The sequence below is a fragment of the Corallococcus sp. CA054B genome (assembly GCF_003611625.1).
Classification (GTDB): domain Bacteria; phylum Myxococcota; class Myxococcia; order Myxococcales; family Myxococcaceae; genus Corallococcus; species Corallococcus coralloides.
Genome location: NZ_RAVY01000043.1, coordinates 1 through 51,735, shown reverse-complemented (window position 1 = coordinate 51,735; position 51,735 = coordinate 1). Strand labels below are relative to the sequence as shown.

Annotated in this window: 45 protein-coding genes; 21 read left to right on the top strand and 24 right to left on the bottom strand. The window is 71.3% G+C overall.

Annotated features, from left to right (window positions below; all coding sequences use genetic code 11):
• Together D7V80_RS13780 and D7V80_RS13775 are read left to right on the top strand one after the other, a co-directional pair.
• Positions 1-1,382 (top strand): vitamin K epoxide reductase family protein (locus D7V80_RS13780; protein WP_233585319.1); only part of this gene is annotated, 1,382 nt, incomplete at its 5' end.
• A gap of 24 nt (positions 1,383-1,406) precedes the next feature.
• On the top strand, positions 1,407-1,784 hold the full coding sequence (locus D7V80_RS13775) for a translation initiation factor (RefSeq protein WP_120588589.1): 378 nt from the start codon (positions 1,407-1,409) through the stop codon (positions 1,782-1,784).
• Between the two features lie 60 nt (positions 1,785-1,844).
• Here the strand turns inward: D7V80_RS13775 and D7V80_RS13770 are convergent, their stop codons facing one another.
• Both D7V80_RS13770 and D7V80_RS13765 read right to left on the bottom strand, forming a co-directional pair.
• Positions 1,845-2,852 (bottom strand): isocitrate/isopropylmalate dehydrogenase family protein, encoded by a 1,008-nt coding sequence (locus D7V80_RS13770; RefSeq protein ID WP_014399738.1) that lies wholly within the window; start codon positions 2,850-2,852, stop codon positions 1,845-1,847.
• A gap of 203 nt (positions 2,853-3,055) precedes the next feature.
• Positions 3,056-3,844, bottom strand: coding sequence for a DUF2270 domain-containing protein (locus tag D7V80_RS13765; RefSeq protein ID WP_120588588.1), 789 nt, complete (start codon positions 3,842-3,844; stop codon positions 3,056-3,058).
• Positions 3,845-4,018: 174 nt separating this feature from the next.
• Here D7V80_RS13765 and D7V80_RS13760 point away from each other — a divergent pair, with 174 nt between their 5' ends.
• Both D7V80_RS13760 and D7V80_RS13755 read left to right on the top strand, forming a co-directional pair.
• Complete coding sequence (locus D7V80_RS13760; RefSeq protein WP_120588587.1) at positions 4,019-6,052, top strand: response regulator; 2,034 nt, start codon at positions 4,019-4,021, stop codon at positions 6,050-6,052.
• A 34-nt stretch (positions 6,053-6,086) separates the two neighbouring features.
• The gene (locus D7V80_RS13755) at positions 6,087-7,337 is read left to right on the top strand and encodes a tetratricopeptide repeat protein (protein ID WP_120588586.1); all 1,251 of its coding nucleotides are present in this window, start codon (positions 6,087-6,089) and stop codon (positions 7,335-7,337) included.
• 1 nt (position 7,338) lies between these two features.
• Here D7V80_RS13755 and D7V80_RS13750 read toward each other — a convergent pair whose 3' ends face one another.
• Both D7V80_RS13750 and D7V80_RS13745 read right to left on the bottom strand, forming a co-directional pair.
• Complete coding sequence (locus D7V80_RS13750) at positions 7,339-7,848, bottom strand: O-acetyl-ADP-ribose deacetylase (protein ID WP_120588585.1); 510 nt, start codon at positions 7,846-7,848, stop codon at positions 7,339-7,341.
• Positions 7,845-8,462 (bottom strand): DUF4230 domain-containing protein, encoded by a 618-nt coding sequence (locus D7V80_RS13745; RefSeq protein WP_120588584.1) that lies wholly within the window; start codon positions 8,460-8,462, stop codon positions 7,845-7,847. Before D7V80_RS13745 ends, D7V80_RS13750 begins: the two co-directional genes overlap by 4 nt.
• 94 nt (positions 8,463-8,556) lie before the next feature.
• Here D7V80_RS13745 and D7V80_RS13740 point away from each other — a divergent pair, with 94 nt between their 5' ends.
• A complete protein-coding gene (locus D7V80_RS13740; RefSeq protein ID WP_120588583.1) occupies positions 8,557-9,159 on the top strand; it encodes a 2OG-Fe(II) oxygenase in 603 nt (200 codons plus the stop codon).
• 26 nt (positions 9,160-9,185) lie between these two features.
• Here D7V80_RS13740 and D7V80_RS13735 read toward each other — a convergent pair whose 3' ends face one another.
• The gene (locus D7V80_RS13735; protein ID WP_147447097.1) at positions 9,186-9,728 is read right to left on the bottom strand and encodes a hypothetical protein; all 543 of its coding nucleotides are present in this window, start codon (positions 9,726-9,728) and stop codon (positions 9,186-9,188) included.
• Positions 9,729-9,981: 253 nt separating this feature from the next.
• Here D7V80_RS13735 and D7V80_RS13730 point away from each other — a divergent pair, with 253 nt between their 5' ends.
• Positions 9,982-10,686 (top strand): hypothetical protein, encoded by a 705-nt coding sequence (locus tag D7V80_RS13730; protein WP_120588581.1) that lies wholly within the window; start codon positions 9,982-9,984, stop codon positions 10,684-10,686.
• Positions 10,687-10,763: 77 nt separating this feature from the next.
• Here D7V80_RS13730 and D7V80_RS13725 read toward each other — a convergent pair whose 3' ends face one another.
• Positions 10,764-12,275, bottom strand: coding sequence for a hypothetical protein (locus tag D7V80_RS13725; RefSeq protein WP_120588580.1), 1,512 nt, complete (start codon positions 12,273-12,275; stop codon positions 10,764-10,766).
• 143 nt (positions 12,276-12,418) lie between these two features.
• Here D7V80_RS13725 and D7V80_RS13720 point away from each other — a divergent pair, with 143 nt between their 5' ends.
• Positions 12,419-13,195 (top strand): hypothetical protein, encoded by a 777-nt coding sequence (locus D7V80_RS13720; protein ID WP_120588579.1) that lies wholly within the window; start codon positions 12,419-12,421, stop codon positions 13,193-13,195.
• A gap of 14 nt (positions 13,196-13,209) precedes the next feature.
• On the opposite strand, the gene D7V80_RS13715 is transcribed toward D7V80_RS13720, so the two are convergent.
• The 3 genes from D7V80_RS13715 to D7V80_RS13705 all read right to left on the bottom strand — a co-directional run bounded on the left by D7V80_RS13715 (position 13,210) and on the right by D7V80_RS13705 (position 15,679).
• On the bottom strand, positions 13,210-13,569 hold the full coding sequence (locus D7V80_RS13715) for a DUF2019 domain-containing protein (RefSeq protein ID WP_120588578.1): 360 nt from the start codon (positions 13,567-13,569) through the stop codon (positions 13,210-13,212).
• Positions 13,563-14,879 carry a hypothetical protein gene (locus D7V80_RS42230; protein WP_199738609.1) on the bottom strand — a complete coding sequence of 439 codons (1,317 nt, stop codon included), beginning with the start codon at positions 14,877-14,879 and terminating at the stop codon, positions 13,563-13,565. Before D7V80_RS42230 ends, D7V80_RS13715 begins: the two co-directional genes overlap by 7 nt.
• Before the next feature lie 242 nt (positions 14,880-15,121).
• Positions 15,122-15,679, bottom strand: coding sequence for a helix-turn-helix domain-containing protein (locus D7V80_RS13705; protein WP_120588596.1), 558 nt, complete (start codon positions 15,677-15,679; stop codon positions 15,122-15,124).
• 90 nt (positions 15,680-15,769) lie between these two features.
• Between D7V80_RS13705 and D7V80_RS13700 the strand changes: the two genes are divergently transcribed.
• Positions 15,770-16,486, top strand: a complete 717-nt coding sequence (locus D7V80_RS13700; RefSeq protein WP_304987560.1) for an SDR family oxidoreductase — start codon at positions 15,770-15,772, stop codon at positions 16,484-16,486.
• Positions 16,483-17,511, top strand: a complete 1,029-nt coding sequence (locus D7V80_RS13695) for an S-adenosylmethionine:tRNA ribosyltransferase-isomerase (RefSeq protein ID WP_199738606.1) — start codon at positions 16,483-16,485, stop codon at positions 17,509-17,511. Before D7V80_RS13700 ends, D7V80_RS13695 begins: the two co-directional genes overlap by 4 nt.
• A 4-nt stretch (positions 17,512-17,515) precedes the next feature.
• Here the strand turns inward: D7V80_RS13695 and D7V80_RS13690 are convergent, their stop codons facing one another.
• The 3 genes from D7V80_RS13690 to D7V80_RS13680 form a co-directional block, all read right to left on the bottom strand.
• On the bottom strand, positions 17,516-18,739 hold the full coding sequence (locus tag D7V80_RS13690) for a zinc-dependent alcohol dehydrogenase (RefSeq protein ID WP_120588575.1): 1,224 nt from the start codon (positions 18,737-18,739) through the stop codon (positions 17,516-17,518).
• A 164-nt stretch (positions 18,740-18,903) separates the two neighbouring features.
• Positions 18,904-20,424, bottom strand: coding sequence for a Ppx/GppA phosphatase family protein (locus D7V80_RS13685; protein ID WP_120588574.1), 1,521 nt, complete (start codon positions 20,422-20,424; stop codon positions 18,904-18,906).
• A gap of 118 nt (positions 20,425-20,542) precedes the next feature.
• Positions 20,543-21,130 (bottom strand): hypothetical protein, encoded by a 588-nt coding sequence (locus tag D7V80_RS13680; protein WP_120588573.1) that lies wholly within the window; start codon positions 21,128-21,130, stop codon positions 20,543-20,545.
• Between the two features lie 376 nt (positions 21,131-21,506).
• Between D7V80_RS13680 and D7V80_RS13675 the strand changes: the two genes are divergently transcribed.
• A complete protein-coding gene (locus D7V80_RS13675; RefSeq protein ID WP_233585325.1) occupies positions 21,507-22,520 on the top strand; it encodes a serine/threonine-protein kinase in 1,014 nt (337 codons plus the stop codon).
• Between the two features lie 6 nt (positions 22,521-22,526).
• Here the strand turns inward: D7V80_RS13675 and queF are convergent, their stop codons facing one another.
• Positions 22,527-22,892, bottom strand: a complete 366-nt coding sequence (gene queF, locus D7V80_RS13670; RefSeq protein ID WP_043322193.1) for a preQ(1) synthase — start codon at positions 22,890-22,892, stop codon at positions 22,527-22,529.
• A 202-nt stretch (positions 22,893-23,094) separates the two neighbouring features.
• On the opposite strand from queF, the gene D7V80_RS13665 reads away from it, so the two are divergent.
• Positions 23,095-24,999, top strand: coding sequence for an ATP-binding protein (locus tag D7V80_RS13665; RefSeq protein ID WP_120588571.1), 1,905 nt, complete (start codon positions 23,095-23,097; stop codon positions 24,997-24,999).
• Here the strand turns inward: D7V80_RS13665 and D7V80_RS13660 are convergent.
• From D7V80_RS13660 to D7V80_RS13650, 3 genes are read right to left on the bottom strand one after another with little or no spacing between them, the layout of a single operon-like run.
• Positions 24,986-25,726 (bottom strand): carbohydrate deacetylase, encoded by a 741-nt coding sequence (locus D7V80_RS13660; protein WP_255417638.1) that lies wholly within the window; start codon positions 25,724-25,726, stop codon positions 24,986-24,988. The genes D7V80_RS13665 and D7V80_RS13660 overlap by 14 nt on opposite strands.
• Positions 25,727-25,760: 34 nt before the next feature.
• Complete coding sequence (locus D7V80_RS13655) at positions 25,761-26,783, bottom strand: PHB depolymerase family esterase (protein ID WP_120588570.1); 1,023 nt, start codon at positions 26,781-26,783, stop codon at positions 25,761-25,763.
• Positions 26,784-26,791: 8 nt separating this feature from the next.
• The gene (locus tag D7V80_RS13650; RefSeq protein ID WP_233585321.1) at positions 26,792-28,960 is read right to left on the bottom strand and encodes a serine/threonine-protein kinase; all 2,169 of its coding nucleotides are present in this window, start codon (positions 28,958-28,960) and stop codon (positions 26,792-26,794) included.
• A 325-nt stretch (positions 28,961-29,285) separates the two neighbouring features.
• Here D7V80_RS13650 and D7V80_RS13645 point away from each other — a divergent pair, with 325 nt between their 5' ends.
• The 3 genes from D7V80_RS13645 (at position 29,286) to D7V80_RS13635 (ending at position 32,442) form a co-directional block, all read left to right on the top strand.
• Positions 29,286-30,566, top strand: coding sequence for an amidohydrolase family protein (locus D7V80_RS13645; protein ID WP_120588594.1), 1,281 nt, complete (start codon positions 29,286-29,288; stop codon positions 30,564-30,566).
• Positions 30,567-30,613: 47 nt separating this feature from the next.
• Positions 30,614-31,174, top strand: coding sequence for a peroxiredoxin (locus D7V80_RS13640; protein WP_014399709.1), 561 nt, complete (start codon positions 30,614-30,616; stop codon positions 31,172-31,174).
• 215 nt (positions 31,175-31,389) lie between these two features.
• The gene (locus D7V80_RS13635; RefSeq protein WP_120588568.1) at positions 31,390-32,442 is read left to right on the top strand and encodes a glycosyltransferase; all 1,053 of its coding nucleotides are present in this window, start codon (positions 31,390-31,392) and stop codon (positions 32,440-32,442) included.
• Between the two features lie 102 nt (positions 32,443-32,544).
• Here the strand turns inward: D7V80_RS13635 and D7V80_RS13630 are convergent, their stop codons facing one another.
• Both D7V80_RS13630 and D7V80_RS13625 read right to left on the bottom strand, forming a co-directional pair.
• A complete protein-coding gene (locus tag D7V80_RS13630; RefSeq protein ID WP_120588567.1) occupies positions 32,545-36,105 on the bottom strand; it encodes a hypothetical protein in 3,561 nt (1,186 codons plus the stop codon).
• Positions 36,106-36,174: 69 nt separating this feature from the next.
• Positions 36,175-38,286 (bottom strand): chloride channel protein, encoded by a 2,112-nt coding sequence (locus D7V80_RS13625; protein WP_233585317.1) that lies wholly within the window; start codon positions 38,284-38,286, stop codon positions 36,175-36,177.
• A 177-nt stretch (positions 38,287-38,463) separates the two neighbouring features.
• Here D7V80_RS13625 and D7V80_RS13620 point away from each other — a divergent pair, with 177 nt between their 5' ends.
• Positions 38,464-38,904: a peroxiredoxin gene (locus D7V80_RS13620; RefSeq protein ID WP_014399705.1), complete on the top strand. Its 441-nt coding sequence runs from the start codon at positions 38,464-38,466 to the stop codon at positions 38,902-38,904.
• An 18-nt stretch (positions 38,905-38,922) separates the two neighbouring features.
• Here the strand turns inward: D7V80_RS13620 and D7V80_RS13615 are convergent, their stop codons facing one another.
• From D7V80_RS13615 to D7V80_RS13605, 3 genes are all read right to left on the bottom strand, one after another.
• Positions 38,923-39,705 (bottom strand): NrsF family protein, encoded by a 783-nt coding sequence (locus tag D7V80_RS13615; protein WP_120588566.1) that lies wholly within the window; start codon positions 39,703-39,705, stop codon positions 38,923-38,925.
• Positions 39,702-40,274 (bottom strand): RNA polymerase sigma factor, encoded by a 573-nt coding sequence (locus D7V80_RS13610; RefSeq protein WP_233585315.1) that lies wholly within the window; start codon positions 40,272-40,274, stop codon positions 39,702-39,704. The genes D7V80_RS13615 and D7V80_RS13610 overlap by 4 nt, the downstream gene beginning before the upstream one ends.
• Positions 40,275-40,386: 112 nt before the next feature.
• Complete coding sequence (locus D7V80_RS13605) at positions 40,387-41,814, bottom strand: site-2 protease family protein (protein WP_120588565.1); 1,428 nt, start codon at positions 41,812-41,814, stop codon at positions 40,387-40,389.
• A gap of 96 nt (positions 41,815-41,910) precedes the next feature.
• Between D7V80_RS13605 and dusB the strand changes: the two genes are divergently transcribed.
• Positions 41,911-42,924, top strand: coding sequence for a tRNA dihydrouridine synthase DusB (gene dusB, locus D7V80_RS13600; protein ID WP_120588564.1), 1,014 nt, complete (start codon positions 41,911-41,913; stop codon positions 42,922-42,924).
• Here the strand turns inward: dusB and D7V80_RS13595 are convergent.
• Positions 42,903-44,231, bottom strand: coding sequence for a glycoside hydrolase family 1 protein (locus tag D7V80_RS13595; protein ID WP_120588563.1), 1,329 nt, complete (start codon positions 44,229-44,231; stop codon positions 42,903-42,905). The two genes, dusB and D7V80_RS13595, sit on opposite strands and share 22 nt — an antisense overlap.
• A gap of 347 nt (positions 44,232-44,578) precedes the next feature.
• Between D7V80_RS13595 and D7V80_RS13590 the strand changes: the two genes are divergently transcribed.
• From D7V80_RS13590 to pyk, 4 genes are all read left to right on the top strand, one after another.
• A complete protein-coding gene (locus D7V80_RS13590) occupies positions 44,579-44,785 on the top strand; it encodes an excinuclease ABC subunit A (RefSeq protein ID WP_120588562.1) in 207 nt (68 codons plus the stop codon).
• Between the two features lie 124 nt (positions 44,786-44,909).
• Positions 44,910-46,370, top strand: coding sequence for an NFACT RNA binding domain-containing protein (locus tag D7V80_RS13585; protein ID WP_120588561.1), 1,461 nt, complete (start codon positions 44,910-44,912; stop codon positions 46,368-46,370).
• 152 nt (positions 46,371-46,522) lie between these two features.
• Positions 46,523-47,338 carry a hypothetical protein gene (locus D7V80_RS13580; protein ID WP_120588591.1) on the top strand — a complete coding sequence of 272 codons (816 nt, stop codon included), beginning with the start codon at positions 46,523-46,525 and terminating at the stop codon, positions 47,336-47,338.
• A 99-nt stretch (positions 47,339-47,437) separates the two neighbouring features.
• Positions 47,438-48,868 (top strand): pyruvate kinase, encoded by a 1,431-nt coding sequence (gene pyk, locus D7V80_RS13575; RefSeq protein WP_120588560.1) that lies wholly within the window; start codon positions 47,438-47,440, stop codon positions 48,866-48,868.
• Positions 48,869-48,877: 9 nt separating this feature from the next.
• Here pyk and D7V80_RS13570 read toward each other — a convergent pair whose 3' ends face one another.
• Positions 48,878-50,386 carry an HD family phosphohydrolase gene (locus tag D7V80_RS13570; protein WP_120588559.1) on the bottom strand — a complete coding sequence of 503 codons (1,509 nt, stop codon included), beginning with the start codon at positions 50,384-50,386 and terminating at the stop codon, positions 48,878-48,880.
• 173 nt (positions 50,387-50,559) lie between these two features.
• On the opposite strand from D7V80_RS13570, the gene rpe reads away from it, so the two are divergent.
• Positions 50,560-51,219, top strand: coding sequence for a ribulose-phosphate 3-epimerase (rpe, locus tag D7V80_RS13565; protein ID WP_120588558.1), 660 nt, complete (start codon positions 50,560-50,562; stop codon positions 51,217-51,219).
• Between the two features lies 1 nt (position 51,220).
• On the opposite strand, the gene D7V80_RS13560 is transcribed toward rpe, so the two are convergent.
• Positions 51,221-51,619, bottom strand: a complete 399-nt coding sequence (locus tag D7V80_RS13560) for a two-component system response regulator (protein ID WP_014399693.1) — start codon at positions 51,617-51,619, stop codon at positions 51,221-51,223.
• Between the last annotated feature and the right edge of the window lie 116 nt (positions 51,620-51,735).

Here is a 51,735-nt window from a genome sequence, read left to right as displayed (position 1 = left end):
CCCCCGTCCCCACCCGTGGCGCACTCGCGCTGCTGGTGCTGGGCCTCCTCACCAGTGCGCTCGCCGTCTATCAATGGATGGAGCTGCTCACGCTGCGCGCCGGTGGCGCCACCGCCTGCGGCATCAACGAGCACGTCAACTGCGAGACCGTCTGGAACTCGGAATTCGCCAGCCGCGTGCACGACACCCTGGGCATCCCCATCGCGGGCCTGGGGCTCGTGTGGGGCCTCTCCGCCGTGGGCCTCGCCGCGCTGTACCTCGCGTGGGCGAAGGCGGGCCGCTCGGTGCGTCCGGCGTCCGGCGGCCTGCGCCTGCTGGCGCTCGCGGGCGTCGTCTCCGTCGCCGTCTTCGCCAGCGTCAGCGCGAGCGTGGGCGTGGTGTGCCCCACGTGTCTGGGCACCTACGTGCTGGTGCTCGCGTTCGCGGGCGTGGCCTGGCGCGGCCTGCCCGGACCCCTGCTGCCCCAGGCGGGCGAGTGGGGCGACACGCTCAAGTGGACCGTGGGCATCTCCGCCGTCGCCTTCGTGGCCATGCTGATGCCCGGCCGGGCCACGCCGCACGCGCCGAAGGCGGGCGCCTTCCTGCCGCCGGTGGCCTCCTCGCAGGCGCAGAACACGTCCGGCTCCAACTCGGGCATGCCGCCGCCCCCGCCCGCGCCGCCGACCACGCTGCCTGAGTTCATCGCCAGCCTGCCGCAGGACCAGAAGCAGTTCCTGGCGGACTCGCTGGCCATGTACCGGTCGGGCACGCCGAAGCTCGCGGCCTATCCGCCGCGCGCGCTCTACGGCCCGCCGGACGCGCCGGTGAAGGTGCTGGAGTGGACGGACAGCAAGTGCCCCCACTGCAAGTCGCTGGTGGAGGAGCTGGCCCTCATCAAGCAGCACGCCCCCAAGGGCATGCTGTCCGTGGAGGCGCGGCAGTTCCCGCTGGATGGCCAGTGCAACCCGGCCATCCCCAACCGCGGTCCTGACGCGCTCAGCGTGCGCTGCGCCGCGGCCCGGGCCACGGTGTGCCTGGAGGGCGCGAAGGACTTCTGGGAGCTGCGCGAGAAGCTCTTCGCCGCGCAGGCCTTCCTGGACACCGACAAGGTGATGGAGATCGCCAGCTCCGGCTCCGTGGCGCGCCCGCAGCTGGAGGGGTGCATGACGGCGCCGGAGACCATCGGGAAGCTGCGCCAGGATGTCGAGTACGCCATGCGCTACAACATCCAGGGCACGCCGCTGGTGCTGGTGAACGGCCGTGAGGTGCCCCCGTCCGCGCCGCTCATCTACGCGCTGGTGCTGGCGAGCGGCAACCCGGACGCCCCCGCCTTCAGCACCCTGCCGCCGCCGCGCCCGCGGGGCACCGGCGCCCCCGGCCACGAGGGCCACGCCCACCCGTAAAGGGACAGGAGCGCGGAGGACGCCATGGGCAAGCGCGACAAGAAGGACGAGGCCCCGCCGCCGGGGCCCTTCAACAACCCCTTCGCCGCCCTGTCCGCGCAGCGGGAAGCGCTGCCCTCGGGGCCGCCTCCTCCGCCACCCCGGGAGAAGCCGGAGCCGAAGGGGCCCGCGCGCGCCGTGGTGCGCATGGAGCGCAAGGGCCGGGGCGGTAAGGAGGTGACGGTGGTGGAGCAGCTGGGGCTGCCCGCCGCCCAGCTGGACACCTGGCTCAAGGCGCTCAAGAACGGCCTGGGCTGCGGTGGCGTGGTGGAGGAGGACGCGCTGGTGTTGCAGGGCGACCAGCGCGAACGGCTCCCCGCGCTCCTGGAAGCGCGGGGCGTGCGCAAGGTCACCGTCGGCTGAAAACAGGAAGGGGGCCGGAGGAGAACCTCCCGCCCCCTTCGAAGCACCGCGTGCGCTGGACTACAGCGCGGCGATGATGGCGTCGGTGAACTCGCGCGTGGTGGCGCTGCCGCCCAGGTCGCCGGTGCGCACCTTCGACTCGCCGCCGTAGACCTTCTGGATGGCGTTGGCCATGCGCTGGGACGCCTCACGCAGGTCCAGCCACTCCAGCATCATCACCGCGGACATCATCAGCGCGGTGGGGTTCGCGATGCCCTTGCCCGCGATGTCCGGGGCGGTGCCGTGCACGGCCTCGAAGACGGCGGTGCGCTCGCCGATGTTGGCGCCCGGCACCATGCCCAGGCCGCCCACCAGGCCCGCGCACAGGTCGCTGACGATGTCGCCGTAGAGATTCTCCAGCACCATCACGTCGAAGCGGGTCGGGTCCTTCACCAGCTGCATGCAGAGGTTGTCGACGATGACCTCGTCGTACGCGACCTCCGGGAACTCGCGGCTCACCTTGCGGCAGCAGTCCAGGAAGAGGCCGTCCGACAGCTTCATGATGTTCGCCTTGTGGATGGCGGACACCTTCTTGCGGCCGTTCTTCTTGGCGTACTCGAAGGCGAAGCGGGCGATACGCGTGGACGCCTTCTCCGTGATGACCTTGATGGCCTCCACGACGCCCGGCACCACGATGTGCTCCAGGCCCGCGTAGAGGTCCTCGGTGTTCTCACGCACGACCACCAGGTCGACGTTCTCGTAGCGCGTCTTGACGTTGGGGACGCTCTTCACCGGGCGCAGGGACGAGTACAGGTCCAGCCGCTTGCGCAGGCCCACGTTCGCGGAGGGCAGGCCGCCGCCCACGACCGTGCCGGTGGGGCCCTTGAGCGCCACGCCGCTGCGCAGCACCGCCTCCACCGTCTCGTGGGGCAGGTTGGTGCCGAACTTGGCCACCACCTCCGTGCCCGCGTCCTTGAACTCGAACTCCAGGGGGACCTTGAGGGCTTCCAGGACGCGGATGGTGGCCGCCGAGACCTCGGGACCAATGCCGTCGCCGTTGATGACCGTCACAGTGCGCGTGTTCGCCATGGGCCCGGTTCACACCACAAATCCGGGAGGGCCGGAAGGGCGAAAGCAGCAGGGATTCACCCCTGGGCATGGCCCCCATCAGCCTGGGTGGGCCGTCAGGCCGCCCGGTGGGGGCGCCTGGGGCGCCGGGCCTCCCGGCGTGACGGTCGTGTCACGCACCTGACCCTGGGGTGGCATCCGGGCCCGGGTGCGCTCCAGGTGGATCAGTGGCGGTCGAACGGGGCCGGCGGGCGCTGCGCGCCGGCGCGGGCGCCGGGAGGGCGCGGGCGCTTGCGGCGCTGGATGGCGTAGGGCCGGTAGAAGGACTCCCAGAGCGCGGCCCTGCGTCCGCGGGGCCGGGTGCGCAGCTCACCGAGTGGCGACCGGATGAAGAAGGACGCGGTGAAGAGGTACGCCGCCGCCAGGGTGAGGAACAGCAGCGCGGCCATCACCACCGGGCCTGGAATCCAGGCCACGTGCGCCCGGTCCACGAAGTCCCCGAAGTCGCGCGGCGGCCGCGGATGGCTGTAGACCTTGAAGAACCAGGTCACCAACAGGACGATGAGGATGGGCCCGTACGCGCGGTTGAGCCGCGTCGCGATGGCGGACACCAGCGACAGCTGGATCTGCGGCCGGGACATCTCCACCGCCAGCTCCCGCAGCGCGTCCGGATCCACCGGCTCGTGCCGCAGCATCGGCGCCCACCAGCCGTCCTCCAGCAGGCGCACGCGGCGGTTCCACAGGTCGTAGTAGCGGTAGCGCCGAGCCTCGATGAGCAGGAAGGACACCACCATCCAGATGCCCACCAGGAACGTGACGTGCGAGCTCTCCTGCGACGCGAAGCCGAAGGAGATGACCGCCGCCGTGGTGGTGAGCGCCCAGTTCGTCGTGGTGTCCAGCCGCGTGCGCCACGTGTCCGAGCGGCTCAGCTCGCCACGGAAGAGCTGCGCCATGGCCTGCTGAGAGATCTCAGGCTGCTCCAGGTCGTTCTTCCTGTGCTCCTTCGTGCTCATCCGTGCCTGGAAAGGTGGGGACGACCGCTCGCCGCCGCCAGGGCGGCCGGACAGGCGGGCGCTCGGGGCCCATGATGGAGGGGTTCGTGTGGAACGCCTGACATCGCCGCACCCCGAGGCGACGGGGGACGGGTGGCCGGGCGCCTGGGGCGTGCGCATCGTGCGCCCTTGAGCGTGCCTTCTTCCGATACCGCCATCACCGCGCTGTCAGGCCTGCTCTCGGACGAGGGCGAGCGCATCACGCGCCTGTGGTCCAAGCGCCTGCGCGCGGAGACGTACGAGGTGGAGGTCCCCGGCCGGGACCTGCGCGCACCGCTGCGCCATCTGTTGGATGAGCTTGCCCGGCTGCTCGAGGACCGGGGCGAGGACGCGGTGCGGCTGTGGCCGGAGGTGGTGCGGTCGCATGGGGCCTTCCGGTACGACCAGAACTTCGAACCCGAGGACCTGACCCGCGAGTTCAAGTCGCTCCAGGAGGTGCTGCTCTACGTCTATGCACGCCGCAACGGAGGCGTCATCCACGCGGACGTGGCGGAGCTGGTGTCGGAGCTGGTGTGGGAGGCGGACGCGTCCGCGCAGGCCTCCTACGCGCGCGTGCTCAAGACGGAGGAGGTGCGCTTCCGCGAGGCGGCGGTGATGGAGTCGGTGCTCAACCACGTGGAGGTGGGCATCCTCCTGGCGGAGACGGACGGCATGGTGTCCTTCGCCTCGCCGCCGGTGAGCCGCCTGATGGGCGTGCCCATGCGCGCGGTGGTGGGCGCGCGCGCCACGGGCTCCTTGGGGCCCGTGCTCACCCAGGTCAACGCGCGGCACCCCACGGGCGAGCCCTTCAAGGTGCAGGACATGCCCTTCCTGCGCGCGCTGCGCGAGAAGGCGCCGGTGCGCGGCGTGATGATGCAGGTGGAGCGCCCGGGCGGCGGGGACGCCACGCTGGAGATGAGCGCCACGCCGGTGTGGGAGGAGGACCACGTCCTCGCGGGCGTCATCCAGACCTTCAGCGACCGCACCGAGGCCGCGGTGAAGACCAAGGCCCTGGAGAACGCGCACGGCGAGGTGCGCAGGCTCCAGGGACAGCTGCTGCGGCGCACCCGGCAGCAGGCCTTGGGGCAGCTGGCGAGCGGCGCCGCGCACGCGCTCAACAACTTCCTCAACGTGCTGCGGCTGCGCATCACGCTGCTGCAACGCGAATACAAGCCCGAGCACGTCGACGCGCTGGACAAGACGGTGCGCAACATTGGCGACCTGGTGGCGCGGCTGCAGGAGTTCAGCGTCCAGCGCACCGAGGAGCGCCTGGGCGACGTGCCGGTGGACCAGACGGTGCGCGAGGCGCTGGAGCTGGCCCGGGGAGAGCTGGAGCAGCGCGAGCACCCGGTGCACACGGAGCTGGACCTGGGCTTCCCGTGGGGCGTGAAGGCGGATGCGGGCTTCTTCCGCGAGCTCATCGTCAACCTGATGCTGTCCGCGCGCGACCGCATGGAGGGCGGCGGCACGCTGGTGGTCCGCTCCCGTCCCGCCGGGGAGGACTGGCTGGACCTGCGCATCGAGGATGGGGGCCGGCCCTACGCGCAGGATGAACTGGCGGGCCTGTTCGACCCGCTGCGCCGGGACCCGGGGGCGCCGCAGTTCTCGCTGTTCCTGGCGGTGGCGCGCACGCAGGTGCAGCGCTGGGGCGGAGAGCTGACGGTGGAGAACCGGCGCGACGGCTCGGGGGCGAGCTTCATCGTGAGGCTGCCGCGCTTCCGCGACGTTTCCGACGGCGCGCTCGCTGCCACCGAGCCGCAGCCAGTGCAGCCGGCGGGACGCATGCCGCGGATGCCCGGGCGCGCGCGCCGCGTGCTGGTGGTGGACGATGACCTGGACAACGCACGGATGATGGCGGAGGTGCTGGGCGAGGAGGGCTACGAGGTGCAGGTGGCGCACAGCCCGGAAGTGGCCCTGCACATCTGGGAGAAGCACCCCTACGACGCCGCGCTGCTGGACGCGGTGATGCCGGAGATGACGGGCTGGGAGCTGGCGCGCGAGCTGCGGCAGCGCACGCCCCAGGCGCTGCTGGCCATCGTCACCGGCATGGACGTGCGCGGCCAGAACCGCGCGAGCCTGGCGCAGGTGGATGCCGTGTTCCGCAAGCCCATCGACGTGGGCGCCCTGGACGACTTCCTCTCCCAGCACCGGGGCGAGGAGGAGCCTGCTGAACACGACACAACGCATTGACGGGCCCGAACCCCGGAGGGAGTAGAGTCCGCGCGTGATTTCCCCGGCGGAACTGGAGCGCCTGCGCCGCAAGGTGGAGGCGGGTGAAGTGCTCAGCGGCGCGGAGCTGGAGGCGCTGCGTGACGAGGCCGCGCGCACGCCCGGACCCACGCTGCGCCTCACCGTGGCGCATGCGCTGGTCAACGCGGACGCTCAGCGCGAAGCCCTGCCGTTGATGCAGGCCCTGCGGCGTGACTTCCCCAAGGACCTCCAGGTGCGCCTGGGGCTCGCGCGAGCGCTGCTGGGATTGGAGCGGCACCGGGAGGCGGAAGCCGAGCTGCGGGAGGCGCTGGTCCTGAGCCCCGGCGACCCGGAGGCCCTCAAGGTCCTGGCCGTGCTCGCGCTGCGGCAGGGCGAGGGTGCGCGCGCCCGCGCCTACGTGGCGGAGGCCGTGGAGCGGGACCCCTTCGACGCGGAGGCGAAGCTGCTGCGCGCGGAGCTGGAGGCCGCGGACCTGCCTCCGCCGCCCGCGCCCGAGGAGCAGGTGCTGCGCCCGGAGTTCACCGCCGCGCTCACCGCCGCCCTGGGCCGCGCGGGCGTGGCCTTCCGGCGTCAGGGCCGCGACCTGCTGGTGAAGCTGGCCTCGGGTGGCGTGGGCCGCGTGGACGTGGGCTCGCTGTATGCCGCGTATCAGGAGGCTCCGCAGGGGCTCACCGAGCACGTGGAGGCGCTGGCGTCACGGCTGGGCGGATTGTCCTCGGGCGTGGGGCCCACGGGTGTGTCCTTGGAGGCGCTGCGCCCGGTGCTGCGGCCTTCGGGCTTCGTGGCGGGGACCCAGGGCGCGCTGTTCCGTCCGGGGCCCGAGGGGCTGGAGGTCTTCTACGTGCTGGAGGACGCGGAGTTCGTGCGCTACCTGCCGGCCTCCGCGCTGACGGAAGCCGGGCTCACGCTCGAAGCGGTGGACGCGGCGGCGTGGCACAACCTGGAGCTGCGGCCCGCGGACGTGCGACCCGTCGTCATCGACCAGGGCGAGGTGCGGCTGGCGGAGGCGTTCTCCGGCGTCTGGGCGGTGACGGGCGGCGACGGGCACGACGGCGCACGGCTGCTCACGAAGGCACAGCGCCGCAGGCTGGAGGCCGCCACGGGCGGAGGCCCGCTGCGCGTGAGCCTGGGCCGGCGCGAGGTGGCGCTCCTGTGCCGCGACTCGGACGGGGAATCGGTGCGGAGGCTCGCCGCGCTGGGGCACGCGCCGGACGGCGTGCCCGGCGCGTTCGTCCTGGATGGGGACTCACTGCGGAGCGCGTGACCTACGCGCCCAGCGCCCGCTGATACACCCTCAAGTCCTGCTCGCTGAAGAGGACCACGGTGACGCGCTCCAGCTCCGGCCGCCGCGCCAGGGCCGCGCGGATCTCCCTCAGGGCGATGGGGGCGGCCCGTTCGATGGGGAAGCCGTAGGCGCCCGTGGAGATGGCGGGGAACGCCACCGTGCGCAGCCCGTGCTGCTCCATCAGCGCGAACGTGTTCCGGTAGCACGAGGCCAGCAACTCGTCCTCGCCTTGGTCCCCGCCCCACCACGAAGGGCCCACCGCGTGGATGACGTGGGCCGCGGGCAGCCGGTATCCCCGTGTGATGCGCGCCTCGCCCGTGGGACAGCGGCCCACCGTACGGCACTCCGCGAGCAGCTCCGGCCCCGCCGCGCGGTGGATGGCACCGTCCACGCCGCCGCCACCCGACAGGCCGGAGTTCGCCGCGTTCACGATCGCGTCCGCCGCGATGCGCGTGATGTCTCCCTTGATCAGCTCCAACCGTTCCGTCATCCCGCGCTCCCCACCGGCAAGGTCTCCACGAACCGCACCTCGCGGAAGCCCAGCGTGAGCAGGAGCCCCCGCAGCGAGCGCTCCGCGGACTGACGCGCCTTCTCCTGGAGGCGCCGGTCCTGCCGCACCTCCCTTTCGAATGCCAGACGCGCCTTCTCCAACAGTTGCGCCGTCTGCGCGCTGTCCAGGTTGGAGTCGATGATCTCCGTCTCCCCGGGCCGCAGGGCCACCGTGACTTGAAGCGGCGGCAGGAGCACGTCCACGCGCGTGCCCACGGCGCGCAGGTGGCTTGAGTCGAAGCGCTGGAAGTCGAACCCCAGGTGCGCGTCCGCGAACACGATGGCGCGGCCGTGCGGGTTCTGGAGCGTGTAGCTGGCCCAGAGCAGCACGTCCTTCCACAGCGCGTCCGTGGCCTGCGGCTCCGGCGTGAACGTGACCTTCTTGTAGAGGGACACGTCCAGCGTCTCCAGCCGGGCCACCTCCCGCATCTGCTCCACCACCGCCGCCGTGTCCGGCAGCCGGGGAGACGCGGGACGCAGCAGCACCCAGGCCGCCAGCGCGCCGAGCGCGACCGCGGCGAGGAGGGAGAGGGCTCGCGAGACGTTCTTCGCCATGGGGGAAAGTCTACCCGCTTCCGGAACGGGGGCATCCTGGTGCAGCGTGCGGACGCGGGCTTCCGGACAGGGACTCGCGAAGGAGTAGCGCAGGATGGAGCTGACGGATGTGGAGGCGGAGGCCCTGGGTTCCCAGGGATACTTCGTTCGGGACGCCTTCCTTGGTGAGGCGCGGGCGCTGGCGGCAAGGGCCGCGGCGCTCGCGCGAGTGGAGGCCGGGATGCTGAAGCCCGCGGGCATCCGGCGCGGCGCGAACCATGCGCTCGATACGTCCGTGCGCGGCGACCATATTGAATGGGTGCTGCCCGGCGCCGCCCCCGAGCTGGAAGCCCTGTGGCATCGCTTCCAATCGCTGGGCGAGGCAGTGTCCGCGGGCGCGTACCTGGGGCTGGGGCGCTTCGATGTGCAGCTCGCCTGCTACCCCGGCGGCGGTGCGCGCTATGCCCGCCACCGCGATGCGTTCCCCGGACCATTCAACCGCCGGCTCACGGCCATCTGGTACGCGAACACGGATTGGAAGCCGGAGCATGGCGGCGTGCTGCGCCTCTTCACGGAGGACACGGGCGCCACCGTGGAGGTGGCGCCCGTGCTGGACCGCCTGGTGGTGTTCCTGAGCGAGCGGCTGGAGCATGAGGTGATGCCCGCCCACGCCACCCGCCTGGCCCTCACCGCGTGGTTCTACGGCCGGGGTATCTGAGGAGGGCTGCGACACCTCCGCGCGTTCTAGCCCGCGTCGAACGCGCTGCCCGCGTCGAAGACGGGTCCCCCATCGTAGGACGGGCCGGGGCCCGCGTCGTAGCCCCCGTCCTGGGACGGACCGGTGCCCTCCAGCGTGCCAATGATGTAGATGTCGCCCGTCCCCCCGCCGGGGCAGTTCTGCGGATTGCGCCGCATCTGGAGCTGCGCGTACGCCACGGAGCCGGAGTACACGTCCACGAACGTGGTGCCGGCGTACACCTCCAGCCCCGCCTGGTTGTAGGCCCTCACGTCCACCATGCGCCCGGGCCCGGAGGGGATGTTGCTCAGGTAGCCCTCGATGTAGCCATTCCCCACGTAGAGGGGCTGGGGGCGCGAGGGCGGAAAGTCTGGCGCGCTCACGGTCGCCTCGGCCGAGGTGACGCCGCACGCGTCACCCGCCAGCGAGATGCGCATCTTCACGGACTCCGTCCCCTGGAGCTCCTCGAAGTCCTCGGTGCCGGCGCCGCAGGCCGCGACCATCAGCGCGCAGCTCGTTCCCAGCACGAATCCCCATCCCGTTCGCTTCATGTCGTCCCTCTCCCTGGTGGCGCGTCAGTCGCGCGACCTTGAGACACGCACCCCGTCCGGGTTGGGACATCCACCGTGACGAAAGTGCCGGACGGCAACGGCGCGGGGTGGAAAACGGGTCGAGCCTGCCTGCTCCACGGCCTGCCCGGACGCGGGCGGATTCCAGGGGGAACGGCGGCGTCCGTGGCCCCTGTCGCGTGACGGGGGCGTGTCTAGGTTCTTCCCCAGTCATCTCGTACGGGGGATTGAGAGCATGTTCCAGAACAGGACGAAGCGGCACTGGGTGATGGGACTGGCGTTGGGGGCGTCCATGGCGTTCCTCGCCGGCTGCGGCAGCTCGAAGGCCGCGCGTGTGGACGACGCGATGATGGCTCGCGTCCCGGAGGAGCAGCTGGGCGAGGTGCGTGACGCGCAGCTGGCCCGCACCAAGGCCGCCGACAACGTGACGCGCGCAGAGGTGGCGGTGCGCGACGCCGAGCGCGCCGCGGAGGTGGCCCGCCGCAACGGCGACGCCGCCAAGAGCCGCATGGAGGCGGAGAAGGCCGCGGTGAAGGCCGCCGAGGCCACCGGTCAGCAGCGCCCCATCGCGCAGGCGCAGTCCAAGCTCCAGGGCGCCGAGGCGGGACGCATCGCCGCGGACGCCGAGGTGGCCTGGCACGACCGCAGGACGGACACCGCCAAGGCGGAGAAGGACCTGCGCGACGCGGAGCTGAAGGTCGCGGACACCGAGCTCAACCTGGCCCAGTTCAAGGCGCTGGAGAAGAGCGGCGACGTGCGCGCCAGGGAGATGTCCGAGGCGAACTACATGGCCGCCGTCGCGGAGGCCAAGCGCGGGGTGGAGGACGCCCGGCGCCGCGTGGACGAGCAGAAGCGCGTGGAGCAGGACGCCCGCGCCGAGTGGCAGCGGCTGCGCTCGGAGGCCCCGCAGGGCTACGGCGGCAGCGGCGACGCGGACTGACGCTCCGGCGTGAATCACGGAAGGGGAGGCCCCGGGCACTCGCGAGGGTGCCAGGGGCCTGCCTCCGTCGCGTGGGGCTACTCCACCTTCAGGGTGGCGGTGCCCTTCAGGTCGCGCTGGAGCGTGAGCCAGAGCGCCTTGCCCGCCGCATCCACGGACGCGAAGTAGTCCGTGTCCGCGGTGAGCGGCTGGCCATCCAGGGTGACCGTCGCCGGTGCCGTGGCGGCGGTGTAGCCATGCACCACCAGCATGGGGTGCGCGAGCGTGCGCCCCGCGGTGTCGAACGCCAGCGTCACGCGGTTGGAGGCGGCGTCCGCCTCCCACGTGGCGTAGACGGGGTTGTAGCCGGCGACGTCGTAGGTGACGGAGTCGGTCCGGCCCACGCCGCCCGGGCCGCGCGTGCGCACGGTGCCCTCGGAGGCGGTGAGCTTCACGCCTTGCCAGGCCTCCACCTCCGACACGAGCGACAGCACGGGGCTGGCCGTGTGCGTGCCCAGCACCATGAAGACGGAGTAGCTCTGGTAGGGGTGGCCGGAGAGCATCACGCCGTCATCACCCAGGCGCGGGTACTGCGAGAGGCCCACCGCGCCGAAGTTGCTGCCCCACGCGAGCCGGTGGGAGTTGGTGACGGAGGGCAGCTCGTACTGGTTGAGCTGGTAGGGCCAGTTGTAGTCCACGGGCATGGGGCCGTTGGCGTGGCGCGTGCCCCACTCGGGATACAGCCAGTAGCCGCCCGCGGGCTTCTGCTCCCACGTCTGGGTCTGCACCGCGCCCATCTCCGCGTCCGGCGCGGCGGTCCACATGCGCGTGTAGGGGACGACGTTGGGTTCGCGGTAGTCCCAGCCGGTGTTCATCGTCACGGGGGAGGACAGGGTGACGAAGCGGTAGCGGTCGCCCCAGCCCAGGCCGGCGATGTCCGTGTTGGCGTTGCCGTCGAAGGCCAGGTCGCCGTAGGGCGAGCGAACGTCGGCTTCAATCTGGTTCGCGGGGAAGCCGGACGCGTCGTGGGTAATGGCATACAGCGGGTGGTCCCGGCCGGTGGCGAAGAGGTACTGCACGGTCACCTGCACCACGCGGCCATCCAGCGACAGCGGCCACTTCAGCTCGTGCAGGGCATGGTGCGCGCCCTTGAAGACGAAGCGGCCGGTGCCGCGCACGTCCTGCGTCCAGGCGCCCCACGTCTGGCCTTCCTTCAGGTGGCTGGTCACCATGCCCCAGCCGGGCACTTGCGTACTCTGGCCGTCGCAGACGCGCTCGGCGCCCGCGACCTCGTAGGTGTAGCGGCGGATGTAGCCGCCGTTCCAGCCCGCGGGGTCCGCCGCGTCGTTGCGCACGAGCGACACAGAGCGCACGTGGCAGTCGCGGTCGCGCCAGACGTAGCGGTCCGTCTTGAAGCCGCTCAGGTCCTTCGCGCACTGCAACCGCAGGGGCGCGCAAGTTCCGCTGGCCGGGTCGGCGGTGTTGCTCTCCACGCAGGGGTCGATGACGGGGTTGGGATTCTCATCACCGGGGCGCACGTCCTTGCCGCCACAGGCGGTGAGGCCCAGCGCCAGCAGGGCCACGGTGTGTCGAGCGGAGGGGAGGGGCATGGTCGTTCTCGAAGAAGTGGGAGCGCAGGCTTGCCACCCTCACGCACGGTGATGCAAGCCCCCACGCGGAGGCCCAGCGCCTCGGGGGTGTTCCTGACGCGAGTGGGCGGTCGAGCGCCAGGGCGCACGGTGGGGAGGCCCCGATGCACGAGGAGCGTGTCCACCGTGCGGGCATGGCGAACGGACGGCGGCTCGTCACGGTGGGACTCCTGGGCCTCTTCTCGGTGCCCGCGGTGGCGAAGGAAGGGGTACAGGGGCGGGTGCAGGAGTTCTTCCTGGGGGACGGAGCGCCACCGCAGCAGCGCGGGCAGGTGGAGCTGGGCACGGGGCTGGAGTGGACGCGTCAGGACGGTGAGACGCGCTTCGAGCTGCCGGTGCGTGGCGAGTACGGCCTGAGCGACCGCGTGCAATTGGAAGCGAAGGTGGCGCTGACGACGCCGGAGGATCCGCGAGGGTTGGACACGGCGGAGGCGGGCATCGGCCTGGCGCTGATCAATGACCGCCGGCGAGGCTTCACGCTGAGCCTGGGCATGGACCTGGAGGCCACGCGCGATATCCGGGACGACCGCTTCCGCCCGGGCTTCGAGCCGTACCTGCTGGCGTATCAGGACGTGGGGCCGGTGGGCTTCAACCTCCAATTGAAAGTGGAGGAGCTGCCCGGGGTGCGAGGCCTGGGGAGCGAGCTGCATCCGGACTTCGCGGCCGGAGCGGTGCTCGCACTGGGGCCGCTGCGGCCGATGGTGGAGGCGGGCTGGAGGGACGAAGACGGTACGTCCACCTTGCTCCTGTCACCGGGGCTGCTGGCGCGTCCGCTGAAGTCCCTGGAGTTCGGAGTGGCGGTGCCCTGGAGGCTCCACGCGGGAGGAGCCCGCGACGTGGGCGTGATGGGGATGCTGACGTGGCAGGGCGGTGGGGCGTAGCGGGCTGGCTTGGCTCACTCGGGATCCAGGGACCAGGTTCCTTCTTCCCATCGCTTCAGGGCTTCCTGTGCTTCAAAAGGGATCAGCCCTTTGCCCTTCGCGGCCTCCTCCAACACGGCCTTGGCTTCGGCGGTGCGATACCGCAGGAGCAGAGCAGCCGCTGCCGTTCGAACATCCATGCTCGGATGGGTGAAGAGGGTTGCGAGCGCGTCCCTCCCTACATCTCCGTGGGCCCTCAGTTGGTTGAATGCTGCGAGTGATTCCTTCGCATGCTTGTTCCCCGCTTTCGCATCTCCTCCCATGATGGCCTCGGTTTGGGCCTCCGTATGTTTTGCGAATTTTTCGACGATCTTCTGAAGGTCGCCCATCACCATAGTCTGTTCCGAATGTTGTCGATTGCGCGGAGCCCGAACGCAGCTTGAGCTTCGAATGATTGGGTGCTCAGCCACTGGCGCACCGTCAGCGACGTCGAACCTGTAATCCGATACTTGTACGAAGAATAAAATGCACTCACCGAATGATGAAGTGCCTTGTCGAGTGGGATGATGTTCTCCGAGTTGTGGAGCGCCTGTGGCCCGAAGCGCGACACGTTTCCGTCTGTCTGCTCCACGATGTGGTGCCACTCCTTTCCATTTCCCGCCGGTCCCATGGCCCGCTTGAACGATTTGAAGGACGAATAGCCCCTGGGCCCGCTTTGAGATGAGCCTCCTGCGCCTGAATCATCGCCTCGCTGGAGGATGATGGCCGCACCGGGAGCGCTGCTCAACACCGCCGCCGTGCGTCCCACGGGGACCGAGATGCGCTCCAGCACCAGCGCCCCCTCCGCCGACAGCGACAGCACGGGCACCGTGGCGTCGATACCTGACGTCAGCCCCTTCAGTGTCCGCGTCGTGGTCGAGGCCGCGCCCCAGATGGCCACGACGCTCGTCGTCAGCCGGGCCATCTCGCGGATCTGCTCGCCGGCCGTCATGTACTGGAATCGCTCCCAGTACTCGGGCGACGACGCGATGAGAGCTACGATGCCCGCGGGAAGATTGCGCAGTCCCGCGATGCTGTCCGCTGGGCGGGTGAGGACCTGTCCCAGTGCGTGGTACAGCTCCACGAAGGCGTCCTCCGCGCCATCCAGCGAGCGGCTGACAACGTCCGCGTCGTCGTACACCTCGGCCAGCGGCCTTGAATCCGACGCCTGGAGTTGCGCGTCGACCGGGCGGAAGACCCCGCCCTTGCCGCTGTAGAAACGTCCCAGCTCGAAGTTGCCCGCGCGGAAGGCTCCGTTCCTCCACTCGATGGACGCGACCTTTTGCTGTGTGCGCCCATTGAGCGCCCACGCGAGGTACCCATCTGGCCGCAGCACCGCCACCTGCTCACGGGCAAAGCGCGTCACCCGCCGTGCCAACTCTTCGCGGGAGACCTCGCCGCGCTCCAACACCTCTCGCAGCAGGAACCCCGCCACCATGCGCGGCGGGAAGGTGCCGAGCGTCACCGGCTTCTCCATCAGCCGGCCCAGCACCTCCACTGCGTCGTCTGGCGTGAAGGGATTGCGGCGCAGGGGCAACTCGTCCACGTCCTCCAGCCCGGCGCGGACCAGCAACTTCTCGAAGGCGTCCACGTCCAGCAGGCCCATCTCCAGGGCCTGCCGCGAGACCTTCCCGGGAGGTGCGAGGATGACCGTCCCCACCGGCATGCGGACGGTTTGGCGCCGGTGGAGTCGTTGACTGCCTTCCTCGTCAGACGCGTCCGACGCATGCGAGGCGCTTTGCCGGAAGGCCCGTGAACTGCCTCTCGTGGAGGAAGTCTCCACGCCTGCGCAGCCCACCAGAAGGATGGCCGCGAACAGCGCCACGACACTTACGCGCATCGTCTATCTCCGGGGAGCCCACCCGGGAGGGCGGACAGCCCGGATGCTTCCACTCCGGTCCGACATGTTCACAGCGACGGCGCAAGCAGCACGACGGAGTAGCCCACCGCCGTGCGCGCGCCGGGGTTCTCGTAGGAGTGCTTCTGGTCTCCCCGGAAGACGACGACGTCACCGACTTCCAAGATGAAGCGCTCCCCGCTGGCCACCAGCGCAATCGTTCCGGACTCACAGGCCAGGTACTCGCGCGTGCCGGGCGTGTGGGGCACTCCGGTGATGCGCGCCTTGGGCGGCAGCTCCATCCGGTCGAACTCCATGCCCGGCAGCGGATCCGGCAGGAGCTTGCGCAGGAAGGCCGCGCCTCGCTGCTTCATCGGCAGGCTGTCTCGCCGGTAGTGCCGGGCGCTCGCCTTGGGCCGGGCGAGCAGTTCCTCCAGTGACACCTGCAGCGCCCCCGCCACCCGGTGCAGCACCGACAGCGTGGGGTTCGCCGCGCCGGACTCCAGATGCGCCCAGGTGGCCCGGGGCACGCCCGCCAGCTTCGCGAGCTGCACCTGTGTAGCCCCTCGCGTCTCCCTCAGCGTCCGCAGGTTGCGTGCCAGTCTGCCTGGAAGGTCCTCTTCGCTCATGCGCTGGCATTCTGCCAACGCATTGGCGCCCATGCCATCTTGTCGGAGCCCATCCGCTATCCATGCCTCAAGGAGAGACATGCCATGGACATGCGGAATCAAGCAGTGCTGGTAACAGGCGCGAGCCGGGGCCTGGGCCGGGCCCTGATGGAAGCCTTTGCCCGGCGGGGCGCCCGGGTGGTGGGCGTGGCGCGCGATGCGAAGGCGCTGGAGGCGGCGGTGGCGCCCCTGAAGGCGCGGGGGCTGGCGGTGCACGGGCTCGCCTTCGACGTGGGGGACAAGCAGGCCATCTACCCGCTGGTCGGCGCCGCCACCGCGCTCGTGGGCCCGCTGGACGTCCTGATCAACAACGCGAGCACCCTGGGCCCCACTCCCCTGCCACTCCTGCTCGACACGGCGTGCGAGGACGTGTCGCAGGTGCTGGAGGTCAACCTGCTGGGGCCCTTCCGTCTGACGAAGGCCGTCGCGGGGAGCATGGTCGTCCGCGGCCGGGGCCTCATCCTCAACATCACCTCCGACGCCGCCGTGTCCGCGTATCCCCGCTGGGGCGCCTACAGCGTGTCGAAGGCCGCGCTGGAACACCTGACGCGCATCTGGGCCTCGGAGTTCGAGGGCAGCGGCGTGCGCCTGCTCACCGTGGACCCGGGTGACATGGACACGCGCATGCACAGCGATGCGCTCCCGGACGCCGACCCCGCGACGCTGGCGAAGCCGGAGGACGTGGCCGCGCGCATCCTCGCGCTCGTGGAGGCCCGGGACACCGCGTCCGGCCAGCGCTTCGAGGCCGCGAGCTGGGAGGCCGCATGAACGCCGCACGCTGGCCCCGGGAACACCCCGACACCGCGAGGCTCCTGCACGTGGAGCCCCGCCACGAACGCTTCACAGACACCGTCGCATCGGAACTGCCCCAACTGCTCCGCGAAGGCGACCTGCTGGTGATGAACGACGCGGCCACGCTGCCCGGCTCCCTCACGGGCCGCACCGGCTCGGGCGCCGCCATCGAGCTGCGGCTCCTGTCCCACGAACCCGACGACACCTGGACGGCCGTCCTCTTCGGCGCGGGAGACTGGCGCCGGCGCACCGAGGACCGCCCCCCTCCGCCCGAGCTCCCCGTGGGCGCGCGCCTGGAAGTCGGCGGACTCACCGCGCGGGTGGTGGAGGTGCTGCCCCCATCCCCCCGGCTCCTGCGCGTGGCCTTTGACTTGACCGGCGCGGCGCTCTGGCAGGCCCTCTACTCGGCGGGCCGTCCGGTGCAGTACGCGTACACCGCGGGGCCGCTGGCGCTGTGGCACGTGCAGACGCTCTACGCCTCACGGCCCTGGGCCGCGGAGATGCCTTCCGCGGGCCTGCCCCTCACCGCGTCCGTGCTGCTGCGGCTGAAGGCGCGCGGCGTGCGCTGGGCGTCCCTCACGCATGCCGCGGGACTCTCCTCCACGGGCGACGCGGCGCTGGACGCGGCGCTGCCCCGGCCCGAACGCTCGGACATCCCCGAGCGCACCGTGTCACTGGTGGAGGAGACGCGGGAGAAGGGCGGGCGCGTGGTGGCGGTGGGCACCACCGTGGTGCGCGCGCTGGAAGGGCGCGCGACACAGCACGGGAGGCTGGTGGCGGGCGAGGAGGTGACGGACCTGCTGCTCGGGCCCGGCTACGTGCCCCGGGTAGTGCACGGGCTGCTCACCGGCGTGCACGACCCGGGGAGCAGCCACCATGCGCTGCTCCAGGCCTTCGCGCCGCTCCCGCTCCTGCTCCGGGCCTCGGCGCATGCGGAAGGCGCGGGCTACCTGGGGCACGAGTTCGGCGACACGTGCCTCATCCTGGATTCGGACGCGTGACGCGTCACTGGAGGGTGACGCCCGGCTCCAGTTCCACCTTCACCCAGCCCGGCTTGCGCAGGTCGAAGTTGCGGTACGCGTCGATGGCGGAGGCCATGGACTTCACGTGGCTCAGGATGGTCGTGGGGTCCACCGTGCCGGAGCGCACCAGCTCCAGCAGCTTGGGGATGTACTTGCGGTGGTTGCAGTTGCCCATGCGCAGGGTGAGGTTCTTGTTCATCGCCTCGCCAATGGGGAACGCGGTCATCGTCTGCGGGTACACGCCGATGATGGACAGCGTGCCCGCCTTGGCCAGCGACTGCACCGCCCACTGCGCGGCCTGCGACGGCGCGTCGCCGGGCACCCAGTTGTCGCCGTCCGGCTTCTGCTTGGGCGCGACCTGCTCCACCTCGCGCTTGAACTCGGGCTTCTCCGCCTTGGCCTTCTTGGCGGCCGGGCCGTGGTGCGCGTGCTGCGCGTCCACGCCCACCGCGTCGATGGCGCGGTCCACGCCGATGCCCGCCGTGAAGCGCTTGAGCGTCTCCACCGGGTCCTCCTGCTCGAAGTTGATGACCTCCGCGCCCTGGGCCCTCGCGAGCGCCAGCCGGTCCTCGTGGCTGTCGATGGCGAAGACGCGGCCCGCGCCCAGCAGTCTCGCGCTCACGATGGCGAACAGGCCCACCGGGCCGCAGCCGAACACCGCCACGGTGTCACCCGGCTTGATTTCGGCCATCTCCGCCCCGAAGTAGCCCGTGGGGAAGATGTCGGAGACCAGGATGGCCTGGTCGTCGGTGACGCCGTCAGGCACCTTCACCATCGTGACCGCCGCGTGCGGGATGCGCGCCTTCTCCGCCTGCATGCCGTCGAAGGGGCCCGTCATCTCCGGCCCACCGAAGAAGGCGGTGCCCGCGTCGGGACCGTTCGGGTTCGCGTCGTTGCATTGGGCGTAGTAGCCCGCGCGGCAGTACGAGCAGTTGCCGCACCCGATGGTGGAGCAGATGACCACGCGGTCGCCCACGTTGAAGTTGCGCACGTCCTTGCCCAGCTCCTCGATGACGCCCACGCCTTCGTGGCCGAGGATGGTGCCGGGCTTCATGCCGGGCATGGTGCCGCGGATCATGTGCAGGTCCGTGCCGCAGATGGCGCTGGCGGTCAGCCGGATGATGGCGTCCGTGGGCTCCTTCAGCTTCGGCTCCGCGACGTCGTCCAACCGGATGTCTCCGATGCCATGGAAAACGACTGCCTTCATGTTCCGCTCCTTGCCCCGCCAGGGCCTCGAAAGACGTGAAGGCCCACGGCGCCTTCGCGAAGGCACACGGGACCCGTTCGTCTGGACTCTGGGCACGGTGGTGGGGCCGGGCAGGACCGGCGCCGCGCTCCCTCTGCTGGAGGGCGGGCAGGGAGGCAGTGGCCCTAGCGTCCCGTCGAGTGGACCTGGAAGGCGAGCCGCTTGCCGAACACCTTGCGGAAGGCGGCGACCTCGCGCTCGGCGTTCCACAGCTCCAGGTCGAGGGGGTGGCGGGCGTGCAGGTGCAGCGTCACCGCCTCGCGGCCATCCGTCACCTTGAAGTCGCGGATGGGCTGGTGGTGGCTGTGGTCCAGCGAGTTCGCCACCCGCAGCAGCGTGGCCAGCTTGCGCACGCGCCGCGCTTCGGACGGGGTGAGCCCGGCCATGCCGGAGTGGGACAGCTCCGGCGGAGAGCGCCGGTGGTAGCGGGCGACGCGCGCGATGATTTCACGCTCGCGGTCCGCCAGGCCCGGGATGTCCGCGTTGTGGATGAGGTAGTACGTGTGGCGGTGGTGGCGCTCGTAGCTGACCGCCGTGCCGATGTCGTGCAGCAGCGCGGCGACCTCCAGGTGCGGGCGCACGGACAGGGGCAGCTGGTGCAGCGAGGCCAGGCTGTCGAAGAGGGCCAGGGACAGGCGCGCCACCTGGCGGGCGTGCTTCTCGTCGAAGCGGAAGCGCTGCCCCATGACGATGGCCGCGTCCGCGAGGCTGTGGTCCTCGCGCGTTTCGTCCTGACGGTAGAGCAGGTCCACCAGCAGGCCGTCACGCAGGCCGCGGTTGACGACGCTGACGGACTCCACGCCCAGGTGGCGCGCGACGCCCTCCAGGATGACGGCGCCGGAGACGATGATGTCCGCGCGGCGCGGGTCGAAGCGCTTGCGGCGGCGCTCCGGCGGCATCTTCGCCAGGGCCTCCACGGTCTGGGTGAGCTGTCGCACGGTGGCATTGCCTCCGTTGTCCGCGGCGGCGAAGCCGACCACGGCGCCAATGGTGCCGGACGAGCCCAGCGCCACGCGGGGCAGGGCGGGGAGCTTCTCCGGGAGCGTCTTGTGGAGGGTCTCCTCCACGAAGCTGCGCATCAGCCGCAGCTGCTTGGGCGTCACGGCGCGCGCGGTGTCGAACACCTCCGTGAGGCGCACGGAGCCCAGGGAGAGGCTCCAGAGCTCGTCGGGCTTCTCGCCGGTGGCGATGGCCACCTCCGTGCTGCCTCCGCCGATGTCCACGAGGAGCGAGCGGCTGTTGGCGGGCTTCCTGTGCAGCACGCCCAGGCAGATGAGGCGGGCCTCCTCCTTGCCGCTGACGACCTCCAGCTCCAGGCCTGCTTCCTCGTGCACGCGGCGCACGATGTCCTGCTGGTTGCGGGCCTCGCGCAGCGCGCTGGTGGCGACGGCGCGCACCTGGGCCTTGTGACGGCGGCAGAGCGCGGCGTAGCGGCGCAGGGTGGACAGGAGGCGGTCGGCGGTCTCCGGGGGCATCTCGCCGGTGGTGAAGACGCCCTCGCCGGGACGGATGGGGTCTCGCTCCTGGTGGAGGGTCTCAAGCGAGCCCTCGGCGTCCGGGCGGGCCAGCTCCAGGCGCACGGCGTTGGTGCCCACATCGATGGCGGCGAGGACGGGAGTCGGAGAGGGGCGGGCGGAAAGGGCCATGGGCTCGCGGACGAAAACGCCTGGAGGGGCACGGTCCTTCCGGGCCGTGTCCCTCCAGGTGGGGGCGGTTCCTAGCGTAGCCGCGTGACAGCCGTGTGGCGTTGGTGAAGATGGGGCTTCAGGGCGGGGAAGCGCCGGCTTCCTCCTGGGCGCCGTCGGAGCGGATGATGCGGGAGCGTTCCTGCAGCTCGCGCCAGTTGGCCTCGTACTGATCGCGGGCCGTCTTCCAGGCATGCCCGCGCGCGTGGCGCAGGTTCTTGAGCATCTCGCCGGAGGTCTTCAGGCCGCGCGTGATGAAGTCGAGCTCCTCGCGGGTGAGGAGCGAGTCCTCGGCCCGGGAGCGCTTGTGGGCGGCGATCCAGCCGTCCATCTGCGCGCCCAGTTCCTTCAGTTCGGCTTCGCGTTGGCGCTGGTAGCCTTCGCGGAGCCCTGCCCACCGGGAGCCCGCTTTGTCCAGGTGCTCACGGAAGCGGCTGCGGGCCTTGTCCGCGCCGGCCTTGAGGCGGTCCCAGTCGCGCTCGTCGGCGCGGCGGAGCGCCTGGAGCTCGCGGTTGACGTCGTCGTTGAAGGCACGGGCGCCGGTGAGGACATCGAGCGAGTCCTCACTGTCGGCCAGCTCCGCCTGGGCTTCGATTTCGCGGAAGCGAGCGGTCGCCTCCCGCTGCTCGGCCTCCATCTTCTGGATGTATGCGTCCCGTTCCGTCATGGCGTCCTCCCAGGCACGTTGAATGGAAGAAGCATGGGAACGCCCGTGGGGCGGTGCAGGGCGGAGGGGAACGGGAGGCGGAGCGCCCCGTGAGGCAGGCCATCCATGCGGCCCGCGTCGCAGCCCCCTGTCTCCATCCCGTCAGTCGCGCCACCCCAGGTAGGCCCCCTGGCGTGAGACAGCGACACCGCGCCTTTCCATCACACCTGTGCGAACCCACCCCTCCACGGAGGGCCCATCGGAGGGCCCATCGACGCATGAGACGTGAATCGATACCCTGCGACCCGTGACCGTCGCCGCCGCAGAGAAGAGTGAGAGGATCCGTCACCGCAAGATTGGCGCCTGCCGCGTGCTCGGCGAGCTGGGCCGGGGCGGCATGGCGTTGGTGTATCGCGGCCTGCATGAGCTGCTTCAGCGCGAGGTCGCCATCAAGGAGCTGCTGCCCGAAGGCCAGCGCGACCAGGAGGCCCTGTCCCGCTTCCGCCGCGAGGCGCTGGCGCTCGCCGCCTTCCGCCACCAGAACATCGTCACCCTCTATGACCTGGTGGAGAAGAACGACAGCCTCTTCATGGTCATGGAGTACGTGGATGGCCCCACCCTCCACGGCCTCATCAAGGACGGCCCGCTGCCCCCGGACGTCGCCGCCGTCATCGGGGCTCGCATCGCCAGCGCGCTCGACCACGCGCACTTCCGCCGCATCATCCACCGCGACCTCAAGCCCGCGAACGTCATGCTCACCAAGTCCGGTGAGGTGAAGCTCATGGACTTTGGCATCGCCAAGGACGTCAGCCTCGAAGCCCTCACCCAGCAGGGCATGGCCGTGGGCACGCCGTCGTACATGTCCCCGGAGCAGGTCACGGGCGCGCCCATCGACGCGCGAACCGACATCTTCTCCCTGGGCGTGCTCCTCTACGAGGCCCTCTCCGGCACCCGCCCCTTCGTGGGCAAGACGGCCGGCGAGGTCTTCGCCCGCATCCGCGACGGCAAGTTCACGCCGCTCCAGAAGGTGGCCCCGAACGTGCCGCCCCCGCTCGCGCGCATCGTGAAGCGCGCGCTGTCGGTGAAGCCGGAGGCCCGCTTCCCGGACGCCGCGGCCATGCGCCGCGAGCTGGACCTGTTCCTCGCCCACGAGGTGCGCGTGTCCCACCCGGCGCTGCTCGTGGCCTTCCTGCGCTACCGCGAGAAGCTCACGGAGACGGAGGCCCTGGCCCACCTCACCCAGCAGGAGCTGGGCGTGCTGGACGTCTTCGCCACGAAGAAGCCCTCGCGCGCGCCGGGCAAGCTCAAGTGGAGGCTGGCCGCGCTCACCGCCGGCATCGCGGCGGCGGGCACCGGCCTCTACCTGTCCCACTCCCAGTGGGCGCCGCTCCTGGAGCAGCTCACCCGCTAAAGCGGCTCAGGCCTGCTTCTTCTTGTCGTGCGTGACGGTGACGATGGTCCCGATGCCGCCGCGCACGAAGAAGTCACCCACCACCGTGAGCTTGCGCGGCTGGATGGCCTTGATGATGTCGTCCGCGATGGTGTTGGTCACCTTCTCGTGGAAGGCGCCCTCGTTGCGGTAGGACCACATGTACATCTTCAGGCTCTTGAGCTCCACGCACAGCTGATCCGGCACGTACTTGATGGTGAAGCGCGCGAAGTCCGGCTGGCCCGTGAGGGGGCACAGGCAGGTGAACTCCGGCACGTCGAAGGCGATCTCGTAGTCGCGATCGGCGGCGGGGTTGGGGAAGGTCTGGATTTCCTTGGACGGCTGAGAGGGCATGCGCTGTCGTGTAGCACACGTTCGGCGCGTGTCACCGCCCTCCACAACGCCGCCTCCCCGGCTGCCCGGCCCCGGCTCTGTTCGGGTCCCAACGTGCCGCGACCCTCCGGGACAGGAGAACGTCCGGGGGTGGTTGGCGATCATGCTCGGGGATTCCTATCTCCCTCAGGCGACCCCTGTTGCGAGCGCATCCCCGCCCCTCATGCTGCCACCCAATGACGTCGAGGATGTCCTCTCGTGCCTGCCCCAAGCGCTCCTGCGCGTGGGACCCGACCTGCGCGTCCAATGGTGCGAGGAGGGCTTCGCGGCCAAGACGGGCGTGACGCTCTCGCCGGGCAGCACCCTGCTGGAGGCCCTGGAGCCGGGCCGCAGCCTGGATGCCCTGGAGCGCGCCATCCGGGAACACCGGGTCCACTCCGGCCATGTCATCACCCGCACGCTCCGGCAGGTGCGTGTGCAGGTGAAGCCCACCCACACGAACGGCACGGCCGGGGCGTGGCTGGTGGTGGAGCCGTCCGGAGTGGACGACGAGGGCGCGTTTTCACAGGCCGTGCGGGAGATTGCCCGCGCGGTGGGTGAGTCGCTGGAGGTCGACCGCGTCTGCTCGGCCGCCGTGGTGTCGCTGGTGCGGTGCGCGCAGGTGCGGCGCGCGGAGGTGTTCCTCTACGAGGAGGACGACGCGACGCTCAAGCGCATGGCGGTGTCGGACCTGGAGGGCCTGGACGCGCCGCAGGACGCATTCGACCCGTCCGAGGACCCCTACCGTCAGGCCCTGGCCCTGCGTCAGCCGCAGCTGGGCATCCAGCGCGGCTACGGCGACGCGGTGGGCTCCGTGTTCGCGGCGGTGCCGCTGTGCGCGCCGCGCCGCACGGTGGGGCTGCTGCTCATCTACAAGGAACAGGGCGCGTCCTTCTCCGTGCGTGAGCTGGAGATGTGGAGCGCCGCGGCCAGCCAGCTGGCGGTGGCGGTGGAGAACGCGCGGCTCCTGCGGGAGGCCCAGTCCGCCCTGCGCGTGCGCGAGGAGTTCATGTCCATCGCGTCGCACGAGCTGAAGACGCCGCTCACGCCGCTGAAGCTGGGCCTGTACGCCATGGAGCGCCGCATCGCCGCGGGGCAGCCGGTGTCGCTCGCGAGCGTGCTCAAGTCCAAGCGGCAGGTGGACCGGCTCGCGGGGCTGGTGGAGGACCTGCTGGACGCAAGCCGCCTGGAGCTGGGCCGGCTGGCGCTGGACTCGTCTCCGCTGGAGGTGGGGCAGCTGGTGGCGGAGGTGGTGGACCACTTCCGGCACGCCTTCGAGCGCCCCTTCACGGTGGACGTGCCGCACGACGGCGTCTGGGTCCTGGGCGATAGAGACAGGCTGGAGCAGGTGCTGGTGAACCTGCTGGAGAACGCGCACAAGTACAGCCCCGCGGGGGCGCCCATCGCGGTGAGGGTGGGGCGCACGGGCGAGTCCGCGCGCATCCAGGTGCAGGACCACGGCATCGGGATTCCGGGCGCGGATCAGGCGCTGGTGTTCCAGCGCTTCTACCGGGCGCGCAACGCGTCGCACCGCAACTTCGGCGGGCTGGGGCTGGGCCTGTTCATCAGCCAATCCATCGTGAAGATGCACGGCGGCGCGCTGGCGCTCCGCAGCCGCGAGGGCGAAGGCTCCACGTTCCTCTTGGACCTGCCGCGCATGCCCGCGCACGAGGTTCGCAGGCTGCCCCGGCGCGTGCTGGTGCTGGACGAGGACTCGAACCAGGAGGCCACGGCGGAGCGGACCCTGCGGGCGGAGGGCTTCGAGGTCTTCACGGTGCAGAGCGGCGCGGAGGCCCTGCGCAAGGCGACGCACCTGCCGGTGGACCTCATCGTCCTGTCCACGAGCGCCACGCAGTCCGCGGTGGGCAGCTTCCTGGAGACCTTCGCCACGCTGCCCCGCGCGCGGCCGGTGCCCATCCTGCTGGCGGGGGATGCGCGGCCGTGGTGGGCGCAGGAGAACGCCGCGCTGTGTCCCCGGCCATACCGTCCGGAGGAGCTGCTCGCGGGCGTGCGCACCGTGCTGACGCGCGAGAAGCGCCGGACGCTGACGCCGGTGGAGTCGGAGCTTCCGCTCGTCACGCCCGCGTGAGGCTGTCCGCGCGGAGGACGCGGTAGTCCGTGGGGCCTGCTCCCGCTCGTTCCAGGGCCTCGCGTGTGCGGGCGTCCACGAGGGTGGCCAACTCCACTTCGCGCTGCGCGGCGTAGCGCGTGGTGACGAGCTCGGGCAGATGGCCCGGATGACACATCCACTCCGTGACGCCTTCGGTGGGCAGCGCCGCCAGCTCCTGGGCGAAGCGCTCGGGCGTCCAGTACGCCGTCGCGCCGGACTCGCCCACGAAGTGGTCGTTCGTGGCCACGCCCCGGGCCCTCAGCGCGCCGCGCATGTCCGCGCTGATGGAGCGCACCGGCAGGCCCGCGCGCCTCGCGACGCGTGACAGTCCCTCCAGGACCTGGGGATGCCGGTGCAGGTGCTTGTGCACGTCCAGGTGCGTGGCGGCCTGGCCCAGCAGCCGTTCCAGCCGCTCCAACTGCGCGAGCGCCTCCGCCTCCACCACGTCCGCGGGAAGCCCGTCCACGCGGCTGCCGTCGAGGCCTCCGTCCACGGTGCACCACTCGCGCGGGAAACCCATGCCCACGGGCGCGCCGCGGTCCAGGTTCAGGTGCAACCCGATGGCGAGTCCCCGGGCCTGCCTCGCGGCGGACTCGGAGTCCGGTGCGTTCACCATCAGGGTGGCGGAGGAGACGACGCCCTCGCGCATTGCCTGGAGGATGCCCCGGGTGATGCCCGGGTCGTAGCCCAGGTCATCGGCGTTGATGATGAGGGCGCGGGGTGGCGTGGCCTTGACTCCTTCAGGGGCGGGGACGCGCCTGGAAGAAGCGCCACATCTGGAGGGACGCGTCCAGGTCCGTCGTGCCGCCATTGTAGAGGGACTGGCCGGGCCACGCATGCTTGCCGCCGGTGACGGTGCACAGGCTCGCGGTGGCGCTCTCTGGCTGGCAGCCCGTATACGCCACACAGGTGCTGTTGCCCTGCTGATACGTCTGCTGCTGGGGACCGGTGCAGCCGTTGAACTCCGCGAAGCGGCGCACGGACTCCGGGGCGGACGGGTAGGGCTTGCCGCCGAGGACGTTGCTGCCTCCGTCGTAGAAGATGGTCTCGTCGGCGCTGCCGTGGATATGGAGCACGGGGACGGGGCGCGACGGGCGGCAGTCCGTCACGCCCTCCATGCCCGACACGGGCGCGATGGCGGCGATGCGCTGGGCGCGCTCACAGGCCAGCCGGTAGGAGAAGAACCCCCCGTTGGAGAAGCCGTTGGCGAAGACGCGGCGCGGGTCGGTGCACACGCGGGTGTCCAGGTCCGCGAGCAGCGCGTCCACGAAGCCCACGTCGTCCACGTTGCCAATCTGCGCCGGGCCACAGCACGCCTCGCCGTTCCAGCCGCGCGTGTCCGGTTCTCCCCGGCCGTAGACTTCCGGGAAGTTGAGGCCGCGCGGATACACCGCGATGAAGCCCTCCGCGTCCGCCAGCGAGGAGAAGCCGGTCAGCGCCTCCTGCTCCTGCTCGGTGGAGCCGAAGCCGTGGAAGCTGAGGACGACGGGCGTGGGCTTCGTGGCGTCGTAGCCAGCGGGGACGTGGACGCGGAAGGCGCGGGTGTGGCCGCCGTGCTCGACGGTCCAGTCATAGGTGCCGGGCGTCACGGTCAGGCCCGAACAGGCCGTGCGGTCCGCGGGGGCCACGTCCCCGGCAGGCGTGGACGGCAGCTCCGTCCCGGGCGGGGCGTCGGTGTCGTCATCCGGCGAGGCGCTGGAGCCGCACGCGGTGGCGGTCAGCAGCAGGCTGGACGCGGCGAGGGCGAGGAAGCGAAGGCGCATACGGAAAGCTAGTTCCCGGTGCCGCACTCCGCCGCGAGCGCCGCCGCCCGGTCCGGGAACCTTTCCGCCAGCGTACGTTTCACTTCGGCCACCCCGGTGGCATTGCCTTCGTGGACGTGCAGTTGGCAACGCGCGGTGAGGGCACGGGGATCGTCCGGGGCCAGACGTTCGGCCTCCCGGTACTCGCGCTCGGCGCCGCGCAGGTCGCCCTGCCGGAAGAGGACGGCCCCCAGGTAGGAATGGGCCACCGCGAGCGTGGGGGACTTGCGCTGCGCGCGCTTGAGCAGGGCGGTGGCGTCGTCCAGCTTCTCCTGGCGGAAGCGCACGAAGCCCAGCTCCGCCAGGGACTCGGCGTCGTCGTGCTGGCGCGTCCAGGCGGACAGCACGGTGGCGGCCTCGTCCAGCCGGCCCCCCTGGGACAGGAGCTGGCCGTAGCGGGGCGCGACCTTGGCGGAGCCCGGCGCCTGCGCGTACGCCTTCGCGAGCGCGGTCAGCGCACCCGGCACGTCACCCTGGAGCGCCCGCAGGTCGGCCAGGGCCAGCGGAGCGCGGACGTCCTTGGGAGCCAGGGCGGTGGCTTCGTCGATGGCGCGTTCCGCGCGCTTGCCCATGCGCAGCTCGGTGGCCGCGCGCGCGGCGAGCAGGTGCGCCTCCGCCTCCTTCGGGAAGCGCGAGGTATAGGCCTCCGCCAGCGCCAGCGCCTGCGGGTGGGCGCCCGCGTCGAGCAGCAGCTTGCCCGCGCGAGCCAGCTCCTTGGCCGTGGCGCGCACGTCCTTGCCCAGCCCCTCCAACGCGGACACCTTGGCCTCCGCTGTCGTCGCGGCCTCTGCGGCGGCGATCCGCGCGGGAGGCGGCACGTCCGGGCGCCGCAGGTACCACGTGGCCCCCGCGCCCAGTCCGCCCAGCGCGAGCACGCCCGCGACGATGGCCAGCGCCCGGCGCGAGCGGAGAGCGCCATGCGGCGCCGGGGGGTGAGCACCTGCCGGAGCGCGCCCCTTGCTCTCTGTCGCCGGGGCCTGGGGACCCGCGGAGGCCACTCCGTACGCGGCGCCCTCCGCCGGCTTGCCCGAGGTCGAGACAGGAACCTCCGCCGTCACGGGCCGGGTCGAACCGCGAATCGACACGGTGTGGGTGCCCAGGGGCGGGAGGGGACGCGAGGCCGACGGCGCGGCGACCGGAGGAGGCACGGGCCAGGACGGAATGCCCTGCACGCCGAACGGCGGGAGCACGTCCATGCCGGGGGCGCCATCCGCGCCCGAGTTGGACGGATCCGCGAGCCTCGCGTTGCGCAGCGCCAGCCGCTTGGGGTCACGGTCCGGCGGAAACAGCGTGTCCAGGTACGCGGCCACCTGCGCCGGCGAGGCGACCTCCGCGGGCCCGCCCAGCATCTCGATGGCGGCGATGAACGTCTGCAGGCTGTCGAAGCGCGCCTCCGGGTCCTTCGCGAGCGCCTTGAGACACACCGTCTCCAGCGCCTGCGGCACCGACGGGTCGAACGCGGTGGGCGGCTTCGGCCTTCCTTCCGAGATGCGCGTGAGCACCTCCTCGGTGGACATGCCGGTGAAGGGCCGCCGGCCACACAGCTGCTCGTAGAGCATCACCCCCGCGGCGAACAGGTCCGCGCGGTGGTCCACGCTGCGGCCGGCGATCATCTCCGGCGACATGTAGAAGAACTTCCCCTTCAGCGTCCCGGGCTCCGTCCCCGACCCCAGCGCGTCCGCCTTCGCGATGCCGAAGTCGATGACCTTCACCGCGCCGTTCGCCCCGACGTGGATGTTGTCCGGCGTGAAGTCGCGGTGGACGATGCGCAGCGGCCGGCCCGCCTCGTCCACGGCGCGGTGCGCGGCGTCCAATCCCCGGCACGCATCCACCAGTACGCGCAGGGTGAGGCCCAACGGAACGCGCTGGCCGCGCTCGGCGGCCTCCTGCCGCACCTCCGCGAACGAGCGGCCCTCCAACAGCTCCATGGCGATGAAGGGCTCCCCGCCCTCCATGCCCAGCTCCAGGATGGACACCACGTTCGGGTGGCGCACCTGCGCGGTGATGCGCGCTTCGTTGAGGAACATCTGCACGATGCGCCGGTCCGCGACCAGGTGCGGCATCAGCCGCTTCACCGCCACGGACGGACCGCGCTGCCCGTCCAGGCTGATGGCGCGCGCCAGATACACCTCCGCCATGCCGCCTGTCGCGATGCGCGCGCTCAAGCGGTAGCGGCCTGCCCAGGAAACGCCGGGTTCCGACACCAAGGTGGCCGCAGTCTACGGGCCCGCGCCCCTGGCGCCCAACGTCATGACGCGCCGCCTGCCTGCTTGTCCCCGGTCCCCCCGCGCATGCCCACCGTATTGGACCGGCCGGGACGACGGGTGTGGGTGCAGGGATGTGTGGAGCCGGTGACGGAGGACGGGCCGGGAGTGCTAACGTCCCCCGCTTCAAGCGTGACCCCTAAGGGGAGGGGGCCGCCTTCACGAACCTCGCGTACCGTCGCGGATGCAGGGAGGGATGTTGGGCACCGTCCTCAAGGGTGGTTTCGTCGTCGAACTGGAGCCCGCGTCCGTGGAGCGGGTGGACCTGCGCATCGAAGGTGAGCGCATCGTGGCGCGAGGCGAGGACCTTGCGCCCGGCCCCGACGACGAGGTGGTCGCGCTGTCTGGGAAGCTCGTCTTCCCGGGGCTCGTCAACGCCCACCACCGGCTGGCGACCGTGCTGTCGCGCGGCCTGGTCCGTCCGACGCCCACGTCCTACCAGGCCCTGCTGGAGCAGGTGCGCTGGCCCTTCGAGAACGCGCTGGACCTGGACGCGGTGCAGGTGGCCGCCACCGCGGGCGGCCTGGAGGCCATCCAGTGCGGCACCACCACCCTGTTTGATTTGCATGCCTCGCCCAAGGCGGTGACGGGCTCGCTGCTTCGCTCGGCGCGCGGCCTCCATGAGGTGGGCGTGCGCGGCGTGCTGTCCTACGCGGTGACGGACCGCATGGGCGCGGTGGGCCGCGAAGAGGGGCTGGAGGAGACGGTCAGCTTCGCGCGCAAGGCCCGTGGCCGCTTCCGCGGACAGGTGGGCGCGGGCCCCTGCTTCACGCTGGGGGATGACGCGCTCCAGGGCCTGGGCGAGGCGCTCAACACCACCGGCACCGGGCTGCACTTCCCTCTCGCGGAGGATCCGCTGGACGAGCGCCTGTCCACCGAGCGCCACGGCAACCCGCCGGTGACGCGGCTGCTCACCAGCAACCTGCTCTCGCCTCGCGCCATGGCGGCGCACGTGGGCCACCTGGCGTGGGCGGACCTGGCGCAGGTGCTGGCCACGGGGACGTGGTTCCTGCACACGCCGCGCTCCAACCAGGGCCTGGAGGTGGGCTACGCGCCCGCGCTGAAGTTCGGGGCGCGCGCGTCGCTGGGGACGGACGGCACGTCGCCGGACCTGTTCGCGGAGGCGCAGGCGGCGTACCTGCGCTCGCACGAGGCGGGGCAGCCCATCGACGTGCTGCGCTACCTGGCCAACGGCCACCGGCTGGCGTCGCAGGTGTTCGAGGCGGCCATCGGCCCCATGCGCGAGGGCGCGCTCGCGGACCTGCTGGTGCTGGACTATCTGTCGCCCACGCCGCTGACGGCGGAGACGCTGGCGTGGCACGTGGTGCACGGGCTGGGCAGCCGCCACGTGGAGGCGGTGATGGTGGACGGCGTGTGGCGCGTGTGGGCGCGCAGGCCGCTGTCGGTGAACCCCACGGTGGTGGCCGAGCAGTCGCGCGAGGCCGCCGCCGCCGTGTGGGCCCGCATGGCGTCGTCGTAAAGCCGGGGGAGCTTGTCGCGGTGTCCGGGGCCCGTTAAGTCCCGGGCATGCTCAACTCCCTGCTCGTCGTCGGATGGCTCAGCGCAGCGATTCCCCAGGTGGGTGAAACCGCCCCGGACTTCACGGTGAAGGACACCGCGGGGACGACCTACACGCTGTCGGAGATGGTGAAGAAGGGGCCCGTCATCGTGGCCTTCTTCCCCAAGGCGTTCACCAGCGGCTGCACGAAGGAGCTGACCGCGTACCGCGACCGCTACAAGGACATCGAGCAGGCGCAGGGCCAGGTGCTGGCCTTCTCCACGGACGACGCGGAGACGCTGGCGCGCTTCAAGACGGAGCTGAAGGCGCCCTTCGTGTTCATCCCGGATCCGGACGGCAAGGTGGTGGGCGCGTACGACGTGAAGATGCCGGTGGTGACGGTGTCCAAGCGCTACACGTTCGTCGTGGGCGAGGACCGCAAGGTGCTCAATGTGAGCGAGGGCAAGGACGCCATCGACGTCTCGGGCGCCATCGCCGCGTGTCCCCTGCGCAAGGGCGGCGCCGCGAAGCCCGCGGCGGCCCCGGCGGGAAACACGCCGCCCACCCAGGCCGCGCCCGCGACGAAGTAGCCCCAGGCGCTCTGGCTTCCGGGACAGGGGCACGGTCCACTCGCGGACGTCCTCATGGCACGCGCGGGCCGGATGCCGGCCGTGCCGTTGAGGAGTTCACGCGGCACGAGGCCTGCTCGCTTGTCCGCCCCGGGCGCGGAGCGATAGCCCTGGGACATGCCGCGCGCGGGGCGTCCTCCGTCCGCCGGGCTGGGGGCGTGAGGAGGCCCGAGTGGATGGACATCGTCTTCCTGGGCCCCGTGTGCCGGGCCACCGCCGAGGCACAGGCGGCCTCGGCCCCGAGACAGCTCGCGCAGGCGCTCCAGCGGCGTGGACACACGGTCCTCTTCCTGGAGCGCACGGCGCTTGGTGCACGCGGGGAGGCGTCGTATCTGGACCTGGCGGACCTCCACGCGCGCTTCCATTCGCGGGTGCGCCGCGCGGACCTGGTGCTGGTGGACGCGGACGTGCCGCAGGTGGCGGACGTGAGCCGCTGGGCCACGAACACGGCGCGAGGGCTCACCGTCTTCTGGGACCGGGACACGCCCCGGACGCTGGCGAGGCACGCCCTGCGAGAGGACCCCGCCTGCATGACGCCGGACCTCTTCACGGGCTACCGGCTCTATCTCTGCTCGAGTGGGGGCCCGGTGCCCCGTCAGTTGGAGCGCGAGTGGGGCGTGGCCCGCGCGCGCGTGTTCCTGCCGGGAGTGGACGCGGAGCACTTCGCGCCTGGAAGCGGGCGGACGCGCTGGGACCTGGGGTACGCAGGGCCGGCGTCGCCGGAGCGGCGGGGGCTCTTGATGCAATGGCTGCTGGGCGCGGCACGCGGCTGGTCCGAGGGGCGCTTCGTCCTCGCGGGCACGCTGTCAGCGGTGGATGACGCCTGTCCCGCCAACGTGGCGAGGCACGCGGCCCCGTCCCTCCAGGAGCACGCGGGCTTCATCGGTGCGCAGCGCTTCACGCTGGTCCTCTCCCAGGCCGAGCACACGCCGGGCGCGAACCTGTTCGAGGCCGCGGCCTGTGGAGCGGCGCTCATCTGCGACCCCTGGCCCGGGCTGGAGGACATCTTCGCGCTGGGCGAGGAGGTGATGGTCGCCCGCACGGAGCAGGACGTGCTGCGCTACCTGCTCGCGATGCCGGAAGCGGACCGGCGCCAGCTGGGCATGCGAGCCCGGGCCAGGGTCCTGGCTGAACACACCGTGGCCCACCGGGCGCTGCAACTGGAGCAATACGCGAGCGAGACGGAGCGCGGAGCCGCGTGGATGGCCCCGGTCCGCTCGCTGAACTGAGCGTCCGAAGCCTGGGAGGACGGACGTGAAGCCCGGTCGGCGGCGAACCGCACGAACCTGTCCGACAGTCGGACCAGTTCTGGAGCACCGCTGTCGGGGGACCTACGCCTCTTCCGGGGCCGCCACCATCTCCCGGGGCGGGAACACGAACTGCGCGGCGCCGGCCACGAGCGGTGAGTCATCGCGCTGGAACTCGGCGAGCGCCGCCAGCCGTTCCTCCGTCCAGCCACGCCCATCCCCCGCGTCGCGCACCAGGCAGTGCAGGGCTACGCGCCGCGCCTCCGGGCTGGAGCTCCGCGCCAGGCGCCCTCCGACGTTTTCCATCGTCTCCACCGGCAGGTTCGACACCGCCACCTGGGCCGCCATCAGTGCGTCCGCGTGGAGCCAGCCCTCCTGGCCCATCGTGTCCAGGTGGCTCGCGAAGGCCGGCGGGGCCAGGGCCACCGCCGCGCAGCGCACGCGCAGCGTCGCCAGACACGGGTCCTTCGTGAGGAGCCCCGTCACCAGTCCCTGCACCGCGTGCAGGGGCACGGGCCGCATCCGGTCCCGGGGCTGGAGCAGGGCATCCATCGCCACGCTCAACGCGCGCCGGTCCCGTGCCACCGCCTCCAGCATCCGCTCGAACAACTCCACGTCGCGCTCGTCGGCCCGGTACACCAGCGCGCCCATCGCCGCGCGCACCTCGTCGTCATAGGGCGAGGCCAGCCGCGCGCCACAGGCGGAGAGGAACACGCGCTCCCGGTCCTTCACGGACAGCCAGGCCGCGCGCCGCAGCAGGTCGATGCGCGCATCCGGCTCCGGCCGCGCCAGCACCTTCGCGAGCAGCGCGGACAGCCGCGCATCCAGCGCCTCCGTCAGCCGGTCCGCCGGGATGTCGCCCACTCGCGACGCCATGATGGCGTCCTCGCCAGTGACGGCGCGCTCGAACACCGCCCACGTGGGCTCGCGGTCCAGGTGGTCCCACAGCGCACGCAAGAGCGCGATGCGCACGTCGCGATGCAGCGGCTTCGCGTCCAGCTCCAGGAGCCGCTCATAGCCTGCGTCCGAGCGCAGCTCGCCCAGGAGGCGCACCACCTCCTTGGCCACCGTGACCTTGGTCAGCGGCACCTCCGCCAGCAGCGACAGCACCCGCGTGACGGGCATGCCGTTGAACGCACGGCGCAGCCCGTAGATGGCGATGCGCGCTCGCGAGTCCTCCAGGGCCCCCAACAGCGTGGGCACGCCCTGGCCCTGGTCGCACCGGGCCATCACCCGCAGGGCCCGCTCCTGCACCGCGGGCCGCTTGTCGTTCGCCAGCGCCAGGAGCGCGTCCATGGGCGCCCAGTCCAGCGCCGCCATCCGCGTCACCGCCGCCAGCACCGACGGCGTGTCCCGCTCCATGTCCTCGCACAGCTTCGAGAGCGCGCGCGAATACGCCCGGTTCTGCTCCACCGTCCACCGGAAGAACCCCGAGTCGAACGGCAACAGCCAGTGCGTCGCGCCCGTGGAGAACTGGCCGGTGATGACCGGCGCGTTCAGGTACGGCCCCAAGAGGTCCTGCCGCCGCCGGTGCAGGAACTCGCGCACCACGGGGATGGCGATGGCGCTCTCGTCCCGCTTGAGCAGCGCGGGCAGCATCCGGTCGAAGTCCTTCACCGCGCGGAAGCGCAGCACCCAGAGCGCGTTCCCGGACGGCTTGCCCAGCCGCAGCGCCACGCGCTCCAGCTCCTCCACCAGCTCCCGGTGCAGCGGAAGCCCGTCCTTCTCGGCCGCCGCAAGCGCCACCACCTCCTCGTCCCAGCCCCGGTCCCGCCATCGCCGCAGGGTGGCCGCGAGGGTCGACTCGAAGCGGGGCCGGTCCTCCCGCGACAGCCACGCGCTCAACGCCAGCGCCAGCCGGTTGTCGGGAGCCGTGTCGCGCACGGAGACGAGCCAGTCCGACAGGCCGGGCACCAGCGCCGCGCGCTTGCCCAGGCTCGCCGCGAGCTGGAGCAGGGGACCGCCGCGCTCGCGCTCCGCCCAGCTCTTCGCCAGCGCCAGCAGGTACGGCGCGGCCCGGCGCACCTCGTCGTCCGTCAACCGGTGGCCCAGCCCTCCGTCCAGGATGCGGCCACGCTCCTTGAGGAAGATGCCCAGCCACTGCGCGCCCCACGCCGGGTCCGCGCTGAAGGCCCGCACCAACAGCCGCTCCGCCGACTGCGCCGTCCCCATGGACAGGTCCGCCGCGTCCAGCGCGTCGCGCAGCATCCGCCCCAGGGCCTCGGTGTGCTCGGCGCGCCACATCCGGCGGGGCCACTCGGTCAGCGCCTGGAGCATCACTCCGCGCACCGGGTCCTGTTCGTTCTTCCGGGCCAGCACCAGCGCCAGCGCGGGGGCCACCCACGCGGGCTCGTCCGGGCGCAGGCCGGGCAGCGCCAGGAGCGCGCTCAGCGCCACTCCGCGCATCGCCGCGTCCGGATGCCCCAGCGTGCCCCGGAGCGCGCCCAGCGCTTCATCCCAGGGCAGGAAGCGCGCATAGGGAAACCGCGCCTCGGCGCGCGTGCCCAGGGCCACCACCTCGTCCAGGTGCCGGCGCGCCTCCCGCTCGCGCAGCTCCACCGGCAGGTGCCGCACGTACTCTGGCGCGATGACGCCATCCCGGGTGCGCGCGCCCACGGTCCAGCGCGCGTAGACGCTCTCGCGCAGGGCCGGGTCCGCGATGCGCGCGATGAGCGGCGTGCCCCACGCGGGGGCCCGCTCCACGGACGCGGCCCAGGCCTCGGTGAGCGTCGCGTGCAGCGGCTCCGGCAGCTCCTTCAGCACGTCCTCCGCGCGGCCCAGCAGCGTCGGGTCGCGCTGGACGATCCACGTCAGGGACTCGGCGTCCAGCGACGCCAGGGACTTCGCGAACAGCAGGTGCGGGAGGAACGCCGGGGAGCGTTGGCGCAGGAGCGCCACCATGCGCAAGGGGCGATGCTTCACCAGCGTCCGCACGGCGTGCTCGTCCGGCGGGATGCCCCGCTCCAGCAGCAGCGCCAGCAGCGTCTCCGCCATGTCGGGCGTCCGCTCCGCCAGCCACCCCAGGCCCCATGCCATGTTCTGCCGGGTGACGGGGTCCGGCTCGCCCGACACGGCCCGAAGCTGCTCCAGCAGCACCTCGCCCAGCACGGACGGCGCATGCCGCGCCAGCCGCGCCCAGAACCGGTAGCTGGGCCGCTCCAGCGCCCGCGCCAGGTGCTTGCGCAGGCTCGCCTCGGAGGCCAGCGGCGCCGTGTCCGCGAAGGTGACGTGCTCGCCCCGTTCCGCCAGCCCGTCCAGGAACGCGTCGATGACGGCGTGCCGCTTGCGCTTGCGCAGCTGATGGATGACGGCCTGCTCGCGGCGCATTCCGTGCGCCATGCGCAGTGCCTCCAGCGCCTGGGCATCGTCACAGGCCAGCGACACCAGCTCGAAGGCCAGCGCTCGCACGCGGAAGGACTCGTCCGCCGTGGCGTTCAGCACCGCCGCGCCATCCCGGCGCGTGAACTGGGCGGCCAGGGCCAGCCGCCGCTCGAAGGCGTCACCCCGTGACAGCGCGTCCAGCTGAGCCTGTGCCGCCGGGTCCGTCCGCGCCTTGCGTCCCAGCGCCACCATCTGACGCACCCGGGCATCGTGGAAGGTGGAGTTCAGCTCGGAGCGCAGGGCGGACAGGGCGGGTTCGGACATGGCGCCCAAGGATGCCCGCTCCCTGGGTTTCCTGACAGACCCACCCTGACCGCGGCCTACATCAAAGGTTCAGTGCGCCGCCTCGGAGGGGGTGACGGGGTAGTTGCCCGTCGAGTGCGCGCGTGCGTGCTGCGCGAAGAGGAAGCGTCGGACGGCGGCGCGGGTGATGAGTCCGCCCGGGGAGAGTCCCAGCACGGGCGCCACCGGCAGCGCGTCCACGTCCTCCTGGTCCATCACCTGGAGCGCATGCGCCAGGTCCGAGTCAGGCGCCAGCGCGGGCAGCTTGCGCGCCAGGTCGCTGGCCACGAGCAGCGGGTACATGGACTCGTCGCGCCACACCTCGCGCAGTTGCTCCACCTGCACCGTGCCGTAGAGGTTGCCCTCCGTGTCCAGCACCGGCAGCGTGCCGGCCTCGGACGTGAGCAGCTGGTCCGTCAGCGCGCGCAGCGGCGTGCCCGCGGCCACCGCGGGCACCTCCGTCATCAGGGCCCGCACGTGCGTGGCCGCCAGCAGGTCCTCGTCGCTCTGCACCTTGGGCGCCGTGCGCTCCGTGAGGAAGTGGCACACCGCGGACGCGATGGTGCACGTCACCATCAGCGGCAGGATGATTTCGTGACTGCCGCTCAGCTCGTACAGCATCATCATGCCGGTGAGCGGACCGCGCGTGAGCGCCGCCACCGCGCCGCCCATGCCCACGATGGCGTACGCGCCGCTGGGGCCCGTGGCGTGCGGGAAGAAGTAGTGCACCAGCGTGCCGAACGCGCCGCCCGCCATGGCGCCAATGAGCGCCGACGGGAAGAACGTGCCGCCAGAGCCGCCTGAACCAATGGTGAGCGCCGTGGCCACGAGCTTCAGCACGCACGCCGTCACCAGGAAGAAGAAGGGCAGCTGTCCGGCCGCCGCCAGGTTGATGTAGTCGTTCCCGCTGCCCCACACCGTGGGGCTCAGGAACACGAGCACGCCCGTGCACAGGCCGCCCAGCGCCGCGCGCACCGGCAGCGGCTTCCGGCCCAGCCACGGGGACAGCTTCCCGCCCATGCCGCCGTGGAAGAAGTGCTCCACGCCGTGCAGCAGCTTCACGAACGAGAACGAGATCAGCCCGCACCCGATGCCCAGCGCCGCGTAGGCAAACACCTCCGAGCCGCTGACCAGCTCGTAGTTCACCCGGTTGAGCAGGGGCGCTTCGTCCAGCACGCCGCGGCTCACCAGCGTGCCCGCCACGCTCGCCAGGATGATGGGGGAGAACACCCGCAGCTCGAACTCGCGCAGGATGATCTCCATCGCGAACACCGCGCCCGCGATGGGGGCGTTGAAGGACGCGGAGATGCCCGCGCCCGCGCCGCACGCCAGCAGGATGGACAGCTCCTTGCGGCTGAAGCCCAGCACGCGCCCCACGCTGGACGCGAACGCCGCGCCTCCGTAGACGATGGGGCCCTCGCGGCCCGCTGAACCGCCGCTGCCAATGGTGATGGCGGACGCGATGAGCTTGAGCAGGCCGCGGTCCGCCGGCACCACGTTGGCGCCGCTCTTCACCGCGCGCACCACCTCCGGAAGGCCGTGCCCGTGCGTCTCCGGCCGGTCGCGCAAAAGCCGCCCCACCGCCAGGCCGCCCACGGTGGGCGCGAGCAGCATCAGCCACCAGGGCAGGTGCGGTATCGCCGAGGCCAGGTTGTGCGCATGGCCGAACACGGCGTTCACGGCCGCCAGGCCCACGAGCGGGTAGTAGAGCGACAGCGCGCCCAGCGTCAGCAGCGCGAGCAGGCGCAGGCGGCGCTTCACTTCATCGCGAGGGCCTCCGGGATCGATGACCCGCGCCAGCAGGAGCGCGCCCAGCGCCAGCGGCACGCCCACCATCGCGTATTCCAGGTGCCAGCGCGCGGAGGCGAGCGACTCCATCAACGTGCGCAGCCGCTGCGGCTTCAACGTCGCCGCCAGCTCCGCGGCGCTGAACGTGATGCCGCTCATCACGCCAATGAGGTTGGAGAAGATGCCCGCGGCCAGTCCGCTGTAGAGCCCGACGACCGCGCCCGCGATGGGCAACACCGAGGGGGTCGGCAGGCGGATGCGGTTGGACGCGCCCAGCAGGAAATAGATGAGGCGTGAAAGGTTCTGTCGCGCCCAGAGCGTGAGCGCGGCCATCCGCTGCGTTTCGGCAGGCGGAGGCTCGTCGGAGGTGTTCATTTGGTGCACCTACTAAATGGAGGAGGCCGGTGCGTTTCAAGCATCTTGATGACGCCGACGCTCCGGTGCCGTCCGCCTGCACTCCACTCCACACATCATCCGAGCGGTGCCCGGCCCCCTGCCCCCGGAGCGTGCTACGACGCCCCCGGTTTCCACCCCATGAAGGAGGCATCGCACATGCTCAAGCAGGGAGACGTGGCGCCGGAGTTCACCGTGCAGGACGCGACGGGAAAGACGCACCGACTGTCGGACTACCGGGGCAAGAACGTGGTGCTCTGGTTCTACCCGAAGGCGGACACCCCGGGATGCACCGCGGAGGGCTGCTCCTTCCGCGACCACAAGGCCCAGTACGAGGCGAAGGGCACCGCCATCCTGGGCATCAGCTTCGACACGCCGGAGGAGAACCAGGCGTTCTCCCAGAAGTTCGGCTTCAACTTCCCGCTCCTGTGCGACGTGGATCGCAAGGTGGGGCTGGCCTACGGGGCCGCGGATGACGCCTCGGCCCCCAACGCGCGCCGGGTGGGCGTCGTCATCGGGCCGGACGGCCGCATCAAGGAGTGGCACGCCAAGGTGGACGCGCGCGCCTTCCCCCAGGAAGCGCTGTCGCGCCTCCAGTAGGCCTCCTGGCGCCCGCACTCAGGGCGCGAACGAGCGGGACGGCAGGCGCGAGCGGATGAACACCGCCACGCCCGCCAGCACGAACCACGGCAGCACGTGGCCCAGCATCAGGTGGCCCGCGCTGCCGTCCGGACAGTGCACGTGCAGCACGAGCAGGCTCACACCCGCGGAGGACAGGCCCGCCGCCAGCGCCCGCACGGGCTGGAAGGCGGAGCGGCACAAGAGGACGAGCGCCAGGGCCAGCGGCACCACCGACAGCGCCACCTCCGCGCCCATGCACCCCAGGGTGCCCGCGAGGAACGGCCGCACCTGGACGCCCGAGCGCCCGGTCAGCTGCGCCAGCGCCACGACGAGCGCGCCCACGGCCACGAGCGTGAAGGGCCAGGCGCGCTGCCTCGGCGCCAGGGCCACCAACGCTCCGCCGCCCACGCCCACGACGATGAGCAGCGCCACGAGCGCCACCGCCAGCGGCGAGGCGGAGTTGAGCATCATCCCGTGCCGGCCCACCCAGAGCAGCCCCATCACGCCCACGCCCAGATAGGTGGCGAGCAGCACCGCCACCTCCTGCCACCACGGCGTGGGCCGAGGGTGCGCCGCCAGCTCCGTCAGCGACTGGCGCCGCGACTGCTCGAGCTTCCCCTCGTCGATGGGCACGGCGGGAGGAGCGGAGGAGGGGGGCGCCAGCACCTGGAAGCCCTCCAGGAGGGCGCGGCAGTCCGCGCACCCGGCCGCGTGTGACGCCAGGTCCGGAGGCAACGGGCCGTCCAGTCGGTCCAGGACGCGTTCGCACTCGGGCGTCATCGTGAAGTCTCCTGCTGAAGGGGCGCGAGCAGCTCTCGCAGGCGCGCATAGCCCCGGTGGGCGCGGACCTTCACCGCGCTCTCGGTGAGGCCCAGGGCCTCGGCGATCTCGGCGAAGCCCATGCCCTCGAAGCGGTGCATGAGGATGGGCAGCCGCTGGCCTTCGGGAAGCTGCGCCAGGGCGTGCTGCACCGCGCGCTCCAGGCCCGCGTCGCGAGGCTCCGGCGTGTCCGCCACGGCGGTGAGGGGCAACTCCCCCTCGGGCGTGAGGTCCTCCGGCCTACGGTGGCGGCGCGCGTGGTCCCGCGCGGCGTTGGTGGCGATGGCGTACAGCCACGGCCGGACGCGGGCCCCGGGCTGATAGCGGCCCCGCGCGCGCACCAGGGACAGGAAGGTGAGCTGCGCCAGGTCCTCGGCGGTGGCGGGGCTGCCGGTGAGGCGCGCCAGGTAGCCCTGGACGGGGCGCGCATAGCGCTGGAAGAGCGCGTCGAACGCCTGCGCGTCTCCCTGGCAGAACCGCTCCATCAACACCTCGTCCGAGTCGCCGGAGGCTCCCGAAGATGCCGGCATGTCCCCGGTACGCATGGGCGCGGCACCAGGTTTCACGGGAGGGGACGAAGGGCTCACGGGCAGGCGCGGATTCTAGGGCCCGAAAGGCGCCGCACGGGAGAAAGTCACCCCGTCAGGACGACGCGGCCGGCCGCAGCCGCGCCAGCCACGCCTCGAAGGCGGGGTGTCCGTGCAGGTGCGCCAGGTCCTCGTCGGAGGCGGCATAGGCCGCGTCCTTGAAGCCCAGGCCTTCCGCCCGCTGGAGCAGCCGCACCGCGTCCGCCACGTTGCCCGCGCGCGCGAAGGCGCACGCCGCGTCGTACGCGATGCCCGGGTCCGGCACGTGGCGAAGCGCCGCCTCGCTCACCGCCGCGGCCTCCGAATAGGCGCCCCGGATGAACAGCGCCCGCTCCGCGCACCGGAACGCGGACGCCGGGTCCACGCCGGGCAGCCGCAGCGCCTCGTTCACCTGGCCCAGCCGGATGAGCGCGCCCGCGTACTCGTGCATCACGGTGCGGTCCTGCGACTCGCCCCACGCCTGCTTCCAGTAGCCCACCGCCCGGGCGTCATCCCCCACCAGGGAGAACGCCGCCGCCACCGCGTGCATCTCCACCGGCTGGCCCTGCACCTGGGAGAAGTGGTCCAGCGCGGGCCGCCCGTGGCCCTGCTTCAGCGCCACCCAGCCCAGCAGGTAATGGGTCCGGCTGGTGAGATTCGGGGACAGGCCTTCCGTCTCCAGCACCCGGTTGCCCTGCCGCCACGCGTCGTCCAGCCGGTCCTCGCGCAGCGCCTGCTGCGCCTCGCGCAGGGCCTGGGCGGTGGGGCCCTCCTCCTCCTTGGCCTCGTTGCGCGCGCGCATCACGTCCGACAGCACGCGGAACGCCTGGAAGCCGAACATGGCGAAGAGGACGCCCATGAACAGGGCCCCGCTCTTGATGCTGAGCAGCACCAGGCCCACGCACAGCCCCAGCGCCAGCACGTGCGACACGATGAAGCCCCGCCGCCCGAACATCCGCGTCGCCAGCGCCGTGCTGATGTGCCCGCCATCCAGGGGAGGCACCGGCAGCAGGTTCAGCACCGCCCACACCATGTTGGCGAAGAAGAAGTTGCTCAGGAAGAAGTCCGCCACCTCCGAGCGGCCCCGCACCTGCATCAGCACCAGCCAGCACAGGACGCCCAGCGTCAGCCCCGCCAGCGGGCCCGCGAAGCTGCTCACCACGTCCTTGTGCCAGGGCAGGGGCGAGTCCGTGTTGGGCCGGGTGACGCCGCCCATGAACACCAGGTCCACGCTCGGCTGGTACCCGAAGAAGCGGAAGGCCACCGCGTGCCCCAGCTCATGGACGAGCACGGACACGAAGACGATGAACATCCACGCCAGCACGTAGCTCACCACCGCGCCCATGTGCCCGGGCGACGAGGCGTCGGCCAGCTGGTCCCCCAGCCACCCGGCACCCGAGTGCCGGCCCGGCAGGGGCAGGGACTGGTAGGCGAACACCGCTGAGAACAGCAGGTGACTCGTGTGGACGTGGACGGGGACGCTCCCGAGTCGAAAACGGAACATGGGGAGGGACCTTAATCGTTGGCCCCCACTCGCGCAGGGCCGTTCTCATGCCCCGCGCGCTTCTGTTCCCCTCCGGGTTATAGGGTGTCTTCCGCCATGCTGAAGCTGGGTCCCTACACGCTCCCCAACCCCTACATCCTCGCGCCCATGGCCGGCGTGAGCGAGCGCCCCTTCCGCGTCATCGCCTTCCGGCTGGGCGCGGCCCTCTGCCCCACGGAGCTGGTCAGCGCCCAGGGCCTGATGCGCCAGAACCAGCGCACCCTCAAGTACCTGCGCTACGACCCTGCCGTGGAGAAGCCCTACTCGCTCCAGATTTTCGGAGGCGAGCCGGAGGCCATGGCCCAGGCCGCGCAGGTGGGCAAGGCCGCGGGCGCGCAGGTCATCGACATCAACATGGGCTGCCCGGTGAAGAAGGTGGTGCGCAACGGCGCCGGCAGCGGCCTCCTGTGCGACGTGCCCCGCGCCGCGGACATCGTCCGCGCCATCCGTGAAGCCACCGGCCTGCCCGTCACCTGTAAAATCCGCTCGGGCTGGGACGCGCGCACGCTCAACTACCTGAAGGTGGCGGAGGCGCTGCAGGAGGCCGGCTGCGCGGGGCTCGCCCTGCACCCACGCACCCGCGAGCAGGGCTACTCGGGGCAGGCGAACTGGGCCCACATCGCGGACCTGAAGCGCCACTTCCCGGAGCTGCCCATCATGGGCAACGGGGACGTGAAGACGGTGGCGGACGCCCACCGCATGCTGGACAGCACCGGCTGCGACTTCGTGATGATTGGCCGGGGCGCCCTGGGCAACCCGTGGCTCTTCCGTGAGCTGCGAGGCGGCCCGCCCGCCACGCCGGAGGAGCGCTGTGAGCTGGTGCTGGAGCACGCCCGGGCCCACGCGGAGTTCGTCGGGGAGCCCTTGAGCGCGGTGCGCTCCTTCCGCCGGCACCTGGCCTGGTACGCCCATGGCCTCAAGGGCGCGGCGCACTTCCGCTCGGAGGTGAACGGGCTGGACTCGCCGGAGGCGGTGGAGGACAGCGTGCGCCGCTTCTTCGCGGGCGCGGACACGGACCCCACCGCTCCTCTAGAGGAGCCGGAAGTGGACTACCGCGCGGCGCTGGGCTGAGCGCTGGCCACGCCCGCGACGGATGCCGGCGGCACCAGCACGCGCCCGGTGGCCACCGCGCGGAAGTAGTCGCAGGCCGGGGTGGGGCGGCGCTCCAGCGTGTCGAAGTCGACGTGGTAGAGGCCGAAGCGCGGGCCCCAACCCTCCAGCCACTCGAAGTTGTCCAGCAGGCTCCAATAAAGGTAGCCCTGCACGTCCACGCCCGCCTCGCGCGCGGCCAGCACCTGGCGCAGGTGCGCGTGCAGGTACTCCGGCCGCACCGTCCCCTTGCGGTCGTCGATGCCGTTCTCGGTGACCCACACCGGCTTGCCGTAGCGCTTCACCTCCTGGAGCAACTGGAGGAAGCCCTCGGGCCGCTGCTCCCACCCGATGTCGGTGAGCCCGCGTCCGTCCGGGTCGCGGTACTTGAAGTCGATGAAGGGCGGGCGCGGCATGAAGCGCAGGTGCGCGCGCGTGTAGTAATTGAGGCCCACGAACTCCACGGAGTCGCGCGCCCCCTCGATGCGCACGTCCGTGGACGCCACGCCCGGCATGAACACGCGCAGGTGGCCGGACGACAGCGCCTCGTGGAACGCGTGGTTGTAGGCCGGGGCCGCCAGCCGCACCAGCGAGCGGTCCAGGGGATGCCACCAGCGGTCCGGCGCGAACGCGAGCATGTTCTGGGAGATGCCCAGCTCCACCCGGCCCAGGTGCTGGCCCAGCTCTTCCCGAGCGATGACGTGCGCGCGCACCATGTTCCCGAGCGCGGCCATCGTCTTCGCTCCGTCCGCGATGCCCGGCGGCATCAGGCCCTGGAGGTAGCCGCCCAACAAGAGGACCATCGGTTCGTTGAAGGAGATGACGAGCGCGTCCAGCCCCTCCAACAGGGGCGCGCACCGGCGCACGTACTGGCGGAAGGCCTCCAGGCTCTCCGGAAGGTGCCACGGCGTGGACGCGTGGAACCACGTGGGGTGGGTGAAGTGATGGAGCGTCACCACCGGCCGCAGGCCCTGCGCGCGCATCTTCAGGAGCCGCTCGCGGTAGCCCTCCAGCGCCGCGCCATCGAACCGGCCGCGCTCGGGCTCGATGCGCGCCCACTCCAGCGACAGCCGGAACGCCGTGGCCCCCACCGCCTTCGCCAGGGCGTAGTCCTCCGCGTAGCGGCGCCAGTGGTCCACCGCGATGCCGCATCTCGCATGGGGCTCCTTCAACTTCCCCTGCCGCTCCCACTCGGCCCAGTCGTTCTCGATGCCGCCCTCCACCTGGTACGCGGACGTGGCGACGCCGAAGGTGAAGGACGCGGGGAAGGTCAGCGCGGTGGAGCTCATGCGGGCGGGCACCGTAGGCCGCCACCTCCACGACGGGAAGCAACGCGATGCGCGCGCACCGGATGCACGGCAGCGGACATCCAGACCTGTAGCGCGGACCCGCGAAATGCGTCCGGAGCCGGAAATTGGGCCCCGCACGCGACGCGTCGGACCCCTGAAATGACCGCCACGAACGGTTCGAAGCGCCCGGAGGCCAAAAATCGGCCTCGCCGCGCACTGCAATACATCACCATGCGTTGACACACTGGCATGTCGCCCGTACCATTCATTTCAAGCACTCACGTTCAGTTCGAAGTGGGTGCAGGGCTCGCGTCCTCGCGGGCCTCAACACTGAACGGAGGATTCCGATGGCCGCGAAGAAGAAGACCGCGAAGAAGGCCGCGACGAAGAAGACCGCGACGAAGAAGACCGCCCGCAAGGCCCCTGCCGCCAAGCGCGGTACGGCCAAGAAGGCCGCCGCGAAGAAGCCGGTCGCCAAGAAGGCCGCGAAGAAGAAGACCGCTTCCCGTCGGAAGGCTGCGACCCCCGCGGCCCCGGCCACCCCGGAAGCCTGAAGTAGCGGTGTCATTTCGGGCGTCCGTTGACGTCCGGTGAACGGCTCGGCGAAACCCGCCGGGCCGTTTTTCTTTTGCGGGCCAGGGGTTTACGTCTCCTCGTGTGTCCGCCCGGGAGGGGCCCATGTCGCTGCGTCCGGTGGAGTTCGGTGAGGTCGTGGCGGAGGCCGCGGCCCGGCTGGTGGGCGCGGTGGCCCAGAAGGCGTGGTGCCCGCTGCCCCGCCTGGCCTACCTGGAGCTGCGCGTCCCCGGCAGATCGGTGGTCCTCTGCCTCTGCGCCGAAGGCGAGCTGTCGCGCCTGTCCGTTGCGGAGGACCGCTTCCCCACGCCGGGCGAGCCCGCCCCCTTCCAGCGCTGGCTCCGTCAGGAACTCACCGGCTTCAAGCTTGTGGCCGCGCGCTATCTGGAGGAGAGCCGCGCCGTCATCCTGGAGTTCGAGCGCGAGGACGTGCGCCGCCGGCTGGTGATGGAGGTGGGCGCGCCCGGAGGCCTGCTGCTCCTCAGCGACAACCACCGGGTGCTGATGCTCTCCGGTGAGGGCTTCGGCCCGAGGCGCAACCTCTATCCCGGAGCGCAGTGGTCGCCACCGGAGCCCGTGTCCGCGGAGGCGCTGGCGAAGGGCCGCGCGCAGCCCTCGCGCCTGGAGCCGAAGGAAGAAGACGCGCTGCCCAGGCTGCAGGCCGCCGAGCGGGTGCTCGGACAGAAGGACCGCACCAGCCGAGCGGACGCCATCCGCCGCCGGCTCGCGCAGCCGTACCGCGCACGGCTGAAGCGCTCCTCGCGCACGCTGGAGAAGGTGCGCGCGGAGGCCCAGCGTGGCCCGGAAGCGGAGAAGCACCGCGAGGTGGGCGAGCTGCTCGCGCAGAACCTGCACCGGCTCAAGCGCGGCGCCTCGCAGGTGACGCTCACCTCCTATACGGAGGCGGGCGTGGAGGAGGTCCAGGTGAAGCTGGACCCGAAGCGCACCCCGAAGGAGGAGGCGGACTGGCACTTCCACCAGTACCGGCGGCTCCTGCGCGGCGTGGAGCAGGCCCGCCACCGCGAGGCGGAGCTCGCGCGCGAGGTGGCGCACGCGCAGACGGCGCTCACGCAGATTGAAGCCATGGATGACGCCGCGCTGCTCGCGCAGGTGGAAGTGCTCCAGGTGACCCAGGGGGAAGAGGGCCCGAAGGGAGGCCTCCCCTTCAAGGAGTACGTGGGCCACGGCGGCGCGCGCATCTGGGTGGGGCGCGGCGCGGAGGACAACGACCAGCTCACCTTCAAGGTGGCCCGTCCGTGGCACATCTGGCTGCACGCGCGGGGCCTGCCGGGCAGCCACGTGGTGGTGCCGCTGGAGAAGAACGCGGAGGTGGCGCAGGAGGTGCTCCTGGACGCGGCGCACCTCGCGCTGCACCACTCGGGCGCCAAGGGCGAACCCCGCGGCGAGGTCAGCTACATGCCGGTGAAGTTCGTCCGCAAGCTGAAGGGCGCTGCCCCCGGGCAGGTGACCTATGCCCGGGAGAAGACCTTCGTGGTGCGCATGGAGCCGGAGCGGCTGGAGCGGCTGCTCAAGTCGCGCCATGGCGACCCGGGCCCCTTGCCCTGAAGGACGATGCCTCTGGGACGAATTCAACCCGGGGTGTCACGCTCGGGGTGTGGGCCCGGTCGACAGGCGGACGGGCATCCAGCCCCTGGCCTTGAGGTTCGGGAAGTGCCGGGTACGATGCCCCCCGCGTGACGCCCGAAGCCTTCCGCCAGATGTCCCTGTTCCCGCGTGGCTCGTCCGCGGAACGCGCCGCCACTCCCGCGCAGCGCGTGCCGGAAGGACAGGCGCCCCTGCCGCCGCGCAACCGCGTCGCGGAGGAAGCGCCGCGCGTCCTCACCGCGTCGCGTGAGGAGCTCTGGTCTCGCGCGGAGTCGCTCGCGTGGCGGTTGAGCGCGAACCTGGGCATGCCGGTGCGCCTGGCCGTGACGGACAACCGCTCCACCATGGTGTCCTTCCGCCGCGGCTCGCAGGTGCTCCAGCTGCGGCTGCACCACATGTTCCTGGACGCGCCCGAAGTCATCGTGCGCGCGGTGGCGGACTACGCGGGCCGGGGGCACCGCGCCGCGGGCGCCCTCCTGGACGAATACATCCGGGGCCAGCAGCCGCTCATCCGCCAGCTGCGCCGGGAATCCGACGCGGAGCTCAATCCGCTGGGCCGCTGCTTCGACCTGCGCGCGCTCTACAACGGCGTCAACGAGGCCTACTTCCAGAACGCCATCCAGGCCCGCATCGGCTGGGGCCGCATGCCGCCGCGCCGCCGCCGCAAGTCCATCCGCCTGGGCGTCTACGACCACCAGACGCGCGAAATCCGGATCCACCCCGCGCTGGACAAGCCGGACGTGCCCGCCTTCTTCGTGGAGTTCATCGTCTTCCACGAGATGCTCCACCAGCTGTTCCCCAGCAGCAATCGCACCGGGCGCCGCGTGCACCACCCGCGCGCCTTCCGCGAGCGCGAGCGCACGTACCCGCACTACGCCGCCGCGCTGCGTTGGGAGCGCGAGAACCTGGGCACGCTGCTGCGCGGTTGAGCGCACGCCGAGCAGCCTGGACATTTACTGGTTTACCTGCTCGGTCACATTCGGTGATGTCTTGACCGAAACGCGGTGGAGCCGGATGTTCGGCCTCATATGCGACGAGCAAAGATTGTCTGCACCCTCGGCCCCGCCAGTCAGACCCCGGAGATGTTGGAAGCGCTGCTGGAGGCCGGCATGGACGTGGCCCGGCTCAACTTCTCCCACGGCAGCCACGAGCAGCATCAGGCGAACATCGACATGCTGCGCGCGGCCTCGCTGAAGGTGCGCAAGGCGGTGGGCATCCTGGGCGACCTGCAGGGTCCCAAGATTCGCACCGGCCGCTTCGTCACGGGCAGCACGGAGCTGAAGCACGGCGCCACCTTCCACATCACCACCGACGAGACGGTGAAGGGCACGGACGAAATCGTGTCCACCACGTACCCGCACCTGGCGGCGGACGTGAACCCGGGCGACCGCATCCTCCTGGACGACGGCCTCCTGGAGCTGCGCGTCGTGGAGACGGACAAGAAGCAGCTCATCAAGACGGAAGTGGTGCACGGCGGCATCCTGAAGAACAACAAGGGCATCAACCTGCCCGGCGTGGCGGTGCGCGCGGACGCGCTCACGCCCAAGGACCGCGAGGACCTCATCTTCGGCCTCAAGGCGGGCGTGGACTACATCGCGCTGTCCTTCGTGCGTCAGCCGTCCGACCTGGACTCCGCGCGCCAGGCCATGGCGGAGGTGGGCCGCACGGTGCCCATCATCTCCAAGCTGGAGAAGCCGGAGGCCATCGCGCGCCTGGACGCTATCCTCGACAAGACGGACGGCGTGATGGTGGCCCGCGGCGACCTGGGCGTGGAGATTCCCCCGGAAGAAGTCCCCGCCGTCCAGAAGGACATCATCCGGCGCTCCAACCTGCGCGGCCTGCCCGTCATCGTGGCCACGCAGATGCTCAACTCGATGATCGACAACCCGCGCCCCACGCGCGCGGAGGCCAGCGACGTGGCCAACGCCGTCTACGACGGCGCGGACGCGCTGATGCTCTCGGGTGAGACGGCGAGCGGCAAGTTCCCCGTGGACTCCGTGCAGATGATGGAGCGCATCATCCTGGCGGCCGAGTCCTCCTCGCGCGCGCAGCTGCAGCCGCGTGTGATTGAAGCCCCGCTGGGCCTGCCGCTGCACTTCCCGGACGTCATCGCGCGCGTGGCGTGCGAGGCGGCCAAGGCCAGCGGCGCTTCGCTCATCGCGGCCTTCACGCTGTCGGGCGTGACGGCGCGCCTGCTGGCGCACTACCGGCCCACGGTGCCGATTGTGGCGTTCAGCCCGAACCAGGAAGTGCGCCGCCGCCTGTCGCTGCTCTGGGGCGTGGTGCCGCGCGTGCTGGAGCCCATCCAGGAGACGGAGACCATGCTCCGCCGCGTGGAGGAGGAGCTGGTGTCGCGCGGCCTCGCGCGCAGGGGCGACCGCGTCGTGGTGGTGTTCGGCGCGCCGGTGGGCCAGCCGGGGAAGATCAACAGCCTCCGGCTGCACACCATCAGCGCCTGATGCAGGGCCCTACGCCGGGCTCTTCTTGAGAGCCCGGCGGGGAATCTCCGCCTCGACGAAGATGGTGAAGAGGTCCTTGTCGAGCTGTCCGGACCCCGCCTCCTTCTTGAGGATGTCCAGCGCGAGCGTGTGCGGCACGGCCTTCTTGTAGGGCCGGTCGCTCGCGGTGAGCGCGTCGTAGATGTCGCAGATGGACATCATCCGGGACTGCACCGGAATCTCCGGGACGGCGCGAGGGTAGCCCGTGCCATCCAGCTTCTCGTGATGCGCGTACGCAATCTCCGGCACGCGGCGCAGCGCGCGGGTCCACGGAATCTGCGACAGGAAGCGGTACGTGTGCTCGACGTGGCTCTCGATTTCGCGGCGCTCCTCCGGGGAGAGCGTGCCGCGGGTGATGGAGAGGGATTGGATTTCCTGGGGCAGGAGCAGCGGCTGCCCATGGTCATGCGCGTCGGTGAACGTGAGCTTGCCCAGCTCCAGCAGCCGCTCGAAGTTGCCCTGCGCGAGCACCGTGGGCTTGTTGCAGGTGAGCAGGAAGCCCATCACCTCATCCAGCTGGGCCAGCTCCTGGGCAAGCCGCGCGTCCTCCTCCTGATGGATGGAGGGCAGGGCCGCCAGGCCGCGGACCTCCACGGCGGCGAGCCGGCGGCGGGAGCTCTGCAGCTGCAGGTCCTTGCGAGCCAGCTGGAAGCGGGCGCTCAGCGCGTCCAGCTCATGCGGATACAGCTTCTCCGCCTTGACGAGCACGTTCTCGCGCACGCCCACCTTGCCGAAGTCGTGCAAGAGCGACGCGTACCGCAGCTCCTGCAGCTCCACGGCGGTGAAGCGCGTCTGGGCATAGGGGCCGGTGGTGCGGTGCTCCAGCGCCTGGGCCAGGGACACGGTGAGGTCCGCGACGCGGCCGGAGTGGCCCGCGGTGGTGGGGTCGCGCGCTTCGATGGCGACGACGGACGCGGAGACGAAGCCCTCGAAGAGGCGGTTGATCTCCTCGTGGAGGAGGGCGTTCTCGATGGCGCCAGCGGCCTGGGCGCCCAGGGCGAGCAGGAGTTCCTCGTCCTCCTCGTCGAACACCTGCCCGCCGCGCTTGTTGAGGGCCTGGATGACGCCCGTCACCTCTCCATTGGCGTCGCGCATGGGGACGCAGAGGATGGTGTGGGTGCGGTAGCCGCTGGAGACATCGAAGCTGCTGTTGAAGCGGGCGTCGGCGTAGGCGTCGGGGATGTTGATGACGGCGCCGGTGTGGGCGACCTGGCCGGCGATGCCGCTGCCCATGGGGAGGCGGATTTCGTTCTTGGAGCCCTGGGCCACCTTGCTCCAGAGCTCCTCGCGCTCGCGGTCCAGGATGAAGAGCGAGCAGCGGTCCGACTCCACGACCTTGGTGGCCTCATAGAGGATGAGGGGCAGCAGCAGGTCCAGGTCGCGCTCGGCGCTCATCGCCTTGGCGACATCCAGGATGGACGTCAGCTTCGCGAGCCGGCGGGACAGGTTGGGGGAGGCGGGCACGGACTGGGGAAGCACCGGGGCGGGCTCCGTGGGATGCGGCGGATGGCCGCGGGCGTGCCAGGTTTTAGCACGCGGGCTGTCTCGGCCGCCCGGCCCCCCCACCTGCCAGGTCCACCTCTGTCCGCCAGCCCTCTGTCCTGCCGGGCGGAGGTACCAGGGGCCTCCAGAAGCGGTTATGAAACGCCGCCATGACCCGCCCTGTCCGCATCTCTCCGTCGCTGCTCTCCTGTGATTTCAGCCGTCTGGGTGAAGAGGTCCGCGCCATCGAAGCCGCTGGCGCGGATTGGGTTCACGTGGATGTCATGGATGGCAGGTTTGTGCCCAATCTCACGTTGGGTCCGGTCATCGTGGAGGCCATCAAGCGGGTGGCGACGAAGCCGCTGGACGTGCACCTGATGATTGTCGAGCCGGAGAAGTACGTGGAGGCGTTCGTGAAGGCGGGCGCGGACGTACTGACGGTGCACCAGGAGGTGAGCCCCCACCTGCACCGCACGCTTCAGTCCATCCGTCAGGCGGGGGCGAAGCCGTCGGTGGTGTTGAACCCGGGCACGCCGCTGTCGGCGATTGAGGAGGTGCTCGGGGACGTGGACATGGTGCTCTTGATGAGCGTGAACCCGGGGTTCGGGGGGCAGTCGTTCATCGAGTCCACGGTGGACAAGGTCCGCCGGCTGCGCGCGATGTTGGACGCGCGGGGGCTGAAGGACGTGGACATCGAGGTGGACGGCGGCATCAACGCGCAGACGGCGAAGCGCGTGGTGGACGCGGGGGCGACGGTGCTGGTGGCGGGCAGCTACGTGTTCGGCGCGAAGGACCGCGCGCAGGCCATCCGTTCGCTGCGGCCGTCGTGAGTCAGGCGGCTTCGGGCGAAGCGGGAGGGCGCACGGCGGCGGCGGCCATGCGGGCGATGCGGGTCATGAAGGTGGGGTCGCACGGCTTCACTTCGTAGTCGTCGGCGCCCAACTCGAAGCACACGTGGCGGGTGAACTGATCCTCCACGCCGCTGAGCATGATGACCTTGCAGTCGCGGGTGACGGGGTCCTTCTTCAGCTGCGCGAGCAGGTCCCGTCCATCCTGGTGCTGGTTGATGTCCAGGATGATGACCGCGGGCCGGTGCTTGCGGGCCAGCTCCATCACATGTTCGGAGGTGGTGTCGGACACGCAGACGAGGCCGGAGCGCTTGGCCTCCCGGGCGAGTGCGGACACGACGAGGGGCTCATCATCCGAGATGAGGACAGTGGGAGCAGTCATGGTCCTCTGTGGGGGAACAGGGGCGGATCAACGTGCAACATCTTGGAACTACAGGAAGGCCCGGATGTTGTGAAGAGGGTGAACATTGTCCCGTCCTGAAGGGTAGGTAGGACAAC

Bases quoted from the DNA above. Each gene is read 5' to 3' on its own strand.
- D7V80_RS13770 (WP_014399738.1), bottom strand. From the start codon at position 2,852: ATGGCGAACACGCGCACTGTGACGGTCATCAACGGCGACGGCATTGGT.
- D7V80_RS13695 (WP_199738606.1), top strand. From the start codon at position 16,483: ATGAACGCCGCACGCTGGCCCCGGGAACACCCCGACACCGCGAGGCTC.
- D7V80_RS13775 (WP_120588589.1), top strand. From the start codon at position 1,407: ATGGGCAAGCGCGACAAGAAGGACGAGGCCCCGCCGCCGGGGCCCTTC.
- D7V80_RS13650 (WP_233585321.1), bottom strand. From the start codon at position 28,960: ATGGCGGAGGTGTATCTGGCGCGCGCCATCAGCCTGGACGGGCAGCGC.
- D7V80_RS13730 (WP_120588581.1), top strand. From the start codon at position 9,982: ATGTTCCAGAACAGGACGAAGCGGCACTGGGTGATGGGACTGGCGTTG.
- D7V80_RS13715 (WP_120588578.1), bottom strand. From the start codon at position 13,569: ATGGTGATGGGCGACCTTCAGAAGATCGTCGAAAAATTCGCAAAACAT.
- D7V80_RS13750 (WP_120588585.1), bottom strand. From the start codon at position 7,848: ATGACGGAACGGTTGGAGCTGATCAAGGGAGACATCACGCGCATCGCG.
- D7V80_RS13655 (WP_120588570.1), bottom strand. From the start codon at position 26,783: ATGCGCCTTCGCTTCCTCGCCCTCGCCGCGTCCAGCCTGCTGCTGACC.
- D7V80_RS13595 (WP_120588563.1), bottom strand. From the start codon at position 44,231: ATGAGCTCCACCGCGCTGACCTTCCCCGCGTCCTTCACCTTCGGCGTC.
- D7V80_RS13605 (WP_120588565.1), bottom strand. From the start codon at position 41,814: ATGTTCCGTTTTCGACTCGGGAGCGTCCCCGTCCACGTCCACACGAGT.
- D7V80_RS13675 (WP_233585325.1), top strand. From the start codon at position 21,507: ATGGCGTTGGTGTATCGCGGCCTGCATGAGCTGCTTCAGCGCGAGGTC.
- D7V80_RS13580 (WP_120588591.1), top strand. From the start codon at position 46,523: ATGTCCCTGTTCCCGCGTGGCTCGTCCGCGGAACGCGCCGCCACTCCC.
- D7V80_RS13590 (WP_120588562.1), top strand. From the start codon at position 44,579: ATGGCCGCGAAGAAGAAGACCGCGAAGAAGGCCGCGACGAAGAAGACC.
- D7V80_RS13735 (WP_147447097.1), bottom strand. From the start codon at position 9,728: ATGAAGCGAACGGGATGGGGATTCGTGCTGGGAACGAGCTGCGCGCTG.
- D7V80_RS13560 (WP_014399693.1), bottom strand. From the start codon at position 51,619: ATGACTGCTCCCACTGTCCTCATCTCGGATGATGAGCCCCTCGTCGTG.
- D7V80_RS13725 (WP_120588580.1), bottom strand. From the start codon at position 12,275: ATGCCCCTCCCCTCCGCTCGACACACCGTGGCCCTGCTGGCGCTGGGC.
- D7V80_RS13740 (WP_120588583.1), top strand. From the start codon at position 8,557: ATGGAGCTGACGGATGTGGAGGCGGAGGCCCTGGGTTCCCAGGGATAC.
- D7V80_RS13685 (WP_120588574.1), bottom strand. From the start codon at position 20,424: ATGGCCCTTTCCGCCCGCCCCTCTCCGACTCCCGTCCTCGCCGCCATC.
- rpe (WP_120588558.1), top strand. From the start codon at position 50,560: ATGACCCGCCCTGTCCGCATCTCTCCGTCGCTGCTCTCCTGTGATTTC.
- D7V80_RS13765 (WP_120588588.1), bottom strand. From the start codon at position 3,844: ATGAGCACGAAGGAGCACAGGAAGAACGACCTGGAGCAGCCTGAGATC.
- D7V80_RS13700 (WP_304987560.1), top strand. From the start codon at position 15,770: ATGCGGAATCAAGCAGTGCTGGTAACAGGCGCGAGCCGGGGCCTGGGC.
- D7V80_RS13625 (WP_233585317.1), bottom strand. From the start codon at position 38,286: ATGAACACCTCCGACGAGCCTCCGCCTGCCGAAACGCAGCGGATGGCC.
- D7V80_RS13630 (WP_120588567.1), bottom strand. From the start codon at position 36,105: ATGTCCGAACCCGCCCTGTCCGCCCTGCGCTCCGAGCTGAACTCCACC.
- dusB (WP_120588564.1), top strand. From the start codon at position 41,911: ATGCTGAAGCTGGGTCCCTACACGCTCCCCAACCCCTACATCCTCGCG.
- pyk (WP_120588560.1), top strand. From the start codon at position 47,438: ATGCGACGAGCAAAGATTGTCTGCACCCTCGGCCCCGCCAGTCAGACC.
- D7V80_RS13620 (WP_014399705.1), top strand. From the start codon at position 38,464: ATGCTCAAGCAGGGAGACGTGGCGCCGGAGTTCACCGTGCAGGACGCG.
- D7V80_RS13665 (WP_120588571.1), top strand. From the start codon at position 23,095: ATGCTGCCACCCAATGACGTCGAGGATGTCCTCTCGTGCCTGCCCCAA.
- D7V80_RS42230 (WP_199738609.1), bottom strand. From the start codon at position 14,879: ATGCCGGTGGGGACGGTCATCCTCGCACCTCCCGGGAAGGTCTCGCGG.
- D7V80_RS13610 (WP_233585315.1), bottom strand. From the start codon at position 40,274: ATGCCGGCATCTTCGGGAGCCTCCGGCGACTCGGACGAGGTGTTGATG.
- D7V80_RS13640 (WP_014399709.1), top strand. From the start codon at position 30,614: ATGCTCAACTCCCTGCTCGTCGTCGGATGGCTCAGCGCAGCGATTCCC.
- D7V80_RS13615 (WP_120588566.1), bottom strand. From the start codon at position 39,705: ATGACGCCCGAGTGCGAACGCGTCCTGGACCGACTGGACGGCCCGTTG.
- D7V80_RS13745 (WP_120588584.1), bottom strand. From the start codon at position 8,462: ATGGCGAAGAACGTCTCGCGAGCCCTCTCCCTCCTCGCCGCGGTCGCG.
- queF (WP_043322193.1), bottom strand. From the start codon at position 22,892: ATGCCCTCTCAGCCGTCCAAGGAAATCCAGACCTTCCCCAACCCCGCC.
- D7V80_RS13680 (WP_120588573.1), bottom strand. From the start codon at position 21,130: ATGACGGAACGGGACGCATACATCCAGAAGATGGAGGCCGAGCAGCGG.
- D7V80_RS13705 (WP_120588596.1), bottom strand. From the start codon at position 15,679: ATGAGCGAAGAGGACCTTCCAGGCAGACTGGCACGCAACCTGCGGACG.
- D7V80_RS13635 (WP_120588568.1), top strand. From the start codon at position 31,390: ATGGACATCGTCTTCCTGGGCCCCGTGTGCCGGGCCACCGCCGAGGCA.
- D7V80_RS13720 (WP_120588579.1), top strand. From the start codon at position 12,419: ATGCACGAGGAGCGTGTCCACCGTGCGGGCATGGCGAACGGACGGCGG.
- D7V80_RS13690 (WP_120588575.1), bottom strand. From the start codon at position 18,739: ATGAAGGCAGTCGTTTTCCATGGCATCGGAGACATCCGGTTGGACGAC.
- D7V80_RS13585 (WP_120588561.1), top strand. From the start codon at position 44,910: ATGTCGCTGCGTCCGGTGGAGTTCGGTGAGGTCGTGGCGGAGGCCGCG.